This window comes from Paraburkholderia sp. GAS41 (genome assembly GCF_050436545.1).
Lineage (GTDB): Bacteria > Pseudomonadota > Gammaproteobacteria > Burkholderiales > Burkholderiaceae > Paraburkholderia.
In genome coordinates this window covers 344,585-401,304 of the sequence record NZ_JBNDMK010000002.1, presented here as the reverse complement: position 1 = coordinate 401,304, position 56,720 = coordinate 344,585, and the positions used below count along the sequence as shown (strand labels likewise).

At 61.9% G+C, this 56,720-nt stretch carries 55 protein-coding genes (2 of these 55 running past the window's edge); 23 read left to right on the top strand and 32 right to left on the bottom strand.

What is annotated here, in order from left to right; genetic code table 11:
• Positions 1–610, top strand: the 3' portion of a protein-coding gene (locus P3T43_RS04965; protein ID WP_429279924.1) for an OmpW/AlkL family protein. Its footprint begins 215 nt before the window's first position; 610 of the gene's 825 nt are visible here — the last part of the coding sequence; the start codon falls outside the window, past its left edge; the stop codon is at positions 608–610.
• Positions 611–731: 121 nt separating this feature from the next.
• Positions 732–1,556, top strand: coding sequence for an isocitrate lyase/PEP mutase family protein (locus P3T43_RS04960; protein ID WP_429279923.1), 825 nt, complete (start codon positions 732–734; stop codon positions 1,554–1,556).
• A 123-nt stretch (positions 1,557–1,679) separates the two neighbouring features.
• On the opposite strand, the gene rbsK is transcribed toward P3T43_RS04960, so the two are convergent.
• The 4 genes from rbsK to P3T43_RS04940 form a co-directional block, all read right to left on the bottom strand.
• The gene (gene rbsK / locus P3T43_RS04955) at positions 1,680–2,612 is read right to left on the bottom strand and encodes a ribokinase (RefSeq protein ID WP_429279922.1); all 933 of its coding nucleotides are present in this window, start codon (positions 2,610–2,612) and stop codon (positions 1,680–1,682) included.
• 37 nt (positions 2,613–2,649) lie between these two features.
• Positions 2,650–3,651 (bottom strand): ABC transporter permease, encoded by a 1,002-nt coding sequence (locus P3T43_RS04950; protein WP_429279921.1) that lies wholly within the window; start codon positions 3,649–3,651, stop codon positions 2,650–2,652.
• Between the two features lie 3 nt (positions 3,652–3,654).
• A complete protein-coding gene (locus P3T43_RS04945; protein ID WP_429279920.1) occupies positions 3,655–5,274 on the bottom strand; it encodes a sugar ABC transporter ATP-binding protein in 1,620 nt (539 codons plus the stop codon).
• Positions 5,275–5,346: 72 nt separating this feature from the next.
• On the bottom strand, positions 5,347–6,312 hold the full coding sequence (locus tag P3T43_RS04940; protein ID WP_429279919.1) for a sugar ABC transporter substrate-binding protein: 966 nt from the start codon (positions 6,310–6,312) through the stop codon (positions 5,347–5,349).
• Between the two features lie 201 nt (positions 6,313–6,513).
• On the opposite strand from P3T43_RS04940, the gene P3T43_RS04935 reads away from it, so the two are divergent.
• Positions 6,514–7,383, top strand: a complete 870-nt coding sequence (locus P3T43_RS04935) for a LysR family transcriptional regulator (RefSeq protein ID WP_429279918.1) — start codon at positions 6,514–6,516, stop codon at positions 7,381–7,383.
• Positions 7,384–7,424: 41 nt separating this feature from the next.
• Here P3T43_RS04935 and P3T43_RS04930 read toward each other — a convergent pair whose 3' ends face one another.
• Positions 7,425–7,832 carry a hypothetical protein gene (locus P3T43_RS04930; protein WP_429279917.1) on the bottom strand — a complete coding sequence of 136 codons (408 nt, stop codon included), beginning with the start codon at positions 7,830–7,832 and terminating at the stop codon, positions 7,425–7,427.
• A 250-nt stretch (positions 7,833–8,082) separates the two neighbouring features.
• Between P3T43_RS04930 and ampC the strand changes: the two genes are divergently transcribed.
• Positions 8,083–9,252, top strand: coding sequence for a class C beta-lactamase (gene ampC, locus P3T43_RS04925; RefSeq protein ID WP_429279916.1), 1,170 nt, complete (start codon positions 8,083–8,085; stop codon positions 9,250–9,252).
• Between the two features lie 81 nt (positions 9,253–9,333).
• Here ampC and P3T43_RS04920 read toward each other — a convergent pair whose 3' ends face one another.
• Positions 9,334–11,322 (bottom strand): S9 family peptidase, encoded by a 1,989-nt coding sequence (locus P3T43_RS04920; RefSeq protein ID WP_429279915.1) that lies wholly within the window; start codon positions 11,320–11,322, stop codon positions 9,334–9,336.
• A 181-nt stretch (positions 11,323–11,503) separates the two neighbouring features.
• On the opposite strand from P3T43_RS04920, the gene P3T43_RS04915 reads away from it, so the two are divergent.
• The 4 genes from P3T43_RS04915 to P3T43_RS04900 all read left to right on the top strand — a co-directional run bounded on the left by P3T43_RS04915 (position 11,504) and on the right by P3T43_RS04900 (position 14,580).
• Entirely contained in the window at positions 11,504–12,037 is a 534-nt protein-coding gene (locus P3T43_RS04915) for an RrF2 family transcriptional regulator (protein WP_429279914.1), read from the top strand.
• Positions 12,038–12,061: 24 nt separating this feature from the next.
• Positions 12,062–12,733: an FMN-dependent NADH-azoreductase gene (locus tag P3T43_RS04910; RefSeq protein WP_429279913.1), complete on the top strand. Its 672-nt coding sequence runs from the start codon at positions 12,062–12,064 to the stop codon at positions 12,731–12,733.
• Between the two features lie 85 nt (positions 12,734–12,818).
• Positions 12,819–13,256, top strand: coding sequence for a cupin domain-containing protein (locus P3T43_RS04905; protein WP_429279912.1), 438 nt, complete (start codon positions 12,819–12,821; stop codon positions 13,254–13,256).
• Positions 13,257–13,461: 205 nt separating this feature from the next.
• Positions 13,462–14,580 carry an FUSC family protein gene (locus P3T43_RS04900; RefSeq protein ID WP_429279911.1) on the top strand — a complete coding sequence of 373 codons (1,119 nt, stop codon included), beginning with the start codon at positions 13,462–13,464 and terminating at the stop codon, positions 14,578–14,580.
• Between the two features lie 167 nt (positions 14,581–14,747).
• On the opposite strand, the gene P3T43_RS04895 is transcribed toward P3T43_RS04900, so the two are convergent.
• Both P3T43_RS04895 and ilvD read right to left on the bottom strand, forming a co-directional pair.
• Positions 14,748–15,008: a DUF1488 domain-containing protein gene (locus P3T43_RS04895; RefSeq protein WP_429279910.1), complete on the bottom strand. Its 261-nt coding sequence runs from the start codon at positions 15,006–15,008 to the stop codon at positions 14,748–14,750.
• Positions 15,009–15,291: 283 nt separating this feature from the next.
• On the bottom strand, positions 15,292–17,154 hold the full coding sequence (ilvD, locus tag P3T43_RS04890; RefSeq protein ID WP_429279909.1) for a dihydroxy-acid dehydratase: 1,863 nt from the start codon (positions 17,152–17,154) through the stop codon (positions 15,292–15,294).
• A 421-nt stretch (positions 17,155–17,575) separates the two neighbouring features.
• Here ilvD and P3T43_RS04885 point away from each other — a divergent pair, with 421 nt between their 5' ends.
• A complete protein-coding gene (locus P3T43_RS04885) occupies positions 17,576–17,842 on the top strand; it encodes a hypothetical protein (protein WP_429279908.1) in 267 nt (88 codons plus the stop codon).
• A 74-nt stretch (positions 17,843–17,916) separates the two neighbouring features.
• On the opposite strand, the gene P3T43_RS04880 is transcribed toward P3T43_RS04885, so the two are convergent.
• Both P3T43_RS04880 and P3T43_RS04875 read right to left on the bottom strand, forming a co-directional pair.
• Positions 17,917–19,926, bottom strand: coding sequence for an acyl CoA:acetate/3-ketoacid CoA transferase (locus P3T43_RS04880; protein WP_429279907.1), 2,010 nt, complete (start codon positions 19,924–19,926; stop codon positions 17,917–17,919).
• 258 nt (positions 19,927–20,184) lie between these two features.
• Complete coding sequence (locus tag P3T43_RS04875; protein ID WP_429279906.1) at positions 20,185–20,772, bottom strand: hypothetical protein; 588 nt, start codon at positions 20,770–20,772, stop codon at positions 20,185–20,187.
• Between the two features lie 301 nt (positions 20,773–21,073).
• On the opposite strand from P3T43_RS04875, the gene P3T43_RS04870 reads away from it, so the two are divergent.
• The gene (locus P3T43_RS04870; protein WP_429279905.1) at positions 21,074–23,554 is read left to right on the top strand and encodes a penicillin acylase family protein; all 2,481 of its coding nucleotides are present in this window, start codon (positions 21,074–21,076) and stop codon (positions 23,552–23,554) included.
• 109 nt (positions 23,555–23,663) lie between these two features.
• Here P3T43_RS04870 and P3T43_RS04865 read toward each other — a convergent pair whose 3' ends face one another.
• The 4 genes from P3T43_RS04865 to P3T43_RS04850 form a co-directional block, all read right to left on the bottom strand.
• Positions 23,664–24,650: an endo alpha-1,4 polygalactosaminidase gene (locus P3T43_RS04865; RefSeq protein ID WP_429280162.1), complete on the bottom strand. Its 987-nt coding sequence runs from the start codon at positions 24,648–24,650 to the stop codon at positions 23,664–23,666.
• Between the two features lie 144 nt (positions 24,651–24,794).
• Positions 24,795–25,367 (bottom strand): OsmC family protein, encoded by a 573-nt coding sequence (locus tag P3T43_RS04860; RefSeq protein WP_429279904.1) that lies wholly within the window; start codon positions 25,365–25,367, stop codon positions 24,795–24,797.
• A gap of 46 nt (positions 25,368–25,413) precedes the next feature.
• Positions 25,414–26,346 (bottom strand): hypothetical protein, encoded by a 933-nt coding sequence (locus tag P3T43_RS04855; protein WP_429279903.1) that lies wholly within the window; start codon positions 26,344–26,346, stop codon positions 25,414–25,416.
• A 211-nt stretch (positions 26,347–26,557) separates the two neighbouring features.
• Positions 26,558–27,601, bottom strand: a complete 1,044-nt coding sequence (locus P3T43_RS04850) for an AraC family transcriptional regulator (RefSeq protein ID WP_429279902.1) — start codon at positions 27,599–27,601, stop codon at positions 26,558–26,560.
• A 463-nt stretch (positions 27,602–28,064) separates the two neighbouring features.
• On the opposite strand from P3T43_RS04850, the gene P3T43_RS04845 reads away from it, so the two are divergent.
• Entirely contained in the window at positions 28,065–28,229 is a 165-nt protein-coding gene (locus P3T43_RS04845) for a hypothetical protein (RefSeq protein ID WP_429279901.1), read from the top strand.
• 21 nt (positions 28,230–28,250) lie between these two features.
• Here P3T43_RS04845 and P3T43_RS04840 read toward each other — a convergent pair whose 3' ends face one another.
• The 6 genes from P3T43_RS04840 to P3T43_RS04815 all read right to left on the bottom strand — a co-directional run bounded on the left by P3T43_RS04840 (position 28,251) and on the right by P3T43_RS04815 (position 34,085).
• Positions 28,251–29,495 (bottom strand): acyl-CoA dehydrogenase family protein, encoded by a 1,245-nt coding sequence (locus P3T43_RS04840; protein ID WP_429279900.1) that lies wholly within the window; start codon positions 29,493–29,495, stop codon positions 28,251–28,253.
• A 66-nt stretch (positions 29,496–29,561) separates the two neighbouring features.
• Positions 29,562–30,326 (bottom strand): SDR family oxidoreductase, encoded by a 765-nt coding sequence (locus P3T43_RS04835; RefSeq protein WP_429279899.1) that lies wholly within the window; start codon positions 30,324–30,326, stop codon positions 29,562–29,564.
• A 44-nt stretch (positions 30,327–30,370) separates the two neighbouring features.
• Positions 30,371–31,387: a phosphotransferase gene (locus P3T43_RS04830; protein WP_429279898.1), complete on the bottom strand. Its 1,017-nt coding sequence runs from the start codon at positions 31,385–31,387 to the stop codon at positions 30,371–30,373.
• A gap of 22 nt (positions 31,388–31,409) precedes the next feature.
• A complete protein-coding gene (locus P3T43_RS04825; protein WP_429279897.1) occupies positions 31,410–32,084 on the bottom strand; it encodes a histidine phosphatase family protein in 675 nt (224 codons plus the stop codon).
• 139 nt (positions 32,085–32,223) lie between these two features.
• Complete coding sequence (locus P3T43_RS04820) at positions 32,224–33,120, bottom strand: LysR family transcriptional regulator (RefSeq protein WP_429279896.1); 897 nt, start codon at positions 33,118–33,120, stop codon at positions 32,224–32,226.
• Between the two features lie 92 nt (positions 33,121–33,212).
• Positions 33,213–34,085, bottom strand: a complete 873-nt coding sequence (locus P3T43_RS04815) for a LysR family transcriptional regulator (RefSeq protein ID WP_429279895.1) — start codon at positions 34,083–34,085, stop codon at positions 33,213–33,215.
• A 151-nt stretch (positions 34,086–34,236) separates the two neighbouring features.
• Between P3T43_RS04815 and P3T43_RS04810 the strand changes: the two genes are divergently transcribed.
• Positions 34,237–35,268 (top strand): NAD(P)H-quinone oxidoreductase, encoded by a 1,032-nt coding sequence (locus P3T43_RS04810; protein WP_429279894.1) that lies wholly within the window; start codon positions 34,237–34,239, stop codon positions 35,266–35,268.
• A 98-nt stretch (positions 35,269–35,366) separates the two neighbouring features.
• On the opposite strand, the gene P3T43_RS04805 is transcribed toward P3T43_RS04810, so the two are convergent.
• Entirely contained in the window at positions 35,367–36,068 is a 702-nt protein-coding gene (locus tag P3T43_RS04805; protein WP_429279893.1) for a YceH family protein, read from the bottom strand.
• 188 nt (positions 36,069–36,256) lie between these two features.
• On the opposite strand from P3T43_RS04805, the gene P3T43_RS04800 reads away from it, so the two are divergent.
• Together P3T43_RS04800 and P3T43_RS04795 are read left to right on the top strand one after the other, a co-directional pair.
• Positions 36,257–37,453, top strand: coding sequence for an aminotransferase class V-fold PLP-dependent enzyme (locus P3T43_RS04800; protein ID WP_429279892.1), 1,197 nt, complete (start codon positions 36,257–36,259; stop codon positions 37,451–37,453).
• 107 nt (positions 37,454–37,560) lie between these two features.
• Positions 37,561–38,055, top strand: a complete 495-nt coding sequence (locus tag P3T43_RS04795) for a cupin domain-containing protein (RefSeq protein WP_429279891.1) — start codon at positions 37,561–37,563, stop codon at positions 38,053–38,055.
• A gap of 68 nt (positions 38,056–38,123) precedes the next feature.
• Here P3T43_RS04795 and P3T43_RS04790 read toward each other — a convergent pair whose 3' ends face one another.
• The 3 genes from P3T43_RS04790 to P3T43_RS04780 are packed head-to-tail and all read right to left on the bottom strand — an operon-like array spanning position 38,124 to position 39,869.
• A complete protein-coding gene (locus P3T43_RS04790) occupies positions 38,124–38,708 on the bottom strand; it encodes a YceI family protein (RefSeq protein WP_429279890.1) in 585 nt (194 codons plus the stop codon).
• A 26-nt stretch (positions 38,709–38,734) separates the two neighbouring features.
• On the bottom strand, positions 38,735–39,295 hold the full coding sequence (locus P3T43_RS04785) for a YceI family protein (protein ID WP_429279889.1): 561 nt from the start codon (positions 39,293–39,295) through the stop codon (positions 38,735–38,737).
• Between the two features lie 19 nt (positions 39,296–39,314).
• A complete protein-coding gene (locus P3T43_RS04780) occupies positions 39,315–39,869 on the bottom strand; it encodes a cytochrome b (RefSeq protein ID WP_429279888.1) in 555 nt (184 codons plus the stop codon).
• Between the two features lie 245 nt (positions 39,870–40,114).
• Here P3T43_RS04780 and P3T43_RS04775 point away from each other — a divergent pair, with 245 nt between their 5' ends.
• The 4 genes from P3T43_RS04775 to P3T43_RS04760 all read left to right on the top strand — a co-directional run bounded on the left by P3T43_RS04775 (position 40,115) and on the right by P3T43_RS04760 (position 44,227).
• Positions 40,115–41,278, top strand: a complete 1,164-nt coding sequence (locus P3T43_RS04775; RefSeq protein ID WP_429279887.1) for a porin — start codon at positions 40,115–40,117, stop codon at positions 41,276–41,278.
• A gap of 299 nt (positions 41,279–41,577) precedes the next feature.
• Entirely contained in the window at positions 41,578–42,381 is an 804-nt protein-coding gene (locus P3T43_RS04770; RefSeq protein ID WP_429279886.1) for a MipA/OmpV family protein, read from the top strand.
• A 193-nt stretch (positions 42,382–42,574) separates the two neighbouring features.
• Complete coding sequence (locus tag P3T43_RS04765) at positions 42,575–43,345, top strand: DUF4118 domain-containing protein (RefSeq protein ID WP_429280161.1); 771 nt, start codon at positions 42,575–42,577, stop codon at positions 43,343–43,345.
• Between the two features lie 54 nt (positions 43,346–43,399).
• Positions 43,400–44,227: an alpha/beta hydrolase gene (locus P3T43_RS04760; protein ID WP_429280160.1), complete on the top strand. Its 828-nt coding sequence runs from the start codon at positions 43,400–43,402 to the stop codon at positions 44,225–44,227.
• A gap of 28 nt (positions 44,228–44,255) precedes the next feature.
• Here the strand turns inward: P3T43_RS04760 and P3T43_RS04755 are convergent, their stop codons facing one another.
• Positions 44,256–44,684, bottom strand: coding sequence for a rubredoxin (locus P3T43_RS04755; RefSeq protein ID WP_429279885.1), 429 nt, complete (start codon positions 44,682–44,684; stop codon positions 44,256–44,258).
• A 385-nt stretch (positions 44,685–45,069) separates the two neighbouring features.
• Here P3T43_RS04755 and P3T43_RS04750 point away from each other — a divergent pair, with 385 nt between their 5' ends.
• Positions 45,070–45,510 (top strand): ester cyclase, encoded by a 441-nt coding sequence (locus P3T43_RS04750; RefSeq protein ID WP_429279884.1) that lies wholly within the window; start codon positions 45,070–45,072, stop codon positions 45,508–45,510.
• Positions 45,511–45,541: 31 nt separating this feature from the next.
• On the opposite strand, the gene pip is transcribed toward P3T43_RS04750, so the two are convergent.
• The 5 genes from pip to P3T43_RS04725 form a co-directional block, all read right to left on the bottom strand.
• Entirely contained in the window at positions 45,542–46,474 is a 933-nt protein-coding gene (pip, locus tag P3T43_RS04745) for a prolyl aminopeptidase (protein WP_429279883.1), read from the bottom strand.
• A gap of 92 nt (positions 46,475–46,566) precedes the next feature.
• Complete coding sequence (cysS, locus tag P3T43_RS04740) at positions 46,567–47,952, bottom strand: cysteine--tRNA ligase (RefSeq protein WP_429279882.1); 1,386 nt, start codon at positions 47,950–47,952, stop codon at positions 46,567–46,569.
• 315 nt (positions 47,953–48,267) lie between these two features.
• Positions 48,268–49,443 carry a Rieske 2Fe-2S domain-containing protein gene (locus tag P3T43_RS04735; RefSeq protein WP_429279881.1) on the bottom strand — a complete coding sequence of 392 codons (1,176 nt, stop codon included), beginning with the start codon at positions 49,441–49,443 and terminating at the stop codon, positions 48,268–48,270.
• Positions 49,444–49,580: 137 nt separating this feature from the next.
• Positions 49,581–51,032 (bottom strand): glycosyltransferase family 2 protein, encoded by a 1,452-nt coding sequence (locus P3T43_RS04730; protein WP_429279880.1) that lies wholly within the window; start codon positions 51,030–51,032, stop codon positions 49,581–49,583.
• A 115-nt stretch (positions 51,033–51,147) separates the two neighbouring features.
• Positions 51,148–51,750: a cytochrome b gene (locus P3T43_RS04725; protein ID WP_429279879.1), complete on the bottom strand. Its 603-nt coding sequence runs from the start codon at positions 51,748–51,750 to the stop codon at positions 51,148–51,150.
• A 481-nt stretch (positions 51,751–52,231) separates the two neighbouring features.
• On the opposite strand from P3T43_RS04725, the gene P3T43_RS04720 reads away from it, so the two are divergent.
• The 4 genes from P3T43_RS04720 to P3T43_RS04705 all read left to right on the top strand — a co-directional run bounded on the left by P3T43_RS04720 (position 52,232) and on the right by P3T43_RS04705 (position 54,990).
• Positions 52,232–52,612: a DUF2946 domain-containing protein gene (locus tag P3T43_RS04720; RefSeq protein WP_429279878.1), complete on the top strand. Its 381-nt coding sequence runs from the start codon at positions 52,232–52,234 to the stop codon at positions 52,610–52,612.
• 109 nt (positions 52,613–52,721) lie between these two features.
• The gene (locus P3T43_RS04715; protein ID WP_429279877.1) at positions 52,722–53,645 is read left to right on the top strand and encodes a hypothetical protein; all 924 of its coding nucleotides are present in this window, start codon (positions 52,722–52,724) and stop codon (positions 53,643–53,645) included.
• 17 nt (positions 53,646–53,662) lie between these two features.
• Positions 53,663–54,028 carry a copper resistance CopC family protein gene (locus tag P3T43_RS04710; RefSeq protein WP_429279876.1) on the top strand — a complete coding sequence of 122 codons (366 nt, stop codon included), beginning with the start codon at positions 53,663–53,665 and terminating at the stop codon, positions 54,026–54,028.
• 2 nt (positions 54,029–54,030) lie between these two features.
• The gene (locus P3T43_RS04705; RefSeq protein WP_429279875.1) at positions 54,031–54,990 is read left to right on the top strand and encodes a CopD family protein; all 960 of its coding nucleotides are present in this window, start codon (positions 54,031–54,033) and stop codon (positions 54,988–54,990) included.
• A gap of 98 nt (positions 54,991–55,088) precedes the next feature.
• Here P3T43_RS04705 and P3T43_RS04700 read toward each other — a convergent pair whose 3' ends face one another.
• Both P3T43_RS04700 and P3T43_RS04695 read right to left on the bottom strand, forming a co-directional pair.
• A complete protein-coding gene (locus P3T43_RS04700; RefSeq protein ID WP_429279874.1) occupies positions 55,089–55,880 on the bottom strand; it encodes a class I SAM-dependent methyltransferase in 792 nt (263 codons plus the stop codon).
• A 118-nt stretch (positions 55,881–55,998) separates the two neighbouring features.
• On the bottom strand, positions 55,999–56,720 hold the 3' portion of the coding sequence (locus P3T43_RS04695) for an SAM-dependent methyltransferase (protein WP_429279873.1). Its footprint extends 403 nt past the window's final position; only the last 722 of its 1,125 coding nucleotides appear in the window; its start codon lies off the right edge, out of view; the stop codon is at positions 55,999–56,001.

The window sequence follows — 56,720 nt, the reverse complement described above, 5'->3', positions numbered from 1 at the left end:
CGATGCCGACACCGTCGGGCTGGTGTTCAGCCATTTCCTGACGGACCACATCGCGGTGACGACCGTGGCCGGCGTTCCGCCGACGTTCAATATCACCGGAAGCGGCACCATCCGGCCACCCGGACCGGCCGGCGCGCTCGGCACGCAGAATATCGGCGATCCGTCGAGCAATCCGATTGTGAAAAGCGTGCGCCAGTGGAGTCCTGCACTTATTCTGCAGTACTACTTCAACCAAGCGGATGCGAAATTCCGCCCGTTCCTCGGGGTCGGCGTGTCGTACAACTGGTTCAGCGACATCCAGCTCAACCCGAATTTCGTCGCGGCAACCCAGGCCGATCTGGGCTCGGTCCTTGCAGCCGGCGCCGGCAAGTCCGGACCGACGCAGGTGTCGGCGAAGGCCTCGTCGTCGTGGCAGCCGGTGTTCAATGCGGGCCTCACCTATAACATCGACAAGCACTGGGGCCTGGAGGCCTCGCTCACGTATATCCCGCTCAAGACGACTTCTTCGGTCATCATCAAGGCGGCGGACGGGACCAACCTCGCGGTGAGCCACTCGGAACTGAAGGCCGATCCGATCATCTCGTTCCTCGCGGTGACGTACCGGTTCTGAGCCAACGGCGATCTTCCTTGCGGCCTCAGCGAGCGAGCGCCCGTGCGGCATAATGAGTGCGTCGAAACCGGCGTTGCGTAACAGCACCGTACTTTCACGTCCACAGACAAGGAGATTCATCATGTCTCGCACCGTTGCCGAGAAGCGCCAGGCGTTTCGCGCGCTGCACGAAGAAGGATGTTTCGTACTGCCGAATCCGTGGGACGTCGGCAGCGCGCATTATCTTGCGTCTGTCGGCTTCAAGGCCCTTGCCACCACGAGTTCGGGGTTCGCGTGGTCAACGGGCCGGCCCGACAACGGCGTGCCGCGCGAGGTGATTCTCGCGCATCTTCGCGACATGGTCCGGGCAACGGATTTGCCGGTCAACGCCGACTTTGAAAACGGCTTCGGCGAGGGTCCTGCCGAAGTGGCACAGAGCGTTCGCATGGCGGTCGATACCGGCGTCGCCGGACTGTCGATCGAAGACTCGACCGGCGATGCCCAGTCACCGCTGTTGCCGGTCGACATTGCCGTCGAACGGCTAGCCGCAGCAAGACGCGCGATTGACGAAGCGGGCGGCGACACGCTGCTCGTCGGACGCGCTGAGAATTTCGTGGTCGGCGTGCCCGATCTCGAAGACGCGATCGCCCGCTTACGCGCCTATGCGCAAGCGGGCGCCGACTGTCTGTATGCCCCCGGCATCAGTACGCGCGAGCAGATCGAAGCGGTGGTTGCCGCGGTCCGTCCGAAGCCGGTCAATCTGCTGATTGGCGGACCTTCTGCGTTCACGCTCGACGAACTCGCGAAGCTCGGCGTGCGACGCGTCAGCGTGGGCGGCGCGCTCGCCCGCGCTGCGTGGGGTGGACTTGTGACGAGCGTTCAGGCGCTGGCAGACGGGCGCTTCAATGCTTTGCCGAAAGAGCCGACAGGTGGATGGTTGAACGGCATGTTTCGGGACGCGGGCTAGTTGTTCTTCAATGAATGATGGCGAGATGGGCGGCAAAGCCTCTCTCGCGCAAGCGTCACATTCCGCGCAGCCAACCGCATCGACCCAAACAGAACCGCGCGGCGCGCGAGCCGCGCGTTTGAATCAAGCCGCGCTGTCGACTTCCGCGCGCGTCGGTATCGAAGGCTGCGCGCCTGCGCGCGTCACTGAAATACCCGCCGCTCGTTGTGCGAGGCTGATCGCGCCTTCCAGCGGCTGCCGCGCGGCGAGTTGCGCCGCGAACACGCCAATGAAGGTGTCGCCTGCAGCCGTCGTGTCGATGGCCCGCACCTGCGGCGCCGGAAAATGCGTCCCGTCGCCGCCTTCCAGCAAAAGATAAGCGCCCTGTGCACCGAGCGTGACGATCACATTGCGGGCGCCACCCCGTTGCAATTCCGTCGCCGCCCTTCTTGCGCCACTTTCCGATTCGACCGGCAAACCGGCGAGTATCGCTGCCTCGACCTCGTTCGGCACGAGGTAATCGACCAGAGGCAACCATTCCGCCGGCAGCGGACCGGTCGCCGGCGCCGGGTTCAGCACGGTGATCTTGCCGAGCCGCCGGGCGAGCGCCAGCGTCGCATGGACCGATTCCCACGGTATTTCCAGTTGGCAAACCACCACATCGCACGCCTTGATCGCGGCTTCGTGGCGCGCGACGCTCTCCGGCGTCACCTCACCGTTACTGCCCGCCACCACGACGATCGTGTTCTGCCCGTCGTCCGACACCGTCACCATGGCAACGCCGGTGGGCTGCACGGGATCGACCTCGACCCCCGCACAGTCGATGTTCTCCGCTTGCAGATCCGCGACCCGTTGAGCGCCGTTGGCGTCCTTGCCCACGCAACCGACCATCGCCACGCGCGCGCCGATGCGCGCCGCCGCCACCGCCTGGTTGCCGCCTTTACCGCCGGCAACCTGCGAGAACTCGTGTCCGCTGATGGTCTCGCCGGGCCGCGGCAAATGCGGCGAACGCGCCACCAGGTCTGTATTGATACTGCCGACCACGAGAACGCGGCCCTGTTTCGCTTCTTTTGACACGCTCTGTCTCCTGCTGACCCTGCAACGGATGGTCAGATTATGCGGCGCGGCGCCGGCTTCTGTAGGTATCCAGCACGACGGCCACCACGATCACGGCACCCGTAATGATCCGCTTGGTGGGCTCGGTTGCTCCAATCTGGGCGAGGCCTGCGGCCAGCACCGAGATAATCAGCACACCAAAGAAGGTACTGGTTACGGAACCGCGTCCGCCCATCAGACTCGTGCCGCCGATGACGACAGCCGCGATCACCTGCAATTCAATCCCCGAGCCGGCATTCGGGTCCGCCGCTTCGAGCCGCGAGATCTGGAACAGCGCAGCGAGTCCGGAGAGCAGACCCATCATGGCGAACACAGCAATCTTGTAGGGCCGCGGGTTGACGCCCGCGAGCCGCACCGCTTCTTCATTCGTGCCAATGCCGACCAGATAGCGGCCAAACACCGTGCGCGTCAACACGAACTGCGCGACGACCATCACCACGATCGCCATCAGGAACGCCGGCGAAATGCCGAACGCAATCGGGTTGGACAGGAAATCGAACGCATCGCCGATGTAGGCGGTACGCGAGTTCGTCAATTGATAGGCGACACCGCGCGCCGCTTCGAGCACGCCGAGCGACACGATGAACGACGGAATCCGCCACGCCACGGTAATGGCGCCCGTCACGCAGCCCGTCAGGGTTGCGCCGGCCATGCCGAGCATCGCGGCGGGCAGCGCCGGCCAGTGCCATTGCAACGCGGCAACGCTGGTGAGGGCCGCGCCCAACGCCAGCACGGAGCCGACCGACAGGTCGATCCCCGCGATGATGAGCACGAACGTCATGCCGACCGACATCACGACGAGATCGGGAATCTGGTTCGCGATCGTGCTGAAGGTGTCGTAGGTCAGGAAGTGCGAACTCAGCAGCGAGAACAGGACAATCATGCCGAGGAGCGCGCCAAGCAGTCCCAGGTAGTTCGAGAAACCGAGGCGCGTGCCGACCGGCTTTGCATCTTTAGGGGGTTCGTTCTGCAACGATGGCAGGCTGGTGGGTGCAGTCATGCTTCAATACTCCACTAATTTTTCGTCGGGCTTGTTATCGGGCACGTGCGTATCGGGTTCGATCGGTTCGTGCAGCAGTTCGTCGCGTTGGGCGTAACCTGCGAACGCGGCTGCCAGCAACGCGTCCTGGGTCCACGCACCGCGTTCGAACAGCCCCGTCATGCGTCCCGCCGACATCACGCCGATCCGGTCGCAAATGGACATCAATTCCCGCAGATCGCTCGACACGACCACCAACGCGCGGCCTTCCCGTGCCAGTGCGCCCATCAGGGCATAAATATCGAACTTGGCGCCGACGTCGATGCCGCGCGTCGGCTCGTCAAATAACAGCACCGTGCAGTCGCGCGCGAGCCAGCGGCCGATCACCACCTTCTGCTGGTTGCCGCCCGACAGCTCCGACACGGTCTGCGCCGGACCCGCGCAGCGAATCCGCATGGCGTCGATCTGCTGGCCCGCCAGCGCCGCCTCACGGGCCGCATCCACCACGCCACGCTTCGACACCGCGCGCAGATGACCGAGTGAGATATTCGCTGCGATCGGCTGGGTAAGCAGGAGACCCTCGCCCTTGCGATCTTCCGTGATGAGCGCGACGCCGTTCTGCACCGCATCCGAGGGCGAGGCGATCTTCACAGGCACGAGCGCGCCGCCGCCATGTGCGATGGCGACCACACCGGCGTCGGCGCGATCCGCACCGTAGATGAGCCGCATCAACTCGGTTCGGCCTGCGCCGATCAAGCCGCTGATGCCGAAAATCTCGCCAGCCTTGACCTCGAAGGAGACATCGCGCACGGCGGGCGCGCGGGTCATCCCCGTGACTTTCAGCGCGACCTCGCCGATGCGCCGCTCGCCCAGGTCGATTCGCTCGCCGATATCGCGGCCCACCATCAACGTCACGAGACGATCGGCCGAGAGGTTCGCCATGTCGTCGACATGCACGAGCCGGCCATCGCGCAGCACGGCCGCGCGCTGCGCGATCCGCTTCAATTCTTCCAGACGATGCGAGATGTACACCAGCGCGACGCCCCGCGCCTTGAGCCGCTCGACCTGCTCGAACAGCAGGTCGACTTCGCGGGCGGTGAGCATCGCGGTGGGTTCGTCGAGGATCAGCACACGGCAATCGCCGATCAGATTGCGCGCGATCTCGACCATCTGCTGATGGCCGATGCCGAGGGTTCCCACCAGCGTGTCGGGATCGATCGCGTCGAGCCCGACCTGCGCCATCGCATGCCGTGCGTCCTCACGCAGTCTGGCGCGGTCGATCCAGCCGAACTTGCCGCGCTGCGGCAAACGGTTCAGGAACAGGTTCTCCGCCACCGAAAGCGTCGGAAGCAGATTCAGCTCCTGCATGACCATGCGCACGCCGAGCGCTTCGGCGTCCTTGCGGCTGGCGGGTGCGTAAGCTGCGCCGCCCAGCGTCATCGAACCGGTCGTGGGCGTGACCAGTCCGCCGACGATCTTCGACAAGGTGCTCTTGCCCGCGCCGTTCTCGCCGGTCAGCGCCAGCACGCCTGCGCGCAGTTCCAGCGAGATCTCGGCAAGCACCGGTTCAGCATAGGTCTTGCCGATGCCCTGAACCTGCAACACAGGCTGGGCATCGACAAGGGATAGATTGGGAGTGGACATCGGATTGAACCAGCCGGACAAGGGTCGGAGAGCGTGGCTCCTGGACGGAGCGAGCCACGCGTGGTGCCGGTCTTACTTGGTGACCAGATCGACAGGCGTTTCGACGACGCCCGACAATTCCGACTGCTTCTTGTGTTCGGAGAGTGCCTTCAACGCCGTGTCGATACCGAACACGGCTTGCTTGGCAGCGTACTGATCGGCTGTCGCGAGGACGCGGCCGTCGGCGAGCATCGGCTTGATGGCGCTGATGTCGTCGTAGCCCACCACCTGGATCTTGCCGGCCTTGCCAGCCGCACGCACCGCCGATACCGCGCCGATTGCCATGTTGTCATTGCCGCACAGCAGCGCCTTGACATCAGGGTTGGCATTGAGGATCTGACTCGCGACGGCGTTGCCCTTGTCGATTTCCCACTCGCCCGATTGCAGCGAAACCACCTTCATGCCGCCGGCGGCCATGGACTGCTTGAAGCCGGCCGTGCGTTGCTGCGCGTTGGTGGTGGTCGAGACGCCTTCGATGATGGCGACGTCATCGCCCGCTTTCAGATGCTTGGCCAGGTAGTCACCCACCTTCTGCGCACCCTTGGCGTTATCCGGGCCGACGAACGGGATGTTCAGGTTTTTCGACTTGAGCACGTCCGGGTCCAGCTTGTTGTCGATATTGACCACGATAATGCCGGCGTCGACCGCCTTCTTGAGCACCGGCACCAGCGCCTTCGAATCAGCCGGAGCGATGACCAGGGCGTCGACCTTCGAGACGATCATCTGCTCGACGATACGAATCTGGTTAGCCGTGTCCGTCTCGTCCTTGATGCCGTTCGTGATCAGGTCGAACTTGTCGGGGTTCTGCTTCTGATAGTCCTTGGCGCCGGTTTCCATGGTGAGGAAAAACTCGTTTGCCAGCGACTTCATCACGAGCGCGACCTTCGGCTTGTGCGCGGTCTGGGCGAAGGCCGCAGGCATGGGCAGGAGCGACGCTGCGAAGAGGGCTGCGCTGGCGACGATAGCGCGACGTCGCGCCGGTTGGAAAGGGCGATTCATTGTTTGTCTCCGTATTGCTCGTTCGGTCTACGTACGATAGCCGTTGAGTCGTGTGATGGGTCGGGTGCCACGCTTGCCTCCGGCCATGGATAAAACCGCCGGGCGGCTCCGCCAGATGCTGGGACAAGTATGACTAGGTTGAATCCTATCCTCGCGATCCCGGTTATGCTATGCCAAATTTCAAAAGCAGGCGTTACAAAAATGGAACACGTGGACTGGGATGATCTGAGGATTCTGGTGGCCATCGCGCGCGAGGGCACCATGCGCTCCGCCGCGGCGGCGTGCGAACTGAGCGCGCCGACCCTGTCGCGGCGCCTGACGGAGCTGGAGCGGCGGTTGGGCGAACCGCTGATCGACCGGGTGCCGTCGGGCTGTACCGTGACCGCGTTCGGCGCCCGGGTGCTGGCCTGGGCCGAGCAGATGGAGGACCTCGCGCATCGGATCGAGCGCGCCGCGGATGTGACCGGCGCAGGGCCGCACGGCACGGTGCGGATCAACGCGGTCGAATGGCCGTCGTACATTCTGCTCAAACTGCTCGGCTCGTTCCAGGAGCGACTGCCCGGCCTCGCCATCGAGGTGCTCACTTCGCGCCGGCCTTATAGCCTCGCGCGACGCGAAGCGGACATTGCGCTGTGGTCGGAATGCCCGGACGAGGGCGACCTGTATGTCCGGCGCATCGGCAAGATCCGCTTCGGCCTGTTTGGCTCGCGCGACTACTACTTGCGCCACAAGGCGGCAATCACGCGCAAGGAATGGGACAAGCTGTCGTTCGTCGGCTACGACGACCGCCAACCGGGTCACCCCGCCACGCAATGGCTGAAGACGCTGCCCGGCGCACCCGCGCCTTCGCTGCGCAGCAGTTACGGCATGGGCGTGTTCGACGGGGTGCTGGGCGGCTCAGGGCTCGGCGTGCTCGCCCAGCTCGCGGGCGATACGACGAGCGATCTGGTCTGCATTGAACGCCACATCAAGGCACTCGATCAGGACGTCTGGATGGTCCTGCATCCCGCCCTGCGCGATAGCGAGCGGATACGGACGGTGGCGAATCTGATTGCCGAGATCTTCCGCTAGGCTGGCTGGGTGCTCGGCCTGCTATTGCTCGCCATTGCTGGCTATTGCTGGCGTTGAACCGTTCGGCCATCGGCGAGATCAAGCGTCTCGCCCAATTCGAGCGTTTGAATCCGCCCGACCTGTTGTGCGGAAAACTTGTGCTCGGGATCAAGAAACACATGTATCGGATAGACGAACGTTCCCTGCTTCCAATACCGGCGGTCAAAAGTCACCGCAAACTTTTTCTCCACCTGCCTGACCGGACCAGGCAGGCCGAGTGACACGAGCGTCGCGCGAAACCTGACGACCTCGCCGCGCACCACTTCGCGCTGCGACGTCACCAGCAGCGTGACCTCGCTTTCCGGGTCGTCCAGTCCCGGGCAATTCTGCGCAGCGGCGAGCGCCGCCTCTGCTGACTGAACCAGTCCCTGCAGCCACTGTTTCGTATCGGACAGTCCGTTATTTTCCATCGTATCCCACACACTTCATTTCTATCAGCGGCCCAATTTGCCAGCCGCGCCTGGACGTGTCAATGACCGGCTTCACGACTTCAGCCGCCCCCGGCTGGCGAGGCGCAAAGCCATGAACAGCAGACACCCCATTCGAAAGATTTTCTTTTGCCTCACGCTAGATAAGCTCGATAGTCGACGCGTCGGAGATGGCACATACTCCGTTCTCATTTCGTTCCCGGTGAACGGTAGACATTGAAGGATCCAGCAGATGACCCTACGAGCGATAAGCCTGAGCGCAGCGACCGTCCTCGCATGCGCGATCACACCCATCAGCCACGCAGCGGACCCGCAGCAAGACGCAATCAGAAGCGCCGTGGACGGTGTGATCCAGCCGGTGATGACGAAAAACGACATCGCGGGCATAGCAGTTGGGGTGATCGTCGGGGACAAGCACTACGTACTCGACTACGGCGTGGCGTCGAAGGAAACGAAACAGCCCGTCACACGCAATACGTTGTTCGAGCTCGGCTCCATAAGCAAAACGTTCACGGCGACGCTGGCGTCCTATGCGCAACTGAGCGGCTATCTGTCCTTGTCCGACCCAACCAGCAAGTTCCTGCCGTCCCTGCAGCAAAGCCCGTTCGGCAAGGTCAGCCTGCTCAACCTGGGCACCCACACGCCGGGCGGACTGCCGTTGCAGGTGCCGGACAATATCCATAACGACGCTCAGTTGCTGCAGTATTTCCGCGCGTGGCAGCCCAACTATGCGCCGGGCACGCATCGGACCTACGCGAATCCCGGTATTGGCACGCTGGGTCTGATTACGGCAAAGAGCATGGGACAGGATTTCAACGCGCTGATGGACCAGCAACTGTTACCCGCGCTCGGTTTGAAGAACACGTACATCGACATTCCCGCTGCGCGCATGCCTGACTACGCCGAGGGTTACGCGAAAAACGGCGCGCCGGTGCGGATGAAACCCGGTGTGCTGTCCTCGGAAGCCTATGGCATCAAGACGACCGCGGACGACATGGTCCGCTTCCTCGAAATCAACATGAATCGGGTTCACGTGGAGCCGAAGCTGCAGCGCGCCATCACGGAAACGCATACGGGTTACTTCCAGGCCGGGCCGATGACGCAGGATCTGATCTGGGAACAATACCCCTATCCGGTCACATTGAAGTCGTTGCTGGACGGGAACGCCCCGGCGATGATCCTCAACGCAACGCTGGTCACGCCAATCAGTCCGCCCGAGGCGCCGCGCGACGACGTCTGGATCAACAAGACCGGCTCGACCAATGGTTTCGGCGCTTACCTGGCCTTCGTTCCGCAGAAGCGGCTCGGGATTGTCATCCTCGCGAACAAGAACTTCCCGATTGACGAGCGCGTCACCGCGGCGTACCGGATTCTCAATTCGCTGGCTGACCACGCACAATAAATACGCGCAGACATTGGACGAGGAGGCGTCCCGCTGGGACGCTCCCGCCGCCCTGTACTTCTTCTGCCTGTGAGCCGAACCTCAGATATTTTCGATCCTCACCGGTTCGATGCTATCCGCCGGCTCGAAGCCGAAGATCTTGCCGTAAAAATACAACTCGGCCTCCAGCGAATGGGTGATGGTCTCGGCGCGCTTGAAGCCGTGTCCTTCCCCTTCATATAACACGTGGGCAACCGGCAAGCCCTTCGCACGGACCACCTGATAGATCGATTCGGCCTGGTTGGGCAGCACGACCTTATCCTCTGCGCCCTGAAACAGGATCATGGCGCTCGACATCTGCTCCACGAAATGGATGGGCGAACGCGCCTGATAAAGCGCCTGTGCCTCGGGATACGGGCCCACCAGCCGAAGCAGATAGCGCGATTCGAACTTGTGCGTATCCGTCATCAGCGCTTCTAGGTCGCCCACGCCGTAGTAGCTGGCGCCCGCCTTGAAGAAATCGTGGAACGCCAGGCCGCATAGCACCAGGTAACCGCCCGCGCTGCCGCCGCGCACCGCGAGCGCGTCCTTGTTCACGCGGCCTCGTTCGATCAGGTAGCGTGCCGCATTGATCGCATCGTTGACATCGGTGATGCCCCATTGGCCGTCGAGACGCTGCCGGTACGCCCGGCCATGTCCGGTGCTGCCCCCGTAGTCCACGTCGACGACGGCAAAGCCGCGACTCGTCCAGTACTGGATCGGCCAGCGGAATCCGGAATGCGTCGACGAAGTCGGACCGCCATGAGCAATCACGATCAACGGCGGCAACGTCCCCGCCGGGCCTTCGAAGTCGGGATTGACGGGCGGGTAGAAGAACGCGTGCGCATGCAGACCGGCTTCAGTCGGAAAGCGGATCGGTTCGGCAATCGACACGTAGCGCGCATCCACCACAGCACGGTCTGAATGGCGCAGCACGCGGCACGTGCCGGCGCGCAGATCGAGTTCGACGACCGCTTCGCCCGCCGTTGGCGAACTGCCGACGAACACCGCCTGCTCGCCCTTGACCTTGAGATCGCGCATCGTCGTGTACGGCGTTGCAATATCCGCGAACGTGCCACTGGACGGATCGCACACGGCCAGATGCGTGATGCCATCCTGGTCGTAGAGACACACGACGCGGCCATCTGCCGTAAAACCATAGGTCGTCATGCCGAAGACCCACTGGGGCTTGCCGAATTCGGCTTCCATTGGATGCAACGCTTCGAGCGCGGTGTCGGTGTCGGCAGCAGCGGATGAGCCGCCGCGCACGCGATACAGATTCCACCAGCCGCTGCGGTCCGATACCACATACAGATCGCCGGCCGGCGACCACGCCGGCTGAAACAGCGACTCGGCTTCGCCACCGGCAACCCGTTGCGGCGTGCCGATCGCACCATCAGCCGCGATGTTTGCGACCCACAGCGTCGTGCCGTCCCACGGCATGTTCGGATGGTCCCAGGTCAGCCATGCGAGACGCATTCCATCAGGGCTCAGGCAAGGCGACGCAAAGAAATCGTGACCGCTCGCGACCACCTCGGTCACGCCGCTTGCCAGATCGATGCTCACCAGCCTATTCACCGGTTCATGGCTGCCTTGACGATGGTCTTCGCACACACCAATCAGACGCCCGTGGGCAGGATCGGCGATCAGGTCCGCGTAACGAAGGCCCTCGGTCTGCGTCACGGCTTTTGGGTCGCCGGAGGGTTCGAGCCGATAGACCAGCTGATCCTTGAAGTTGACGAAGAACACACCCACTGAGGTCACCGCCAGCGAACCGCCGCCGTACTCGTGCACGCGCGACGCCGCGTCGAACGGCGTGGCGCTCAGTTCCTCGATTGCGCCATCCGCGCCAAACCGGACCACCGCATGGCGGCCCTTTTCCTGCGGACGTCCCTCGGTCCAGTAAATGCCGTCGCTACCGAAGCGAGGCTGTCCGAGCCGGAGCGATTCACCCACCACCAGTTGGGCGGTGATCGGCGATTTCCAGCTGCCAAATGCGGCGTAGGTGGACGGACCTGCGTTCGACGAGGAAGCTGCATGGATGTGATTCATGGGCGAGCGTGAAGTAGGAGGTGGGGATTCAGCGTATCACGGCGCGCATCTTCGGTTATGGCGGCGCCGTCAGCGGCATTCATTCTCCGCGAGACACAATCTCTTACCGACCGACGGGTTGCATCCACGCGGGAAAAGGACTACATTGCTAACTACGATACATTAAGTCGGAGTTAAGACGATGTCCCATATCAGCACTGCCGTCGAGTATGGCCTGCATTGCCTGCTCTACCTCAGCGACCCGGCCGCCGGCGTTCACGAGGCCAGCTCGAAAGATCTTGCCGAACTTCAGGGCGTGCCGGTCGAGTATCTGGCCAAGCTGTTCACGAAGCTTTCGAAGGCAGGCATTGTCGTCGCGACCGAGGGCGTACGTGGCGGTTTCAAGCTCGCGCGACCGGCGGCACAAATTAGCGTGCTGGACGTCGTCAATGCAATCGACGGCAAAAAGGCCCTGTTCGATTGCCGCGAGGTCCGCGGCAATTGCGCCGTGTTCGGCGACAAGCCGCCAGCGTGGGCAACCCGTGGCGTCTGCTCGATTCATGCAGTGATGCTGGACGCCGAAAGGCGCATGACCGAGGCACTCGCGAAGCATTCGCTCGCCGATCTCGCGAAGCGCACCGTCGAAAAGGCGCCGTCGGAGTTTGGGCCGCAAGTCGTGAAGTGGCTGGCGCACCGTTCGTCGAAGCGCCGCGGTGAAAGCGGCAATCATGGTTAAGACACCCTATCAAGGAGAGCAATGATGAAAGTGATGCATGTCGACGCGAGCGCCAAACGCGCGCGCTCGAACTCCCGCGCATTGAGCCGTTACTTTTTGGAGCGCCTTCGCAGCGAAGGCGTCGATCTGGAGGTCGATTACCTGGACGTGTCGGTCGATACGCCGCCCCACGTCACCGAAGCGTTTGCAATCGCCACTTACACGCCGGCGAGCGAACGCACGCCCGCGATGAAGGCGACGCTGACGTCATCCGACGCGCTGTGCAAACGCCTGCTCGAAGCCGACGCGCTGGTGTTTGCCATGCCGATGTACAACTGGTCGGTGCCGTCTGCGTTCAAGGCATTCATCGACAACATCACGCGCACCGGACTGACGTACGTGTTCACGGATGATGGCGGAATCGAAGGGCAGCTTGGAACGCAAAAGGTGATCTTCATTACGAGTCGCGGCGCGGACCTCCGTCCTGGCAGCCCCTTCGCGTCAATGGACGCATTGACTCCGGCGCTCAAAGCCGCGTTTGGGTTTCTGGGTGTGGCCGATCCCACCTTCGTCGACGCCCAGCCGCTGCAGTTCTCGAATCAGGAAGCACGTGAAGAAGCGCTCGAACGTGCACGCGACGAGCTGGCCGCGGTAGCGAGTCGCTGGGCGCAGGCAGAACCGTCCTCGCAGCAAAACGAAGCGGCTGCTGCACTCTGATATCGAGCGGAATCGCGGGTTTTATTCACGTACCAATCAATTCGTACTACGTATCAATACCATGCAACTTACTTCAGGAAAGACCATGAACATCCGTACGTTCATCACCGTGACAGCGTTTGCCCTCCTGTCCGTCTCTACCGCTTCGCAAACGGCCTTCGCTGCAGACGCCCACGCTGAGGCGCCTCACGAATCCATCACACCAGCATTCGCCGAAGCGATCGCCAATGCGCCGGGCAAGACGATGACCGCACTGGTGGTCGATTACGCCCCCGGCGGCAAGTCGATGCCGCACCGGCATGGACAGGCCTTCGTGGTCGGGTACGTGCTGTCGGGCGCGATTCGCAGCCAGGTGAACGGCGGCGAGGTGCACGTTTATCACGCGGGAGAACACTGGACCGAACAGCCCGGCGCGCATCACACCATGAGCGAAAACGCGAGCGGTAACGAACCCGCGAAGCTGCTCGCCATCTTCGTGGCGGACACGAACGATAAAAGCCTGGTGACGTTCGACAAGAAGTAAGCGTCAAATCCGTGACGTAATCCGGCATCCGCGCATGAAAAGCTGCTTTTTTTCGCGGGTCCAATGCGCGATTAGCCCCTGATCTTGGTATCTTAGGCGACACGGTATGGCAACCCGACGCATCGGCATTCCGCCGGCAACGGCCTGCCGCACCCATCCGCGTTGCCGTTTGCGTGTTCCCCGGAAGCGATCACGGACGAAACCCATGAATGACAGCCCGCAAAGCTCTTCTGATCAGGGTAGAAAAGCGCTCCATGCCGTGCTGCGGCCGGTTGCGGCTGCCGACCGCTGGCTAGACCGCGTCGATCCCGGTACGCACCGTCGAATCAAGGGTTTGCGGCTCGTGACGGCGTACGGCATCGCCGCCGCGCTCGGGACGTTGCAGGATATTGCCCAAAGCGTGCCTAGCAGTGTCTCGCTCGGTTACCTTGCGGGAAGTTTCGCGCTCTGGGCGAGCGTCTCCGAGGGCAAGGCGACACGCGCCGAATCAAGCCGCGATCTCACGCTGCTGTGTTTTTCCGCTGCGCTGGGTGCGGCTCTGTTCGTAATGTTGTCCGAGCCGCTGCAACGCTTCGGCCGCGCGGGACCCGAACTGATTCTCGTGTCTGGCGCCTTCCTGGTGGGCTATCTCAAACGATTCGGTGTCCTTGGCGCCGGGATCGGGTCGCAAATCTATATTGGCGAACTACTCGCATACGGCGCCCATCTGACCATCCACGATCTGTGGGCAATCGGGATTGCGGCGCTGATCGCCACGCTCGGATCAGTCGTGCCACGCATGCTAAGCGGCCCTGCGGAGCGACCCGCCGTAGCGGCGGTGCTCTCCGCCGGGCCGCCGGTCTCGCCCGGCAGGCCCTCGCCGGAGTTCTTCATGGGACTGCAGGCGGCCATCGGCGCGCTGATCATCGTTGTGCTGGACCACCTGATCGCCCTCGAAGAATCGACCTGGGCCATCACCGCGTGCACTTACGTGGTCGCCGGTTCCGCGACCGGCACGATACAGCGGGTGCGTCGCCGGATTGTCGGGACGCTGATCGGCGTGCCCATCGGACTCGCCTGCTTGCCGGTTGCCGAGCACGCGCCGCTCTTGATCTGGGCTGCGGCGGCACTCGCCATGATCGTCTATGCGATGGCGTTGCCCGAGCGCTACGACATTGCTTGCGGGGCGTTCGCTTTCACGCTGATCGTCACGCTTGCGGCAAGTGGCATGCACTCGATCCCCGTACTTGCCGCCCGCGCCTGGGAGACGCTGCTCGGCGGAACGCTCGGCCTGGCTGCCGCCATGTTCATCTTTCCCCTTCGGTCTGCGGAGCGCAGCAAATAGGCAGCGGGTCGCGTTGCGGGTACAGCCCTTGCGTGACAGCGCAGAACTACACGACCACGCCGGCTCAACAGCGTGCTGCAAAGAAAGCAAACGGACAGTAAAGGGGGCTTTGCAACCCGCTTCTATCGAAGCGGGCGCAATCGCGCCCGCCTGGCTGTGACAGCCCGTTAGTGAAAGTCAGCCGTTTCCAGTTCCACGGAGCGGGCTCCGCTCCGTTCGAGTACCCGTGTCGCTGTATCCTCTATCGCGACCCGGTTGGCTTCAAAGGTCCGTAGCAGGTCTGCAGGCAATCGACCTTGATTACCAAAGTGGTCATCCAGTGCATCGACCGATACGCTGCACCAGATGTCTTTTCCATCCACAAGCGCCTCGAAAACAACGCGCACTGCGGCCACTACTTCACGTCGCCCGGAAAACACCACACTCATACATGCCCCCTTTCTCTCGTCAGTGAACGAACGCTGCCTCAAGCGCCGACATGGATTGTTCGCTACCGAATCACACGTCGATGCATGTGCAGCCCTGTGTGGTGGGGCAGCAAGATGCATTCCGCAGCGCATCCGTTATGCATACGATGCGCGAACGTTGCCTGATTGAGTGGGAGTCTTCGTCGTGAGATGCTTGAGCCGCTCATCGTGCAGACCGACCGGCAGCCCGCGCCTGTCGATCTCGTTGACCCTGTTCACATCACTGCGACAGGGCCATTGCACATCACTTGCGCTTGAGTTGCGCGAGATCCCGCACCGCGCCACGGTCAGCCGACGTTGCCAGCGCAGCATAGGCCTGCAACGCTTGCGACACCACCCGTTCACGATTGACCGGCAGCCACGCCTGGTCGCCGCGTGCCTCCATCGCCTCGCGACGACGCGCCAGTTCCGCGTCCGGCACGGCCAGATGCATCTTGCGATTCGGAATGTCGATCTCGATCACATCGCCTTCTTCCACGAGACCAATCGTGCCGCCTTCGGCCGCTTCCGGCGATGCATGCCCGATCACCAGCCCCGACGAACCGCCGGAGAAACGCCCATCGGTAAACAGCGCGCAGCTCTTCCCAAGGCCCTTGGATTTCAGATACGACGTGGGATAAAGCATTTCCTGCATGCCGGGGCCGCCCTTGGGACCTTCGTAACGGATCACGACGACGTCGCCCGCTACCACCTTGTCGCCCAGAATCGCTTCGACGGCGTCATCCTGGCTTTCGAAGACGCGCGCACGGCCGGAGAAAATCCACTGCGATTCATCGACGCCCGCAGTCTTGACGATGCACCCCTTCTCAGCGAGATTGCCGTACAGCACGGCGAGGCCGCCGTCTTTCGAATATGCGTTCTGCTTGCTGCGAATACAACCGTTCTTGCGATCGGTATCCAGCGAGGCGAACGTCGCTTCCTGGCTGAATGCGACGGTAGTCGGAATGCCGCCCGGCGCCGCGCGGAAAAGTTTCTGCGCGTCTTCGCCCGCACCGCTGCCAATGTCCCACTTGGCGATAGCGTTGCCCAGCGTACCGCTAGACACGTTGCCGCACGACAGATCCAGCAGTTCCGCGCGGGCCAGTTCGCCGAGAATGCCGGGAATGCCGCCAGCACGGTGCACGTCTTCGATATGGTACTTATCGGTTGCGGGCGCAACCTTGCACAGACACGGCACTTTGCGCGAGATACGGTCGATGTCGGACATCGTGAAATCGACGCCGCCTTCCTGCGCGGCTGCCAGCAAGTGCAGCACGGTGTTGGTCGAACCGCCCATGGCCACGTCGAGCGCCATGGCGTTCTCGAAGGCCTGCTTGTTGGCGATATTGCGCGGCAGAACCGAGGCGTCGTCTTCCTGATAGTAGCGGCGGCACAAGTCCACCACCAGACGGCCGGCCTGCTCGAACAGACTCTTGCGCCATGCGTGCGTGGCGACGATCGTGCCGTTGCCGGGCAACGCGAGACCGATTGCCTCGGTCAGGCAATTCATCGAGTTCGCGGTGAACATGCCCGAGCAGGAACCGCACGTCGGGCACGCGTTGCGCTCGATTTCCGCCACTTCCGCGTCGCTCACCCTGGAGTCGCCCGCCTTGATCATCGCGTCGATCAGGTCGATCTTGACGATCGCCTGGCCATCGGTCGGCGACTTGACCTTGCCCGCTTCCATCGGACCGCCGGACACGAACACGACGGGGATGTTCAGGCGCATCGCGGCCATCAACATACCCGGGGTGATCTTGTCGCAGTTGGAGATGCAGACCATGGCGTCCGCGCAATGCGCGTTGACCATGTACTCCACCGAATCGGCGATCAATTCGCGCGAGGGCAGCGAATACAGCATGCCGCCGTGACCCATGGCAATGCCGTCGTCCACGGCGATGGTGTTGAATTCCTTCGCCACGCCGCCGGCTGCTTCGATTTCTTTCGCGACCAGCGCGCCCAGGTCGCGCAGATGCACGTGGCCCGGCACGAACTGGGTGAACGAGTTCACCACCGCAATAATGGGCTTGCCGAAATCGCCGTCCTTCATTCCGGTCGCGCGCCACAAAGCGCGGGCGCCAGCCATGTTGCGGCCATGCGTCGAAGTTCGTGATCGATAGTCAGGCATCTCTGTCCTCGAGTATTGTGGTTATCAAATCTAGAATTGCGGCCACGCCAGCCAATGAACCGTCGAGGAGGCCGAGGGCACGTCGAAGGCCGCAGGCAACAGCCCGCAATGGCATGCGCGGCGTGACTTTGGGGGAATGTACGAATATTGCGGGAGCGTCGGTAAGACGTCCAATATATTTTTTCGACGGAATTAGGTCGGAAAAGATATTACTCGGCGATCGAAAGCCGGGGCCGGACAAGCTGGCGAGACGCTTTGATCGGCTGCTGGCTCCGCGCTGAAGTCCACGCGTGATCCGGGCCGCCCCGCCGCTTCAACAGCCCGCGTCGCTCATTTAGATCTAATTCTCCGTGCTTACCATGGCTTTCATGGGCCACACACCGGCCCCGATCGAAACCCAATGAGTCACAGGAGCATTGTCATGAACACACTTCTTCGCAACACACTGCTTGCCGCCATGATCGTTTTGCCGACGGCGGCATTCGCCCAATCGGTTCCGCAGGTCGATGAAACCCAGGTTGAGACGATTGCGTATGAGGTGATTGTTCCGGATTCCGCTCCGGCGCCAGCGCCCACCCGCATCAGCCCGGTGAGCGGCACACTCGGTACGCACGCCAACGTGGTCTCCGACACAGCCTTCAATCCCGCCGCTGACGCGGGCCTGAACTCGATTTACGTCCGTCACTAACGTGAACCGTTGCCGCGGCAACGGCAATGGTAGAAGCGCGCGTGGGCATTTTCCTTCATGTCATGGGCTGCCAGCTACGTTCGCGGCCGTGACATGTCGTTCTCGTGCGCGTTGGCCTCGTCCGAACTTTCGTAGATATACGTCGAGACACTGCGCTGCTGCAACGCATTACCCAGTTTCAATCTGAGGAAGCTACTTGTCGTATAGCGCGTGACGCCAGCGTAAAAGCGGGAAACGAGCGATGTCACCATGTCCGAATAGGCGTCGATGACCTCGGGCCGAATCGAAAAATTATCGTAATTGACCACCGCGTGCGGCTTCACTTGCACATCGCGCAGCCGGTTTTCCACCTCTGCGCGGATCGCTTCGACATCTTCCGGACTGCTGACCTCATGGCCCTCGAAATTGATGAAAATAATGTTCTGGACGGCGTCGTAGCTGAATCGTTCGTTGAAACGCAAGCGCAGAATGGAACCTCGCAGGCCCATTGGCGCCGGCCGGAAGATGCGTTCGTCCATGAGACGCGGTGCCCTGTTGATGACCGGAGCAAAATCCATCTGGGCAACAATATCCTGCTCGATGTCCACGCCCGGCGCAACCTCGATCAGTTCAAGACCGGCCGCAGTCAGCGCGAACACGCACCGCTCGGTTATATAAAGCACAGGCTGGCCGCGTTTTAACGCGTACTCGCCGCTGAACGTCCGGTGTTCAACCGACTCGACGAGTTTCCGGCAGGTTCCTTCCTGACGTATTTTCAGCCGTCCTTCTTCGACTGCGAGATCGAGGTTGCCTGCATTAAAGGTCCCGACGAATACCACCTTCTTTGCGCTCTGGCTGATGTTGATAAAGCCGCCCGCACCCGCCAGTTTCGGTCCGAACTTGCTTACATTGAGATTGCCCTGTCGATCCGCCTGCGCGAGACCGAGAAACGCAATGTCGAGGCCCCCTCCATCGTAAAAGTCGAACTGATACGGCTGATCGACGATCGCCTGGGTATTGGTCGCCGCGCCGAAATTCAGGCCTCCTGCAGGAATGCCGCCAATGACGCCGGGCTCGGTCGTCAACGTAAACAGGTCGATGACCTGCTCCTCGTTGGCGACGCTAGCGATGCCCTCCGGCATGCCGATGCCCAGATTCACCACGCTGTTAGGCATGAGTTCGAACGCAGCGCGGCGCGCAATCACCTTTCTGGCGTCGAGCGGAATGGGAGGCAGTGAGGTCGCGACGACGCGAAGCTCGCTGGAAAACGCCGCGGAATACGGCTCGCCGAAGGTCTGCCAGTGATGTTCGGGCTTCGCCACCACCACGCAATCGACGAGGATCCCCGGAATCTTGACCTCTCGCGCATTGAGCGTGTTCGACTCGGCGAGCCGTTCCACCTGCACGATCACGATCCCGCCGGAGTTGCGGGCGGCCGTTGCGATCGACAGCGATTCGAGTGTGAGCGCCTCTTTCTCCATCGTGATGTTGCCCGACGCGTCCGCCGTCGTGCCTCGAATGATGGCCACATCGATCGGGAACGTCTTGTAGAACAGGAATTCCTCGTTATCCACCGACATCAGGCGGACCAGGTCGTCAGTAGTACGGGCATTGAGCTTGCCGCCGCCGTGTCGCGGGTCGACAAAGGTGCCGAGTCCGATCGTCGAAAGATGTCCGGGCTTGTGGGCGGCGATGTCGCGAAAGAGGTGCGAAATGACGCCTTGCGGAAGGTTGTACGCCTCGATCAGACCGTCGATGGCGAGCTTTTGCAGGCCGGGCACCAGCCCCCAGTGACCGCCGATGACACGGCGAATCAAGCCCACGTGGGCGAAGTGATTCAACCCTTTGGTCTTCCCGTCGCCCTGCCCGGCGGCATAGACCAGCGTCAGGTCGCGCAGCGGCGGCTCGCCTGCGCCGCTCGCCTGCAGGAAGCGCTGTTCCAGAGCGACGGCCACTTCTTCCGCAAAGCCGATTCCGACGAAACCGCCCGTCGCAATGGTGTCGCCGGAACGTATGAGTTGCACGGCCTCGCGCGCGCTCACAACCTTGCCGCGTTCGACGGTACGCGTCGAAGCCGGAAACGGATGGTGAAATCCTCCGTTCATGATGTCTCCTTGTTGGGCCGCGGGTGTCGAGATGCCCCGCTTGCGACGATTGTGCGCGTTGATGGACTAGCTCGCTACGACGTCGCGCCAGGTATACCCCGATGGCGACGTCCGTTCAAGCGAATGGAGGCTTTCAGCGTGGAGAAGGTTGAAGTGATAGAAGGCAGCCGCCCGTGCCACCTCATGGCGTATGAAGCCGCCGTCTGGACAACGACCGTTGAACGCCTGCGACGTACCCCGCCCGCGGCAGTGAACCTGCTAGCCCCGCGCCCGATTGATCGCGCTCGTGGCCAATTCCCGCGCAAGGTCCGCGTATAACTCGGCCCACTTGCCGAGCAGGGTGTGGTCGTCGGTCAGAAACAGCGGATGCTCGGCCCACGCGCTGACATTCGGGCCTTCCCAGGCCACCTCGAACAGGCGCAGATCCTCATCCTCGCTCACGCCGCTATCGATCAGCTCGCGAAACGAGGCGAGGTTGTAGACACATATCTCGTCGGGGGACATGCAATGGATCGCGGCCAGCGCGTCCGTCGCTTCCTTCTGCGCGGCAGCACGGCTGGCAGCCATCAGGAAAACGATGCATTCGTCATGTGCATTGCCGAACATCAGCCGATACAGCGAGGTTTTACAGCGCTGGCTTAATTGCGTGCCGATGGTTGCGTCGTCTTCCGAAGCAGTCTGTTCGATGCGCTGAACCGCACGCCTCACGCTGATGGGCGTTTTTGCCCGCTGCTTGCGTCTGCGGTAGCTCTCGCTACACCGGTACACGTACAAGCCGCAGACCACCAGGCAAACGAGCGCCAGAATCCCGACGCCCGCGAGTACCGTCAAATCGGTGCGCACCATGTCAGGCTCCCTTCAGTCCCGCGAGGGGCTTCGTCAGCCGCGTCCCCGCATCTCCTGACGACCGGAGTTGGCGTTTTAGCGCTTACTCCGATCCCATATAAAGCGGTCGATGATTACAACGCTTTTATTCTAGTAAGCAATCTATCCCGCTTTACGACTCTTCTCTACCCCGGGCTAGCCCTTACACGATCTCCTCGCCGGGGGAGATGCCCGCGCCTCGACAGGCCCGTGCTATGGTCATACGCCACCTCGCCGACATGGCATGCTCCGCCCGGCTGCAACCCGACCTTCGTCATCCGCGATGATTCGCCCGCACCCCGCCGCTCCACGACCACGCGCCAACTGGCTGATCCGTTCGTGCTCCGCACTCGCGGTTCTCCTCCTCGCGATCGCGTTTGCGGGCTGGATCACGTTGCGCGCCAGCCTCCCGCAACTCGATGACACGCACATCGTACCCACGCTCTCCGCTCCGGTCACGGTCGAGCGCGATGCGCTCGGTGTCCCCACGCTGCACGGCAGCACGCGAGCCGACCTCGCCTACGCCACCGGCTTCGTGCATGCACAGGACCGCTTCTTCCAGATGGATCTCTTGCGCCGTGTCGCGGCAGGCGAGATGTCCGCGTTACTCGGTCCCGCCGCGCTGGAGCTTGATCGCCGTCACCGTCTGCACCGGTTTCGCGAACGTGCCCAGCTCGCGCTCGACGCCCTGCCCGCGGATCAGCGGTTGCTGGTTGAGCGCTATACCGCCGGCGTGAACGACGGACTTGCCTCGCTGGCGTCGCGCCCATTCGAGTACTGGGTGTTACGCACACGCCCGGTAGCGTGGCACCCGGAAGACACGCTGCTCGTCATCTACGCCATGTACCTCGACCTCCAGTCACACGAGGTCACCCGGATCCTCTCGCGCGCGGCGCTGCGCGAACGTGTTCCCGCCGATCTGTTGGCCTTCCTGCTACCTACCGCCAGTCACTGGGACGCACCGTTCGATCTCGCCACGCCTCCCGCCGTGGATCTGGCGACGCCGCCCAGCACGCGTCCCGACTGGTTGTCCGCCTCGAAATCCGCGAGCGTGGCCGAGCCCGGAACCGAACTCGCCGATAGTAGCGTGAGTCCCGCCGACCCGATGATCGGCAGCAACGGCTGGGCCGTCGACGCCGCGCACAGCGCGCAAGGTGACGCACTCCTCGCAAGCGACATGCACCTTGGCCTGTCGCTGCCGAACGTCTGGTATCGGCTTTCGCTGACGTGGCCAGGCACGGACGGACAGCCGCGGCACATCACGGGCGTGAGCCTGCCCGGTGGACCCATCGTCATCGCGGGTAGCAATGGCCAGGTCGCGTGGGGCTTCACCAACAGCTACGGTCGTTTCGTCGACCTGATCGAGCTGCAACGCAATCCCGCCGATCCGCGGCTCTACCGCGTTCCCGGCGGCGGCTGGCAACGGGCGACGGTCCATCACGAACGCATTGACGTCAAAGGTAGCGCGCCGGTCGATCTGCCCGTCGCAGAGACGCAATGGGGCCCGGAGATGGTAGTCGGATCGCACGCGTATGCGCTGCGATGGGTCGCGCACGACCCGCAGGCGGTCAACGTCAACCTGATGCGGCTCGAAGACAGCACGAGCGTCGAAGACGCTCTCCATGTGGCACAGACCAGCGGCATTCCGACGCTGAACATCGCGGTGGCGGATTCGCGCGGCAAGATTGGCTGGACGCTGGCTGGACCCCTGCCGCACTGGAGGACCGCTGCCGCGTCGTCAGGCAGCCCATTCGCCGACTTGCCGTTTGATTCGGCGACCTATCAAGGCTGGCAAGGCTATCTTCCGCCGGACGCATATCCGTCACGCATCAATCCGCCGCTCGGGCGCTTGTGGACAGCGAATAACCTGACCTTGCCAGCCTCCGAAGCGGCGCTGCTGGGCGATGCCGGCGCCGACCTCGGCGCACGAGCGTCCCAGGTCCGCGATGATCTGCTTGCGCTGCCGCGTGCCAATGAGCACGACATGCTCGCCATTCAGCTCGACGACCGCGCGCGGTGGATCGAGAGCTGGCGTCGTCTTGCCCTGTCGGCGCTCGACGCACACGCTTTGCGCGACCATCCGCAGCGCGCCGAATTTCAGCGTCTCGTGCAGGCATGGAATGGCCGTACCGACGCAGACGCGGTGGGTTACCGCCTCGTCCGGGCGTTCTATCTCTCGCTCTACGACGCCTGGTTCAGCAAGCTCGACACCGATCTCGCCACGAGCGTCGGCAAAGGTTCAGTTACCCCGCCGCTCGGCTTTCGCAGCGCGAGTTCGCGTTACGAAGCGGTGATGGAAGCGCTTGCGGCTCACCAAGCTTGGGTGCCTGACGGCACCGCCGATTGGCGCGCCTTCATGCTCGAGCGGATCGACCATGCCATCAAGCAGTTACCGCTGGGCGTGAAACTCGAAGACGCGCGCTGGGGCAATCGCAATCGCGCCGCGATCGAGCATCCGCTCGCGCGAATCGTGCCGTCGTGGCTGCCATGGCTGCGCGCGTGGCTCGGCGCGCCGCACGATCCGCTGCCGGGCGACTTCAACATGCCGCGGGTGCAAGAGCCTTCATTCGGCGCGTCCGAGCGGATCGTCGTGTCGCCAGGGCATGAACAGGACGGCTTCTTTGAAATGCCGGGCGGTCAGTCCGGTCATCCGTTGTCGCCGTACTTTCTGGCGGGACACGAAGCGTGGGTGCACGGCGCAGCCACGCCGTTCTTGCCGGGGGCGTCGGTGCATCGGCTTGAATTGATACCGCAGGTTCATTGACTGCGCTGACGCGCTATCTGGGCGCGCAGCATTTGCGCCGTCCGGATCGGGCATCAGCCGAGGCATCGTAACCTTCGCGCAGCCGCTCAGGGCACCAAAATATGCTCGCCTAGTTCGCCGCCGCTTCCGGCAAAAACGGCCACCAGCACACGTGGTTGAGCGATGAAGTCGCAATCGACGGACTCAGTCCCGCAGCAACGCTAGCCCTCCAGCCATGCTGCGCGTTCGATGTCGCCGAGCAACTGCTGACGTATTCAAGCGTTCCCGTGAAGAACGAGTGGCGCGGCAGGCGCGCCTCGATACCCTTCCACGTCTGCAGCGTTTGCAGGAGCGACGTATCCAGAGAGGGCAGGAAGACCTGTTCGGCAAAGTCGCCATCTACTAGCATCGGGAACGACACGCCCTTGCTTGAACCGCTGATAGCGGAAGTCGGCGCGGCGTTCAGGACGATCGCGGCATTCGGAAACGCAGTGCGCAACTGCGCGACCAGATCAAGGCCGCCTTGTTTGCAAGTCGCGTCGCATGGACCTTCTGCTGCATGCGAGTCGTGGCCGACGATCTCGACGTTATCCAGCATGAACCCGTCGACGCCGGTCGCCGCCAGGCGCGGCGCGACATAGTCGACGATCAGCTTCTGATAGGCCGCATTGCCCACATTCATCCAGTATTCGTCGGGGTAACCGCTGTACTCGCCCTGTTGCGCCGCCCGATTCGCGCTACAGGAGACGAAGCCGGCGGGTACCGTCGTCCAATAGTCTCGTGAGGTTTCGCAAGCGCCCAGATTCAGATAGCTGAGCACTTTCGCGCCATGCGCCTTTAATGCGGTGATCTGTGCGGCGGTGAAGTTGGGTGGGTCCGCGTCGGGATCGGCGTCGATGACGATCACGTTGAAGCGGGTCGCGAGCTGCTCGATATTGGTTTGCGCCGCCGCGCCGTAGTAGACAACCCAGACCGGCGAGGCAGGCAGATCGCGGGCCGCTGCGATCGTCACGCTGGTCGAGCCTGAAAGCGCGACTGTGCCGGCGTTGCTGCTGGAACTGGCGGCCGTGCGGGCCGGTACCTGGGTTTCGACCTCACGGCCCCACGCGCTTGACATTGCCACAACAACGACCGCATCCCCGAGGACACTGCGAGAAAATAATGAGCGCATGGTTGATCGCGTGAATTTTCTCGCAGCGTAGCATGCACAGCGGTCTTCAGTACGACGAACATTAGACCCTCAAGCGCACCGCGAAGGCGTTCACCCAACCACGAGGGTCGACTTAAGAGCGACAGCGTTGGCCAGGTTGTACACGTTGGGAGAAGTGGCCATTACTGCCTCATGGATTTCGGCAAATTGCTGCGCGGTCGCACTCCCTTTGATACGAACGGTGTAATGCAGGCTTTCGTAGCCGTTCGCCACTTGCGGGTCGAGCCCAAGAAAACCCCTGAGGTCGATTTCACCTTCGGTGTCGATCTCCAGCGATTCGAGCGTAATCCCGCGGATAGCGCATTGCGCCACGTAACCCACCGTCATGCACGCATTCAGCGCCGCGATCAGATGCTCCTGTGGATTGGCAAACCGGTTCGACCCACCGAGTTCGCAGGGCTCATCGATATCGATCGTGAACCGGCGCGACACCTCCTGTCCGCCGATCGAGAAGCCCTCCACCTCGGCGCGACTGCGCGTCTGGCCCTGCCAACTCGTGGCGACGCGCCAGCGGGTGGTGGCCTTCGAGACGTCGCCTTTGACGCCCTCAACCAGGGCAAACAGATCGTCGACGTTAAGGCCGTTCACGATGTTGGCTTCGTTCGTTTGTACATTGGCATTCATATTCCCTCTCCTTCAACCTGAATGGAAGTTTCAGTTTCGGTCAGTCTCATTGCAATGTGGCGAGCGCTGCGTGGATGCGCACGGCCTGGTCTTCGGAGATGAGGCTATGAAGCACCTCCCCGAAATGGGGATGACCTACACCCGAGTGGATGTATTGCCACCGGTAAGCCTCGAGGAAATTGGCTGTGATCGACTGGCTTTCCGCCTCGTCGATGACGCGGCTGCAGTTCTCTTCGAAATAACGCGCGTCGGCCGCGGCCTGCGCCTGCAAAATGCCGTCGATCGCCGCAACCAGTTCAACGAATTCATCGACAGCCTTGTCGCGATCGCTGTCCGTCAGCGTGGCGTCGTGACGAACCCATTCGAGCTCATCGAGAATGGCGTGCTGGCTTTCCTCCTTCCAGTGATAGAGGAACACGTCCTTGAAGAGCGCCGAGAGCTGATCGTCTGGAGCAATACTTTGACGGTAGTGAAGCTGGCTGAAGAGTTCGATATCCAGCGTCAGCGCCAATACGGCCCACGTGCTCTTGCCGAGCACCGCAGCGGCCACAGCATCCGGGTCGACGTCGAACCGGTAGCCCGGCGGAAGGGTCCCGCCAATCATCTCCTCGATACGACGAAATAACGCCTGATGTTTGAGTTCTTCTTCGCTGAAGCGGACCAGCGCCTCAAGGGCGACCTGGTCGCCGAGCCAGTAGTCGCGGCTGACTTCCAGCACCTTGGCGTTGATGAAGCGCTCTACCAGTCCGAACACATTGGCATAGGTGCGCCCCTGAATCTGGCTGACGAAACGCTTTTCGCTTTCCGAGAGCGTGAAGAAATTCGGCGCCAGTGAAAGACCGTCGGGAAGATATTTCTCTGACGTGCTAAAGGTGCGACCTCCAATCACGTCACGTTCGATGTCCCAACTCACCATCTTCGAGGCGCGAATGCAACGGGCGTAACGATCGCGGTCGGCGGGTCGCGATACTGCGTTCATGGCATTTCTCCCAATATGGACCTACGTGCAGTCGAGCGGTGCGTGCTCACCTACCGGCCAGCACCACGGGGTCGATGTGGCATCCGGTACGTTCGAATGTACGATTGGGAGACGCGAACTTCTATGATCGGGCCACCGGCAGATATGGCCGAAACGCCGGGTCAGTTTCGGCGCGTGCGACTGGACGCTGCATTGTTTGTAGCAGGCAGTGTCATTGATCCGGGGGGGACTCGATGTCACTCGCTGCCGGTGCCGCTTGCGCAGACTCAGCAGCGCCGTTCAGCTTTCCCTGATTCTTGCGCCATCCGGCCGGCGGCATGCCGAATTCCCGCCTGAAGGCCCGACTGAATGCGGCCTCTGACTCATACCCAATCTGCTCCGCTACAGCGGCGAGGGATTTTCTGCTGGCCAGCAATTCCTGCGCGGCAATCTGCATGCGCCAGTGCGCCAGATATTGCATAGGCGGCTGTCCAAGCAGATCGGTGAAGCGTTGCGCCAACGCAGAGCGCGATAACCCCACCTTGCGCGCCAGTTCGTCGACGGTCCAGGGGTGGACCGCCTGAGCATGCAGCAATGAAAGCGCGCGCCCCACGTAGCGATCGCGCACACCCGCGAGCCATCCAGTCTGGTGGGGAGGGAGCGCTTCGATACAACTACGCACCGCCTCGACAAACAGGAGTTCGGACAGCCTGGCGAGGACGATCGTGCCGCCCGCCCGTGAATTGGCGGCTTCGGCGGCTGCAAACTTGAGCGAGGACTCGAGCCACGCGGCTCGCGGATCATGCCGCATATCAATCTTGAAGAGTCGCGGCAGCGATGAGAGCAAGGGGTTAGTCAGCGTGTCGTCGCAGGCCAGAAACCCGCATACGATGCGAGTCGCCGGTCCACCGCCGCCGAAGCTTACCGTCATCACCTCACCCGGTGCTGCTGCCATCGGGCCGGCCAATAACATTTCCATTGGCGTAGGCGCGATATCCACGGCACTGCCAAGCAAATGCGTTTCGCCTTGCGGCACCACCAGCAATTCGCCGGCGTTCAGATAAATAGCGGAGTCGGTGTCGTTTGCCAGTTGCGCCCAGCAATTGCCTTCTATGATCAGATGATAGGAAACGATACGCTCGGAGCGCGGCAGATAAGCCGAGCAGAGCGCAGCATCCGTGCGGCCTATCGCGCACCAGGGTGCCGAGAAGGTCCCGTTCAGATACACCGCGCCGCTTAGACGCACAGCGCGCAGAACGTCGGAAACTGCATCCATGAAAAGCTCGCGTTATCTGCGATTTTCCCGGCCAAGGGGAGCCGGGAGACCGGTCATTCTTCAGCCTGACCGAGAGGTACATGTTATACCGCTGCAACGGTAGATGACAAATACCTTACTTGTCATTTCATGCGTCCGATGTCTCTGAGTTGCGGCCGCATCGCTTGATCGCGCCGTTTTGCAGGAGGACTGATCAATCGCTCTGGACGCCCTGCAACGTCGAGGAGAACCACCGCCAGGATCCGGACGATCGGGCAAAAAACATCGACGTTCGGGCAGGACGGCAACGGGTTGCGAAAGGCAAAGTGCGACACAGGACGAGACGTGACACAGCAAGGTCATCCGTCCGTCGCCGCCACCTCTTCCATGGGTTTCGGAAGCCAGGCGCGCCTCCATACCTGCGCAGATCGGTTAACGCACAGCGGCTTACCGGTTCGGGCAAACGATACAGCGTGAGATGCCGATGAAACGCCTGATAACCCGTGCGATGTTCCACCCGCTCATCGCACTGTCCATGCTCCATTTACTCGACCTGATGTATCACGTCGACTACAGTCCGGCCAGCGCCGCGCTCGTGATAGCGGCGAAATCCCTGTCCCGCGTCGTGCGTCTGCTCGACAAGGGGTAGCGCGATGCGCTGGGTCTGCTCTTAGCGCGACGTCGTCAGATAGGGATTCTTCCTGCCCGGTTCGTACTGCTGCGCCTTGATTTCCATGCGGGCGATGCTCTGCAGGTGAACCTCGTCCGGCCCATCGGCGAAGCGCAACGCGCGTCCCCATGTCCAGCTATCCGCCAAAGGCGTGTCGGGGCTCAACCCCATCGCGCCGAATACCTGAATGGCCCGTTCGCACACGGCGGTATGCACACTCGGTACGAGCGCCTTGATCATGGCGATCTCCTTGCGTGCCTCCTTCGCGCCCACCTCGTCGATCATCCACGCGGCCTTGAGAACAAAGAGCCGCGCCTGATCGATTTCGATGCGCGACTTTGCAATCGATTCGGCTACCGAACCGAGTTCATGCAGTTTCTTGCCGAATGCCGTGCGCGTCTGCGAGCGTTCCACCATCAACTCGAGCGCCAGTTCCGCCGCGCCGATCGAACGCATGCAGTGATGAATCCGCCCCGGTCCGAGGCGCGCCTGCGCGAGCGCAAAACCGCTGCCCTCCTCGCCGAGCAGATTCGTAACGGGAACGCGTACGCCTTTGAATTCGATCTCGCAGTGTCCTTCCGGCGCCACGTGATTGACCACCGGGACATTCCGGATCACCGTCACGCCAGGCGTATTGCGCGGCACGAGAACCATGCTTTGCTGGCGGTGGCTGGGTGCGTCCAGGTCTGTCTTGCCCATCACGATGAAGAGTTCGCAATTCGGGTGCGCTGCGTTCGTGATGAACCACTTCCGGCCGTCAATCACGTAGTCGTCGCCGTCACGGCGAATCGATGTCGTGATATTGGTCGCATCCGACGACGCCACCGCCGGTTCCGTCATGGCGAACGCCGAGCGAATCGTGCCGTCGAGGAGCGGCTTGAGCCACTGTTCGCGTTGCGCAGGCGTCGCGAACATGTGGAGCAGTTCCATATTGCCGGTGTCCGGCGCATTGCAGTTGAACACTTCCGACGCCCACGACACGCGCCCCATGATTTCCGCCAGCGGCGCGTACTCCAGATTGGTCAGACGGGTACCGGGCTCGTCATCCCGCAGATGCGGCAAGAAAAGATTCCAGAGTCCTTCTTCCCGCGCCTGTTCCTTCAACGTTTCCATAAACGAAACGGGATACTGCCCGGCATTCACCTCCTCATGCCACTGCCCGATGCGCGGAACGATGTGCGTATCCATGAAGGCACGCACCTGTGTGCGCAGCGCTTCAACTTTCTGGCTATATGAAAAGTCCATTTCTCTTCCTCATTCACTCAAGAATATCGTCAGTACATCGACTCATGCCGTGATCCGGCTGAGCCACTAGATCGTCAGCCCGCCATCAACCACGATGCATTCGCCATTGGTGTAGCTCGCGGCGTCCGAGACCAGATAAAGCACCGTGCCCGCCATTTCGCGCGGCTCTGCGTGGCGCCTCAGCGGAATCATCGACACCATGTTTTCGTAACTCGCCTGATCCTCGAACAACGCTCCGGCGAAGCGCGTTTTGGTCAAACCCGGGAGCAAGGCGTTCACCCGAATCCCCAGCGGTCCGCACTCCTTCGCGAACGCCCGCGTCATATGCGCAACGGCGGCTTTCGTGATCGAGTAGATGCCCTGCTTGTCGCCCGGTTGCAGCGCGTTGACGGAAGCCGTGTTGACGATCGAACCGCCACCGGTTTCCCGCATCAACTTGCCAGCCTCCACAGACATAAAGAAATATCCACGCAAGTTGACGTCTACGGTCTTTTTGAAAGACGCCAGATCCGTGTCGAGAATGTGGCCGAAATACGGATTCGTCGCCGCGTTGTTGACGAGAATATCCAGACGGCCATGTTGCGCGCGAATGTGCTGGAAGATCGCCTGAATGTCCTCCATACGCCCCACGTGGCAAGGCACGGCTTCCGCGCTGCCGCCTGCGTTTCTGATTGCACTGGCCACCACCTCGCAATCTTCACGCTTGCGGCTCGACACGATCACGTGGGCACCCTGCTGCGCGAGCAATCTGGCGATCTCCTCGCCAATACCTCGGCTGGCACCGGTAACCAGTGCAATCTTCCCGTTCAGATCAAATAAATTAGTAGTCACAATCAGCCTCAACGTGTCTCAGATTCTCAGTTTTCGGTTTGGCGTCAGATCAGCTCGATGCCCATCTTCGCCAGCACTCCTGCCATTTCACCGACCTGCCGCGCCTTGTCATTCGATGCATTGCCGCCCAAAGCCCGCTTCTTGACGCCCTGCGCAATGGCGGCGAGCCGGAAGAAGCTGAACGCAAGGTAGAAGTTCCAGTTTTCAATCGACGCGATGCCGCGCAGACGGCAGTACTGATCGATGATCGCCGCCTCGTCCGGCACGCCCAGTTCGGTTCGATCCAACCCCTCGAGACCCGCGATGTGTCCGGACTGAGGCAGCCGCAAGCACATGCAAAAGTACGCGAGGTCGGCGAGTGGATTGCCGAGCGTGGACAGTTCCCAGTCGAGCACCGCGCGGACCTGCGGCGAGCCACGCACGAAAATGAGGTTGTCGATACGGAAATCGCCGTGTACCAGAGAAGGCTTGCCGGCTTCGACGGGACAGTTCGCCGGCAACCACTCGATCAGGGTCTCCACGGGCGCCAGCACCTCGGTTTGCGCCGCCCGATACTGCTTGGTCCAGATGTCGATCTGACGCGCGAAATAGTTTCCGGGCCGACCGTAGTCCGCTAGACCCACGGCTTCGACATCCACGTCATGGAGCGCCGCCATGGTCGCGAGCATAGCGTCGTAAATGGCCGCGCGCTCTGCGACGGGGAGTTCCGGCAAGGCGGGATTCCAGAAGATCTCACCGTCCTCGAAACTCATGACGTAAAACAGGCTGCCAATGACGTCGCGATCCTCGCAAAGGTGATACGCACGCGCCACCGGAACCGCCGTTTGCCCGAGTGCCGTAAGCACACGGTATTCGCGATCTACCGCGTGTGCGGATTTGAGCAGCATGCCGGGCGGTTGACGCCGCAGAACATAACTGCCGCTTTGCGCTTTCAGAAGAAACGTTGGATTGGATTGCCCACCAGCAAATTTCTCGACGGACAACGGCCCCTGAAAACCGGGCACGTGTGTCGTCAGGTAATGCGTGAGTGCTTCGGTATCGAATTGAAAGTTAGCATTCATGATGGTGCGGATCTGATTCGATTCAACCGTAGGTGATGAATTCGCGCCGCTCGACCACGTCGAGATGCGGCAGCGAATTGAAGCTGACGAGCGACATCGCCGTGTCGTTAAAGACGTATTGGCAAACGCTGCTGTTGCGGATCTGCATGTTCAGCGCAATGGCCGCCGCTGCGGGCGCCTGCAGAATCTGCTGGGAAAACACGGCGATGGGGCCGCCGGAACTCACAACCAGAACCCGCTTGCCGCCCGCTCGCTGAATGGCGAGACGCGCACGCTCAACACGTGCCTGGAACTGTTGCCAGGTTTCAGGAACAGGCCCCGGCAAGCGATCTTCGGACCAGAGGAGTAGCGCCTTCTTGAGGTGCCTGTAAAAGCTCGTCTTCGAACTCTCGGCAGAAAGACCCGGTCCGGAAGCTTCGTCCCCAAGCGCGGCAAACAGCGCGCGGAAATCGTATTCGTTCAAGCCTGCGTCTTGCACGACCTCGACGGACAGACCGCGCATGGCTGCAAGAACGGCGTCGGCGGTTTGCTCATGCCGTCGCATCGTGCCAATGACCACCCGATCGAACGCCAGGTTCATCTGCGCGAAGTATTCGCCGAGCCAATGCGATTGCCGGCCACCACAAGGCGACAACTCGTCATAGTTTTCAGCGCCAAACGACGCCTGCCCGTGCCGTACCAGATACAGTTCAGCCATGTCATCCTCGTCTCAACATAGCTTGAACGATACCGAGTCACGCCTCATTCAGGAAATTTATTGTCGTGATAGCGAATGATAACGTTTCGTGATGCCTGGCGAAGCCGCTTGAATGCCCGCGTTGCACGGCGGACGGCGATCAGTCGGCGTCACGCATGAGACGGGCGACCTGCTCGCGTAGCCAACGATGCGCCGGGTCGCCCGTGACACTCCGGTGCCAGTAGCCATGCGCCTCGAGACTGGGGAGATCGAACGGTAGCGCCAGGATGCGCGCGTCGTATCGCTGGAGAAGCTTGAGCGGTGCGGTCAGGACCAGATCGGTGCGCATCGCGATCAACGGGGCGACCAGATAGTGCTGAACCCGCGTCTGGATTGCACGCCGGAGACCGAGCTTGTTGAGTTCCGCATCCACCAGACCGGGCCCCTGGCGCCGGCTGGATACGTGGATATGACCGAAGCCGAGGTAGTCATCGATCGTCAGCTTCTTTCTGGAAAACGGATGGTCCTGACGCAGCATGCACGCATACTGATCGCGGCCCAACGGCTCCTGTTCCAGACTCGGGTCGTCCATCAATGGGGCATCGATCGCAAGATTGACTGCGCCACTCGCCAGGGCTTCGGGGACGTCTCTGCGCGTCGTGAAGTAGCTCTCAATGCGTATGCCCGGTGCGAGCCGTTGCAGCACTTCCTCCAGCGCGGGAAGCAGCAACGCCTCGGTCTGGTCGTTCATGCTCAGCCTGAAGGTCCGTTCCGACGACGCTGGATCGAATTGTTCTCCGGCATGGGTACTCGAGTCGAGCAGTTGTAGCGCATCACGAACGCGCCCAATGATGTTTTCGGACATTGGCGTCGGCACCATGCCGCTCGACGTGCTCACGAAGAGTTGATCGTCGAACGACTTGCGCATGCGCGCCAATGCGTTGCTGACGGCGGGCTGGGTAATAAAGAGCATCTCCGCTGCGCGTGTCAGGTTGCGCGTTCTATACACCGCCTCGAAAACGACAAACAAATTCAGGTCGATCTTGGATAGACGCATTTTCGGATTCCCTGATGCGACTGCAGCGACAGCCGCTCTTGCGCACATGATTACCATCAGAAAGCAGCCGCTTTCGCGAAAGCGCGGCGCCTTCAGGCGTGATCTTCGAATGCGGAGACGATACCGTCAATCATTGCTGCGACGCGCGCCGTGTGACGAAGGTCCTGATGCGTGACGAGCCAGATTTCGTAGACCGTCCCACGTGCGGGCTCCGGCCACAGTTGCACGAGGCCGTCGCGTTCAGCCAGATGGATTGGAAGCTCACCGATGCCGAGGCCGGCCTTTACCGCAGTCCGCAGCATCAGACTGGAATTGAAGGTCGACACAATGCGCCCCGCGTGTATCGGTTCGCCGGCAAGCGTGGGTGACCGATTGCCAGTCCAGTTGCCCTGATAGACCACAAGATCGTGGCCTGCGAACGCGGAGCCCGCCTCGGGCTTGCCATGCTGCTCGAGATAAGCCTTCGATGCAAAGAGCGCCATGGGCCAGCGAGCCAGACGGCGCGCGACCAGATCGGGATTCTCCGGCCTGACTGAGCGAACCGCGATATCCGCTTCGCGCCTCGCCAGATTGAGCATGCGTGTCGACGTGTCCAGCAGGACGCGCACTTCGGGATGCGCGGCGTGCAGGCGTTCAATGGCGGGCAGCAGGAATTCGAGCGCGATCGAGTCGGTGCTGGTCATTCTGACGTCGCCCGCCAGCCGGGTATCCGTGCCCTGAGTTCGTCTGACGAGTTCGTGCGCGGACTGCTCCATTTTTTCCGCCGATCTCAGCGCAGCCTCGCCCGCCGCGGTCAGCGCGTAACCCTCGGAGGTGCGCAGGAAAAGCGTGGCCCGCAGGGCGTGCTCCAGCGCCGCAATCCGTCTGCCGACCGTCGCCTGATCGAGATTGAGCGTCCTGGCCGCTCCACGGAGCGTTTTTTCGCGCTCCACGGCAAGAAACACCCGTGCGTCGTCCCAGTTCATCGCGTCGCCCTCCTGATGCAAATTTGCATCCTACGACACGAATGATGCTGCACATATTCATCAATGTCGAGACCTATACTGGCTGCAAGCGTTCGGCGTTCAATGATCCGCCCGGATCAAACGAATCTTTTTTACAGAAGGAGTGCTATCCATGTCGGCTTCAACTTATCGCGTACCGTCGTCCATGACGGCCATTGAGATCAAACAACCCGGCGGCCCCGAGGTTCTCGTGCCGACTACGCGTGCGGTCCCGACGCCCGCCGCCGATCAGGTGCTGATCCGCGTCCATGCGGCCGCCGTGAACGGTCCCGACGTGTTCCAGCGCAAAGGGCTCTATGATCCGCCCGCCGGCGCTTCGGACATTCCGGGGCTGGAAGTGGCCGGCCAAGTGGTGGCGCTCGGTTCCGAGGTGTCCCAATTCAGCATCGGCGATCTGGTGTGTGCATTGATTCCCGGCGGCGGCTACGCGGAATATGCCGTCGCGCATGCCTGCAACACGATGCATATTCCCAAGGGACTGACGCTGGTGGAAGCGGGCGCCATGCCTGAAACGTTCATGACGGTATGGCTCAATCTGTTTCAGCGCGGCAAGCTGGTGGCCGGCGAATCGGTGTTGATCCATGGTGGCGCGTCGGGTATCGGCACCACGGCGACCATGCTGGCAAAAGCATTTGGCGCGGCGAGAGTCATCACGACGGTGGGCTCGCAGGCGCATCGGGAGGCCAGCCTCGCGCGTGGCGCCGATCACGCGATCAACTACCACGAGGAAGATTTTGTCGCTGAATCGAAGCGGTTTACCGAAGGAAAAGGCGTCGACGTGATCCTCGACATCATTGCCGGCGACTATGTAGCAAGAAACTACGAAGCCGCAGCGATGGACGGACGGATCCTCCAGGTCGGCGTGATCAAGGGAGCGGCGAAGGATCTCAACGTATTGCCGATGTTGACGAAACGTCTGACGCATATGGGCTCGACCTTGCGATCGCGCACATCCGCTGACAAGGCGACCATCATCGATGAACTGGAGCGGAAAGTCTGGCCGCACATCGAAAGCGGCACGATCAAGCCGGTCGTCTACAAGACCTTCGCGCTTACCGACGCTCGCAGCGCTCACGAGCTGATCGATTCCGGCACGCACTTTGGGAAAATCGTGCTGACGACAGATGCCGATCTCATTGATTGAACCCCCGGCTTGCCGCCGCGGCGGCAAGCCTTCATGTAGGGCTTAGACCATAGCAGAATTGCTCAGCCATCCTCACGACAAATCACCAATACGCCTCACTACTCGCGTGCGAACCCGTCGAGGTTAATGCCCAGCTCAGCAGCCATGTGTTCGACGAGTGCCTGAAGACGCACCAGTTCCTCCCCTTGGCGCTTCACCTCCGCGGTAAGCGCCTCGACCTCAGCGGCCGGCACCGAATCTTCCACCGTACCGCGCGACGGCTCCTCGCTCACACTGACTTCGCCGCATAGCAGATGCATCCAGCGATTTTCGCGCTCGCCCGGCGTACGCGGCAGCTTCACCACGCGCGAGGGTTCGTGCTCAGCCAGTTCGTCGAGAAACACTTCGACCGACGAGATATCGGCGAAGTCATGCAGGCGCGATGCGTTCAGTCGCAATTCTGCGGCGGTCTGCGGGCCGCGCAAAATCAACACGGTGAGCAACGCGGCCGACTGACTGGGAATGCCCAACACCCGATTCATGTTGTGCTCGAAGCGCGGCACACGGCTGCTGCTGCCCTCCAGCACCAGACTCAGGCGCTTCATGCTGTCGATGGCGGTGAGCACTTCGGCCTCGCTCACGTTCATCACCGGCGCGCGGGCGGTCTTCTGGTTGCAACCGGAGGTCAGCGAATTGAGCGAAAGCGGATAGGTGTCGGGCACCGTGTGCTGCTTTTCGACCAGCACACCGAGCACGCGTGCTTCGATGGGCGTCAGGGGACGCATGGCGGGACGTGGAACAGCATCGGGGGTAGAGTTCATGGTGACTTCGCTACGGGCCGCGCCTGAAAGGCCGCCGTGATCGTGCGCCTGACGGGAATGTCGCGCGGAGACACACATGATAATCAGATTATCCGCCACCTCAAAACCCGCGCGACCTGGCAACACCGGGTAGCATGACGCACGCTCGCCTGACGAGCTGTGCCCTCTCCCCTGGAGCCTCTACATCCATGCCAGTCCCCCTTACCGTTGCCGCCGTGGAAGCGTTGCGCGCCCAGACGCCGGGCGTGAAACACACTACGCACTTCAACCATGCCGGTTCGTCGCTGCCATCGGAAGCCACCTTGGAAGCCATGCGCGCCCATCTCTGGCGCGAAGCGACCAGCGGTCCCATGGAAGCAGGCGTAGCCGCGCGTGAGCAAATAGAACAGGCGCGCACGCTCGCCTCTCGACTGCTCAACGCAAGGCCAGCAGAGATTGCCTTGACGACGGGTAACTCGCCCGCCTGGGGCGGTGCCTTCGCCGCACTGGGCACGTGGCGGCCGGGCGACCGGATCCTCGTGGCACGCCACGAATGGGGCGGTAATCTCGCGACCATGCGGCTAACGGCGCAACGGGCGGGCGCATCGATCGAAGCGATTCCCTCCGATGACAGCGGCGCTGTCGATCCGCAAGCGCTGGAGGCCATGCTCGACGAACGGGTGCGCCTGATTGCGCTGACGTGGATGCCGGCCAACGGCGGCCTCATCAATCCGGCTGCGGCCATCGGACATGTTGCACGCCGTCACGGCATTGCGTACTTCATCGACGCCGCGCAAAGCGCCGGACAGTTGCCCATCGACGTGACGCAGGTGGGTTGCGACGTGCTGACCAGCGTGGGACGCAAGGCATTGCGCGGTCCGCGCGGCACGGGCCTGCTGTATGTGCGGCAGGATTTTCTGCCACGCCTCACGCCTGCATTCGTCGACACGTATTCGGCGCCGCTCGATACGAACGGCGAACCCGTCCTGCGTGACGACGCCGCGCGTCTCGAACCGTCGGAACTGGCACCCGCCCTGCGCTGCGGACTGGCCAATGCGCTGCAGGAGGCGCTCGACATCGGGCTCGACAACATCCGCGCGCGCATCGACGACATCGCGCAGACGCTGCGTACCGAACTCGCACAGATCGACGGCGTGACCGTACTCGATCAGGGCCGCGAGCGTTCGGGACTGGTGTCGTTCAACGTGGCAGGTCAGGAGGCGGCCGCGGTGCAACGTACACTCGCGGCGCAAGGCGTGTCGATAGGCAGCAACGGCGTTGCCTACACGCCGTTCGACATGAACGCCCGCGGTCTCGACACGATTGCTCGCGCATCGGTTAGCTATCTGACCACCACGGCGGAAATCGACACGCTGCTCGACCGTGTGCGTGGGCTGATTCGCTAAGCCCGCCTGGCTGCAGTAAGATCGCCGCACGCGACACATCAGCAAAGCGAACGCGGACGCTTCGTGCGCAACGGAATCGTAAGGAATACCAATACAAGGAGACTGTGATGGAACGACCCGAGTTCATCCGCCACTGGACCGAACTGGAGAGTCCGGACGACGCCCACTACAAGGACAGTACCGAACTACATGGCATCGGCGCGCCGCTCGCCAGCAAACTGGGGATCACGCGCATCGGCATTCACCACAGCCGCCTGCTGCCGGGTCGCCGCACCTCGTATCCGCACGCGGAGAGCACCGAGGAAGAATTCGTGTTCGTGATTGAAGGCACGCCGGATGTCTGGATCGACGGACATCTGCATCCGCTCAAGCCGGGCGATTCGGTCGCGTTTCCAGCGGGCACAGGGATTTGCCACACCTTCATCAACAATACCGATCATGAAGTGCGTCTGCTGATCGTCGGGGAAACCAGCAAAGAAGAAAACCGCATTCGCTATCCGATGAACGAGGCTCACGAAGCCACGCGCCCGGATCGTTGGCTCGACTGGCCCGCGCGTCCCATGGGTCCGCACGATAGCAAGCCGTCTGGCGGCAAGACCTAAGCGGACGGACCCATACGCGTCGTACAAACGGCAAACCCGCCGTCGCGTGACAGCGGGTCATGCCTCTCTTACTGCTTCACGCCTTCGGCCTGAATGTGCAGGACGGTTGCCATCTTGAAGCCATACGTCTTGCCGAAGTCGACGCCGAAATCCGAGCGGTCGAACGTCGCCGTCGATTCCGTGCCGCACACTTCGCGCTTGAGCATCGGGTTCTGGAAGCACTTGAACGATTCGATCTTCAGGTTCAGCGGCTTCGTCACACCATGCATGGTCAACTCACCGATCACTTCGACCGGCACGTCGCCCTTGAACTTCATTGACGTGCCCTTGTAGACGGCGGTCGGGAACTGACCGGCGTCGAAGAATTTCGGGCTCTTCAACTCCGTGTCCAGCGTATCGTTGCCGATATCCACCGACGACATGTCGATGGTGGCGTCCAGCGATCCCGTCTTCGCTTCACGGTCGATCGTCACCGTACCGGTGGCTTTCGTAAATTTGCCGCGCCAGGTCGAAACGCCACCGAAGTGATCGGCTTCGAAGCTCGGCGAGGTGTGGGTCGGATCCAGCGTATAGGTCGTTTCTGCGGCCATCGTGCTAAACGATACACCTGCTGCCATTGCCGCGAATGCGGCGGTCAAAAGTTGCTTTTTCAAAGTGATTCTCCTGTTGGTTATGCGGCTTATTTCTTGGCTGCCACGATATGAAACTTGATCACGACCTCGTCGGCAACTACTGAGGTGTCCTTCCATTCTCCCGTGCCGATATCGAACTGACTGCGTTTGATCGGCAACGCGCCGTCGAAGCTTTGCGTCGTACCTTGCTGCGTGACGGTGACCGGCACCGTCACGTTCTGGGACTTGCCCTTGATTGTCAGCGTGCCGCTGACCTTGAACTGATTGCCGCCCGCTTGCGCAATCGCGCTGGAGACGAACGTTGCATTCGGATACTGCGCGGCGCCGAACCAATCCTTGCCGCGCACCTGCTCGTTGTAGCTTTCATCGCCGAGGTCGTAGCTCGCGGTGTCGATGGAAAGCCTGGCGCTGCCTGCAGCCGGATTGGCCGGATCAAAGTTGAGTTGTGCGGTGAATTTCTTGAACGTCCCGTCGACCGGTACGTTCATCTGCTTCGAAGTGGCGGTCACCGTGCTTTTCGATGTATCGACCTGCGCGTGCGCCACGCCGAGACACAGCGAGGTCGCTGTCATTGCGGTCAGCATCCAGCGAAGGAAAGGAGTTTTCATATCTGCCTCGAGGCTGAGACTACTTGATGAAGGGGATCATGCGCGTCAGCAAACCGTCGCGATCGATGAAGTGATGCTTGAGCGCCGCCAGCACATGAACGACCACCAGCGCGAGCAACGTGTAGTTCAACCAGATGTGGACGATCCGTAGCATGACCTTGAGCGCGGCGTCCGGTCCAATCAACGTCGGCAAGGGCACGATGCCGAGATACACCACCTGAATGCCGGCAGCCGAGCTGTACAGATAGCCCGACACCGGAATCACCAGCATCAGCACGTACAGGAACACATGTGCGACTTCCGCTGCCAGCTTCTGCAACGGCGCCATGCCCTGCGGCATGTGTGGGGCGCGGTGCGTCAGACGCCACGCGAGCCGGATCACAGCAAGCATGAACACCGTCACGCCGATCCACTTGTGCCACGAAAAGTACTTGAGCTTGGTGGGCGTGAAGCCGGGGATATCGGTCATGATCCAGCCGAGATAAAACCCGGCCACGATCATCAGCGCAATCAACCAGTGAAGGCCCATTGCGGTTGCGCTATAGCGCTGTTTAAGCGGAGGAACTGTCGTCATCGTCAATTTTGCCGGCATCTTGAGTGCCGTTCGCCGACCACAGGGACAAACAGCTGAGAAGCGATTCTATGAGGTGACCTACACGCTGAATAGCGCGTTGAAAGAGAACAGATTGTTGTTCCAGCGACGCTAATGGCTCGCCAGTTCGTTGTTTTTGGCGTGATCAGCGCCACCACTTTATATAACGTTTTTATTCCGGAACCCGTAGCATCCGCACTCCCCGCTACAAGATGGAGCTTAAAAGCATGAAGAAGTCCTTGCTGGCAGTCGCAATGTCAGGCGTATTCGCGGTGTCTGCGCATGCGCAAAGCAGCGTCACCCTGTATGGCGTGATCGATACGGGTCTCGTGTTTGCGAATAACCAGGGTGGTCACAATAGTGTGCAAGTCGGAAGTTCCGCCACAGAAAACACCGTGTACGGCCTGAAGGGTTCGGAAGATCTGGGCGGTGGCCTGCACGCCATCTTCAAGATCGAAAACGGCTTCAACCTGAACAACGGCACCCTGTATAACTCGGGCGACGCGTTTGGCGAGCAAGCCTATGCCGGCCTGCAATCAGACCAGTTCGGCACCGTCACGCTCGGTCGCCAGTTCGACACGGTCAACGACGTACTCGGCCCGATCTCCGCTGCCGGCACCACCTACGGCGGCAGCCTCTCCGCGCACCCGTTCAACAACGACAACCTCGCTGCGGACTCGATGAGCATCAATAACGCAGTGAAGTACACCAGCAACACCTATGGCGGCTTTACGGTTGAAGGCATGTACGCGTTCAGCAACAAGGCGGCTGGTTTCTCGAACAACCGCGCCTATGGCTTTGGTGCCACGTACACACGCGGTCCGTTGAACCTGGCTGCGGGCTACCTGCAACTCAACAACGCCGGCGGCGGCGTGAGCGCCACCAATCCGAACGGCGCCGTAGCGCTCGACGACGGCAGCGCCGACTTCGTCGCGCAACGCCAGCGCATCTGGGGCACCGGCGGCAATTACACGTTCGGCGCGGCCACGGTGGGCGTGTTGTGGACCCATTCGCAGATCGACAATATGTCCAGCGTGTTTGCCGGCGGCGATGGTTACGCCAGCCTGGGCGGCGGTTTGCGGCTCGACAACTATGAAGTGAATGCGCGGTACTCGCTGACGTCGAGCCTGAGTCTCGCAGGCGCGTACACGTTCACGGATGGTTCGTACGGCAATGGCGGCGCGAGCGTCTCGCCGGAATGGAATGAGTTCTCCTTGCAGACCGATTACACGTTGAGCAAGCGGACCGATGTCTACCTCGAAGGCGTGTATCAACACGTGCATGGCGCAGGAACCGGTTCGGTATTGGGCGATGCAACCATCAACACGCTGTCGCCTTCGTCGACAGGCACCCAGCTGGCCGTAACAGTCGGCCTGCGTCACCAGTTCTAAGCCACGGTTCAACGCGCGTTTGCGCTTGAATCACTCGGGCCGCGCGTGCTCCGCGGGGCCCGACTCGCGCCTCTCATCGAGGCGTGCATCAATTCTCCGCCCCCACCTCTCTGCCCCCACCTCGAAACGCTCGCGCCCGGCGTTTGGCTTTTGACGAGGCGTGCAGGTTTGCTCCGCATCCCTCATAATCACGCGCGCCCTGAATCTTTCGGGCTACATAACGAGGCTTAACAGAAGACTGAAGCGTGAACACCGCGCCGTCTCGCCTCACATACCCTCCTCCTCTCCAAGCTTGCAATATGGTTTCGTCGCTCCAACTCGGCGCCAGTGTGATGGCGCTTGCCGGCGTGCTGGCGCCCGTCGCGTCGTTTGCACAACAGGCTCCTGACAACACCACCAACGCCGCACCGGCGCCCGACTGGACCGTGACCATTGGAGCGGAAGCGCAATGGGAGCCGGCCTATCCGGGCGCGAACTTCATGCGCCTGAGACCCTTTCCCGCGTTCGACATCGAATACAAAAATCGCTTCTTCGCCAAAGAAGACATGCTTTTCGGGGTGTATTTCGTCAATAACGCAAACTGGAGCGCGGGCCTCGCGCTCCAATACGATTTCACCGAACGCGAGACCAGTGACGATACGCGGTTACGTGGTCTGCAAAATGTACCGGCCACACCACGCGCCAAAGCCTTTCTCACGTACACGCAATCGGCCTTCACGTTCTCCACGTCGGCCGCCCAGGATATCGCCGGAAACCGCGAAGGCCTGGTGGTGGATACGAATGCGACCGTCACGCTGCCGGTCGGCAAAAAGCTCTATCTGACCGCGGGACCCGGTGTCACGTGGACGAACGGGACCTATCAGCAAACGTTTTTCGGCGTGACGCCGAACCAGAGCGCGGCTTCCGGCTTACCTGTCTACGACGCGCATGCCGGCGCGGCTACCGGCTACGTCACCGTGGAGGCGGACTATATGATCACCAGGTCATGGCTCGCCACCGTCGAGGTGAAATTCGCGCGCCTGTATGGCAACTCAACGTCCAGTCCGATTACGCGGCGAGTTCAGCAAAACACGGGCACCCTCGCGTTGACGTACACGTTCTAACGGATCGCTCAGCACTCGGATTTTGAGCACACCCAAACCTGTCGTTTATGTAAGCATCTGAAATGCAACGAAATATGGAGCCCATAGCTTTTTTTGAACAGTGGTGCTAGAGAAATCGATACCGGCGGGCATCGAATGCGATACCATTGGCGCCCGTTATCTCGATAAAGCGTGCCAAGAAGCACGCCATGCTGTGAAAATTCAAAACGCCAAAAGATGGGCGCCACGGGGTTCCCAAGCCTGGCTTGCCGCTTGCCTGGCTTTGGCAGTGGCAAGCGGGGTACGTATGTTACTCAGTCCCTTCCTTGGCCCTGCTATGCCCGGTGCATTGTTCTGCGTGGCCGCGGCGCTCATCGAATATTTTTTCGGACTAGTGCCCTCGCTGACTGTGATGCTGTTCGGGCTCCTGATCGCCGACTATCTGTTCGTCCCTCCGTATGCGGATCTATCCGTATTCGATCGGCACGACGTGCTGCTGCTGGTTTCGTACCCGTCCCTGACGATCTTCGTGATCTCGCTGATCGAGCGACTGCGCCGTGCGCAATTCCGCGCCGAGATGTTCGCGTCGGTGGCCAAGTCGCGCTACGAAATGTTGTTGCGGGCAGACAATAACCGCGCGCTGCGACTGCGTACGATTGACGAAACGCATCGTCTGCTGCGCCATCTGCCGCATTACCACGACACCATCATTCTGATTCAGGCGCTGGACCGAAAAGCGTCGTTGCGCCCGGACACGCAACATGCGGTTGGCAACACCACCGCACTGCCACACACCAGCGCTCCGGGCAGCCGTTTTTCCTCGGTCCACCCGGTAGATGCCGCGCGCCTGCAAAACACGCTCTCGCCGGGCAGTCATCGTTTGCGGATCAAGAACGGTGACCAGCACTACAAGCCTGTCGATTGCGTTGGCGAGCGCTTCACCACACACGCCGGCGATTTTCTCGTCCTGCGGATCGGGGATTAAGCATTGGATCGCGCCACACATATCCTCCAGGAAGGCGGTGAGCATGCCGTGCTCATGTTGCACGGCCTCTCGAGTTCGCCGCTGGAAATGCGCTTTCTCGCGCGTCATCTGAACAATGAAGGTTTCACCGCATTTGCGCCCACGCTGGACGGATACAGCGCGGGAACGAGTGAACGCGACATGCAGGCATGGATCGACGCCGCGGTACGCGAGTTCGACTCGCTCGCCGCGCGCTATGCCCGCGTGTCGGTATGCGGCCTGTCGGTGGGCGCGGCGCTCGCGCTAGCCGTAGTCAACCAGCGGCCTTCCGCCCACGCTGTGGTCCTGTTGTCGGTCACGCTCGCCTACGACGGTTGGGCGATACCGTGGTACCGCTTTTTGCTCGGCTGGGCTTACTTCACGCCGATGCGCAGCCGCTGGCGGTATCGCGAGGCGTCGCCGTTCGGACTCCGCAATGAAGCGCTGCGCGCCAAAATCGCCCGTGCGATGCAGCGCAACGGTATCAGCGAAGTCGGACCGTCGACCATTTCGCTGCCCGCACTCCGCGAGGCCAGCCGGCTCGCAGCGCGCGTGCGAACGCGACTCGCCGACATTGCAACGGACTGCCTGGTGATCCATGCCATCGACGATGAAACGGCGAACCCGCGTAACGCGCACTACGTCGCGTCGAAGATTGGCTCGCCGTTCCTGCGCACGATCTACCTCGACGACTCGTATCACATGATTACTTCGGACAACGAGCGTGAGATCGTGGCGAGCGAGACCGCCGCGTTCCTGCGCGAGAGCGAAGCAGCGCGCGGCATTGGCGGCGGCGCGCAAGCGCAGGTGGTGTCGAAGGCGTTAGCGCGGCGTTTGAGGCAGTTGGCTGCGCTGGGGGCTTGAGCGCGGAACGGGTCTAGAACCCCAGGGTCTAAAACTCGACCAACGCAAAATCTTCCTTACCCACATCACACAGCGGGCAACGCCAATCCGCCGGCACGTCCGCCCAGCGAGTGCCAGCGGCGATGCCCTCCGTGGGCACGCCCGCCGCTTCGTCGTAGATCCAGCCGCAGATCACACATACCCACTGCTTGAACTCGTCGACCGAGGACGCCTCGTTTGCAGCGGCGGACACAGACAGATCCGCGGACAGCGCTTCGCGTGCGCCTTGTGCATCAACGAGGCTCACGACCAGCGGCGCTGCGGTCCCCGCGCTGTTCGCGGCCAACTGCGTCTGCAGTGTTTGAAGAAGCGCCTGCGCTTCGGCCAGCGTCAGATCGATCCAGTACGGATCGCCCGCACCATCGTTGAGTCGTTCGGGAGCAAACTGAATTTCTAACGCCACGCCCTTTTTATACATGACAAACAGTATCCTGGCGGCCGACGAGCATCGCCAACCTGAGTTCGATTGTATGAAGCAGGCTCCGGCATAACATGCAGCTAGCGATGTCATCGCCACAGAGCCTATCCACGCGCTTGCCGCGAAGAAACCACAGCGCGCGGAGCAAGCCACAATTATCCGCTCGTCTGGGTGGCGCATTAGCTACGTCGCAGAGATGCACTGTTTCCTGTGAGTCGCTAAAGCTCATAAAGCCGGCTATCTCGCCGTGCGTGCGCGACGCAAATACCGCTCGTCGACGGCTAGCGACTACCCGCCAATTTTTCGCAAAGCCCTTGCCTGATGCCGAACATCAAGCGCATGCTTACGAAGCGTTTTGTCGAGCATTCTTCAGGAGTAAGCGATCATGAGCTTGAGCCCAGGCGAGCAGGCCGTGCACGCAGCCATTGAGGCGTTCTATGAGGCCTTCGAGAAAAAAAGCGTTGCCTTGTTGCGCGCGGTTGTCACCCCGGACTGGGAATATCTCCCGGAGCCGCGCGGGGCGGCGCCAGGGCCCGACCAGATGACCCCACTCTTCCAGGATCTCGCGACGGCGCTTCCTGATATGAAAATCACCCTTCTCGACGTGCTGGTGCATGAAGACCGCGTGGGCGTTCGGGCGGAAATCAATGGCACTCAATCCGGCGAGCTGCTGGGCATTGCTGCAAGTTCCAAACGCATCAAATTCGCGATTCACTCATTCCACCAGATGCGCGGAAGTTTCGTGGCAAAAACATGGCACCTTGAAGACTGGCTTTCCGTGTTCCGGCAATTGGGTGAATTGCCCAAAAGTCTTGGGCAGAACTGAATAACCTGATTGCAAGCGAATGCCCTTTTGCCTAATCCGCAAACCGGTCCGTTGCGGCAATCAAGGCCTGCAAAATGCCGGGTTCGTTATAGGCGTGTCCGGCGTCGGCAACAATCTGCAGGCTCGCCTTCGGCCACGCCTTGGATAGATCCCATGCCGTGCGCGCCGGCGTGGCCACGTCGTACCGGCCTTGCACGATGACGCCGGGAATCTCCGCAAGACGATTGGCATCCCGAAGCAATTGCCCTTCCTCGACGAAGCCGTCATTGACGAAGTAGTGGTTTTCGATCCGCGCGAAGGCGAGCGCGTACTCGTCGTCGCCGAAATGCTGCTCCAGTTCAGGGCTCGGTAGCAAGGTGATCGTGCGCCCCTCCCACAAGCTCCACGCGCGTGCGGCTTGCCGTTTCACCGCTTCATCATCGCCGGTCAGGCGACGGCGATAGGCCGCCATCAGGTCACCGCGCTCCTCGACGGGAATCGGCGCGAGGAAGCCCTCCCACAGATCCGGAAACAGCCACGACGCGCCCTCCTGGTAGTACCACAGCAATTCGGCACGGCGCATCGTGAAGATGCCCCGCACGATCAACGCAGTGACCCGTTTTGGATGCGTTTCCGAATAAGCGAGGCCGAGCGCGCTACCCCACGAACCGCCGAACACCAGCCATTGATCGACGCCCACCATCTCGCGTAACCGCTCGATGTCCGCGACGAGATCCCACGTTGTGTTGTTGTCCAGACTGGCGTGCGGTTTGGAGCGGTTACACCCGCGCTGATCGAACAGCAGCACGTTGTAGCGCGCCGGGTCGAACAGGCGCCGGTGCTCCGTGCTGCAACCGCCACCGGGCCCGCCGTGGAGAAAGACCGCAGGCTTGCCGTTGGGATTGCCGCACAACTCCCAGTAGACCTGGTGTCCGTCGCCGGTATCGAGAAATCCGTGCTGATAGGGTTCGATTGATGGGTACATGAGTGATTGGATTCCGAGGGGTGAGTGCCGGATGGTTCATCGTCAAGATACATGCCGCGCTGGGCGTGCGCAATGGTGGGCGGCATGCTGGGCTATGTCGCCCCATCGATCGGACGCAGCCGTTGCCCGTCCATACCATCGTCCACCTGCCAACCCGCCGCTTTCAACTTCTCGCGCAGGCGGTCGGCCTCACCCCACGCCCTATCCACGCGAGCCTTGTCACGCTGCTGAGCCAGCGCGGCGACATGCTCCGGAATCTCGAATGCCTGCGCCTGCCAATCGGCGAGCCGCAAGCCAAGCACGGGCTCGAAGGCATCGATCGTCGCCCGTCGCGTCGCCGCCGGCAGATCGCTTCGCACGACCTCCCAGACAATGGCCAGTGCACGCGGCACGTTCAGATCCTGATTGACCTCGGCACGAAAACGCGCGACAAACCCTGCGTCCGCCCCGCCGCCCGCAGGCCAGCTTGCATACGCTTTGCGCAGCCTGTCCAACGCGGCTTGCGCAGCATCGAGCGCCTCGCAATTGAAACGCAGTTTGCTGCGGTAATGTGCGCTCAGGCAAAGATAGCGATAGGCAAGCGGGTCGGTCCCACGTTCAGTCAGACTCCGCAGCCGCAGAAAGTCACCATTCGATTTCGCCATCTTGCCGGCGTCGTGCATCAGAAAGTGACCGTGCATCCAGAAGTTGGCAAGCCGTGTGCCGTGGCACGCCTGCGTCTGCGCAATTTCATTGCTGTGATGCACGGCGATGTGATCTTCGCCGCCGCAATGAATGTCGAACCACGGACTCAGATACCTGGCTGACATCGCCGAGCACTCGATATGCCAACCAGGAAAGCCACGTCCCCACGGACTGTCCCACTCCATTTGCCGCGTCGAACCGGCGGGACTGAATTTCCACACGGCAAAATCGGTCGCACGCCGCTTCTCGCCCAGCGCCACTCTTTTGCCGGGCTGCAAGCCCGCGTGATCGAGACGCGCCAGATAGCCGTAGTCGTCCTGTCGGCTGGTGTCGAAGTAGACGCCGTCGTTCGTCCGGTACGTATAGCCGTTGCGCTCCAGCTCGGCGATAAAGGCGATCTGCTCCGCGATATGGTCCGTCGCGCGGCACCACAGAGTCGGTTCGAGCAGATTGAGCGCTTGCCAGTCGCTCATGAAGGCGCGGGTATAGCGTTCGGCAATCTCCCACGCCGATGCGCCCGTGCGCCGGCTGCCCTTTTCCATCTTGTCTTCGCCCTCGTCGGCATCCGAGACGAGATGGCCGACGTCGGTGATATTGACGACGTGCCGCACCGCGTAGCCGTTCAGTTCGAGCACGCGCCGCAGCACGTCTTCGAACACATAGGTCCGCAGATTGCCGATATGCGCGTGGTCGTACACCGTCGGTCCGCAGCAGTACAGACCCACGTGACTGGCTTGCAAAGCAGCGAACGGGCGCACAGCGCGCGACCAGGTGTCGTACAGGGCGAGAGACATCGGAATTTCCGTGGAGTGAGCGTTGAATGCGTTGAGAAGCGCAAAAAACAAAAAGGCCACCTGTTTTTCAACGGGTGGCCTTCGGGGACTTGCTCGGACGTGACCTAACGCGAAGCGCTAGACGCAAGCTCCCTCTGGCAGGCTTTGACAGCATGCGTGGGTGAAGCGGACGAGAGAGCGGGCGGTGAAGTTCATGAGACGATGCTAACGTGCGTCGATGTTCTGGTCAATCGGGTTGGCTGGTAGGACGTGTAACGCCGGCCACTACGCGACCCGGGCAACGCGACCGCAGACGCAAACGCGAACCAAACCTCGTTACGTTGTCGCTTCAGCAGGCCCAATCCGCACGCCCTTGAAGTGACCCGCGGACGGCGCCGCACCGCGCTCGCGCAACAACGCGCGCAGTTCGTTGATGACCGGGAACACCTCGTGATTCCAGTCCGCCCCTTGCCGGTCGTGCGCTTCCTGCTCACGTTCGACGATCCAGCGGTCTTCCTTGAAAATGCGCTCGGTAAACCAGACCAGCAGCGGCCACGCCATATCCAGCAGAACGGGGATGCCCGGCTTCCGGATAGACAGCAGCCCGAAGGTACGATTGGTGCGCTGCTCGGCATCGACCGGCACATAAACGATCCACAGGTTCATCACCAGGGTCGAGTCCGAGGTGCGGATCTGCAGCGTCTGATACGGATATTGCGTGCGGATCGTCATCACGTCCTTATCCGCGCCTTGCGTACCTTTGCGGCTCTGGCCGAACACCAGCGCCTCGCCGATCGGCTGCTCGCCCGCCATGCGCGCAAACGTGTAGTCCACTTCGACCCAGTCGTCACCGCGCCGGCGTCCCAGCGAACGCGCCCGCATCTGGCCCATCTGCTTGCGGTGCAGGAACTGATGGTTCATGTCCATCAGGTTTTCGTGCATGAACGAATAATGGCACTTCACTTCGCGGCCGAAGCGGCGCGTCTTGTAGGCCTTATCGCCCAACGAGGCAAGCGGCGGCAACGGCTGCGCCTCGGCGAGCGCGGGATTGCCGGGGAACACGAAGATCAGCCCCTGCTCCTCGCGGCACGGATACGACCGCACGCCGTTGGGCAAACGCTCGCGGCCCAGATACGGAATATCGACGCAGCGGCCCGAGCAATCGTAGGTCCAGCCGTGGTAGCAGCAGCGGATCGTTTCACCCTCCACCACCCCGCCGTGCAGCGGCACCTGGCGGTGCGCGCAACGGTCTTCCAGCGCGAACGCCTTGCCTGACTCGGTACGCACCAGCACGATCGGCTCGCCGGCGAACGTTACGCCGTGCGCCTTGCCGCGCTTGACCTCGCGCGACCATGCCAGTGGATACCAATAGTCGGGATGAATGGGGACGCGGCGCAGATCGCGTACCGGCGCGCCGCTGAGCGCCTCCGTGGATATGTCATCGGCTGCTTCGGCCGGTGCCTCGGTAGGCGCATCGATGGTGGTGCTGTCCAGCGAAGGAACTACATGCATGGGCGACGCCTCCTGGTAGACTGAAACTTGAGTGGGCCCGTAACTTGCACGGGAAAACCTACATAGGAAGTCAGTCTACTAGAAGGTGCGCAATCCATGTTTTGACAGTAACAATACAAAGGGTTTACCGCCCCTCTTCAACCCTCGTCGTGCGCCACCAGCCCCGAGCGGCGCTGCGCGCCCCACACGCGGCCGCCACGCAAGAAGTGCAGCCAGCCCATCAGGGCGCCGGTATGACGCAGCAACTGGAACGTGAACGGCTCGGCGATCGCCGCCAACATGGCCATCCACAGGCTCGAACCGACCCGTTGACCCGTCCAGCGGCGGTACAGATGAATGCACCACAGGTAGTAGGCCAGATCGATGGCCGTCTTGGCGCCGATAACCCCGAAAATCGACAGCACCAGCGTCCCATGCCCGCCAAACAGAAAGGCGAGCAGCAGCGCAAACGCGGTCAGGCCGTAGATCGGCTGCATCGTGTCGACCGCCTTGACGGGCAACATCAGCATGCCGAGCGTGCCATAACGCGGATTGCCGGTCATGTCGCGATTCCAGTATTGCGTCTGCAAAAACCCCGCAAACCAGCGGCGCCGTTGCCGCAGGAAACTGCCGAGCGTGCCGGGCGCATCGGTTCGTCCCTGCGCATCGCCCACGACGCGCACATCCCAGCCGAGCCCATGATCGACCGAATAGCGGCGTAGCCGATGGATCAGCTCGTAATCTTCCACCAGACACTGCGGGTCGAAGCCGCCCACTTCGACGAGCGCCGCGCGCTTGAACGAGGCAAACGCGCCGGAGATGAGCAGCAGGCTGTCGGCTCGCATCCACGCAAAGCGGGCAACGAAGTTGCGCATGTATTCATACGTCTGGAACCACTGGAACAGACGTCCCGACACGCTCTTGCCGCAGACCGGTACCAGGATGCCCGCCGCCGCCACCAGTTTCGGCTCATCCGCGAAGGCTACGCGCATTGCGTAGGTGGCGCCGTCGTCGAGCAGCGTGTCCGCGTCGACCGTCATCACGGTCTCCGTGGTCATCTCCGTGATGGCCGCATTGAGTGCACGCGCCTTGCCGCCGTGCGGCACGCGCAGCCAGTACAGGTTCGGGTGAAGCGAACTGGGCGCACTCAGTTGGCCGTCCGGCGCCGCCTTCAGGCCGAAGCGTCCGGTCAGCAATGCGCTGGTTTCATCGGTCGAGCCGTCGTCCGCAATCACAATTTGCGCGGGACCGTGCGTTTGCCGTAGCAGCGCGGCGAGCGTGACCGGCAACACGGACGCTTCGTTGTGCGAGGCGACGATCACGCCCATGGACGGCAAGTCACGCCGGTCCGATGCCGGATCGAGCGGCTTCAGCGGCCGCATGAGCGGCAACGTCTTGAGCGTGACGAAAGCGAGCAGCAAAGTATCGTAGACCACGTACGCAATCCCGGTCGACCACGCCACCACGCCCTGCAGGAAAAACGCGCGCGCAAACAGCAGCAACCACAGCGCGACGACGCCCAGATGGATCAACGTGCTCAACAGCGTGGTGGGGCGCGGCACGATTCGGGGCGATGCGAGCGCCAAAGCTTGTTCCAGAGTTCTCTTCAAAATAGCTGCAAAATCCGTCAATACTGGGTTGATGGTGGAACCTGCCGGGCGGCGAATCCGCGGACGCAAGCAGCGAGTAAAACAGTCGGCGCAAAATCGCGGCCAAGCGCGGACCTTAGGGAATCATGCGCTTTAATACGGATTTGCGATCGATCCACTCGTGTTTCAGTGCGCCGCCCACGTGCATCGCCAGCAATGCATAGAGCGCGTAACCGAGCCACGTATGCAATGCGCCGAAGCGGTCGTGCAAGGACTCCTTCAAAACCGGATCGAGGTTCATCACGTAGCCAATACGCGGCCATGGGACGAGGCCGAACAGATGCATCGGATGCGTTGCGGCACCTTTCCAGGCCGAGTCGTGCAACCAGCCGGACAGCGGCAGGGCGATCATCAGCAGATACAGCAGGAAATGTGCAACGTGCGCCGCGATTCGCTCCCACGAGGGAAACGCCGCCGGCAGCGGCGGCGGCCGATGCGAGGCGCGCCAGAGGATGCGCAGCAGCACGAGACCGAGCACGGTAATGCCGATCGACTTGTGCGTGTCGATCACGGGACGCACCCAGTCGTCGGGCAGCGAATCGGCGCTCAATCCCAGCGCCACATTGCAGAGGATAAGGATCGCGATGATCCAGTGCAGCACCATGGCTGTGCGCGTGTAGCGCGTTGCCGGGTGCACGCTGGTCGTGTCGGTAAGGGGAGAGTTGGCCTGAGTGCTCATCGGTAATTCCGTCCGAAAGGGTGCGCTAATGCGAAAGCTGCCTGAAATCAAACCGGCGAAATGAAGTGGATAACCATCGGCGTTTGCATACACGACGATTGCGTGCAACACGACCGCGACTATTCATACAAACGCTGCGCCGCGCAGATTTATTCCCAGTCCAGCGCGCGAAATCATGTCCGCCTGTTACCGCGACAGATCGCCGCATTGCGCACTCCGCCCGGCAATGGGCCTTGCTTGCGTTGCGCACGTTACGAACGTTGCCGCCACGCTGCGCGAAACGCTGCCAAAACCATAATCTTCCTATGAAACGGCCGCACGCGTCGGCCAGTCGCTCAACGCGCCCGTTACGGGTTGTCACCGCCCGCTCGAAAACTCACACGCGCAAGATGCCGGACATGTGTTGGTTGCGTAGTTTCATCGCGGGCTGCGTGGCATAATCGGCGCCAGTCATTGGCTCCTTTCGTGCTCGACGCGCAGCATGCTTCGTCTCCGCCTCCAGAAAATCGGCAGTTTGTTGGGATTGCTTGCAATCCTGATGAGCACGCTCGCGCCGACCATCTCACAGGCGCTCGCAGCACACGACCGGTTAGGCAACGCGCTCGCCACCTACTGCTCCGCAGACCCGGCCGACAGTCCGCTCGCGCACGACAGCAAGTCATCCCACTCCTCCGCGTTCCACTGGCAAGCCTGCGCGTATTGCGGCACGCTCGCTCACGCGCCAGTGCTGCCGGGCACGGCTAGCGTATTTGCCGCCGAGCTATCGGTCACCCGCGCGCCGGTTGCGCTCACGCGCGTCACCGCCTACGTCCCTCTCTTTTATAGCGCGGCGCAGCCGCGCGCACCTCCCGTTCCCGTCTGAGTCGATCTTTGCACGAACCGTATCCGCGCTGCGCGAGCAGCCGCGGAATGTCGCCGCACACTCGCTGGTGCGCGGTGAATGACCAGGACGATCGGAGAAGAATCAGATCATGCGTACGTTTTTTAAACGACACGCGGCGCCCACACGCGCCGCCTTCATGGCGGCCGCCGGCGCGGCGTGTCTCGCCGGTTCGCCGGCTGCCTCGGCCCATGCGGTGGTGGGCGACCGCGTCTTCCCTGCCACGATGACGGTCGACGACCCCGGCGTCTCCGATGAATTCGACACCCAGTTCGGCCACATCAAGACCCCGGACGACAATGGCATCAACATGAACGTGAATACCGTCTCGTACGAGTGGGACAAGACGATCACGCAGAATTTCCAGTTCAGCGTTGCCAGCCAGTACGTCAGCCAGAACGATCCGAACGGCGGCTCAGCCAAGGGTTGGGACAATGTGACGGTGGGCGTGAAATACCTGCTCTACGCGAACGCGCAGCATGAGTTCATGGCGTCGGTCGGGCTCGAGACGGAAATTGGCGGCACGGGCGCCAGGTCGATTGCAAACTCGTATTCGACCTTTTCGCCCACGGTCTATTTCGGTAAAGGCTTCGGCGACCTGCCCGCGTCGCTCGACTACCTGAAGCCGTTCGCAGTCACCGCCGAGATCGGGCCGAACCTGACCACCGCGTCATCAGCGCTGGGACCCAACTCGTTCGGCTGGGGCACGACGCTGCAATACAGCATCCCGTACCTGCAAGATCACGTGAAGGACTTGGGACTTCCGCAACCGCTCGGCGGCGCGTATCTGGTAGTCGAAGCGCCGATGGCCACGTGCACGGCGGGCGCCTGTGCGGGGCAAACCACCGGGACCCTCAATCCCGGCGTGCTGTGGCTCAACCGCTGGGGGCAGTTCGGCGTCGAAGCACAGATTCCCGTGAATCATCTGTCCGGCAACCATGTCGGGGTCCTGTTCGACGCCCACCTGTTCCTCGACGACATCCTGCCGCGCTCCATCGGCAAACCTCTTTTCTGATCCAGGATACCGCTCTCATGAAACTCCACACCACCGCACGCGCAAGCGTTGCCGCACTGCTGATTGCAGGGTGCCAGCTGGCGCACGCACACGCCTTCCCGACGCATCAGGCGCCATCCGCCGGCGCCACCGCGACCACTTCGCAAAAGGACGTCGCGATCGATTTCGATGATGCACTGGAGCCGGCCTTCAGCTCGATCGCCGTCACCGATGCGCAGGGCAAATCCGTGACCAGCGGCAAAGCCGTGGTCGATCCGTCGAATACCAAGCACATGTCGGTGGCGCTCAACCCGCTGACACCCGGCGACTACTCGGTCGCATGGGTCGCCGTGGCGGACGACGGACACCGTACGCAAGGCCACTACACCTTCAAGGTGAAGTAACGGTGGATCCGCTCGTCGTCGTACAGATCGTCGTCGCTGCCACGCAAGACGTGCTGTTCGCGGTGGCGGCCGGCGCGCTCGTCTGCAGTGCGATGCTCGGCCGGTCATCGCAGCGTTGCCCGGCTGCTGCCGCTGCGCTCGGCCGCTCGCGACTCGGCGCGCTTGGCATGCTGGTGGCTGCCTGCGGCCTGTACCTGTGGCTGCAAGCGGCTGTCATGAGCGGGGCGCCGTTCGGCGAGGCGGGTCCTGCCGTCAGTGCGGTGTTGACGCAATCGCACTTCGGGATTGCGTGGACCGTCGGTTTCGCTGGCGCGCTGCTGGCTTGCTTCGCTGGCGCACAGTCGGGCCGCACGGCGTGGTGGCTGGCGTCGGTGGGCATGGTCGTCTATGTGGCGGGCAAGGCTGCCGCCAGTCACGCTGCCGATACGGGCGATTTCACGCTACGTGAAGCGGTGCACGTCCTGCATCTGGCGGCGACGGCATTGTGGGCCGGCAGCGTCATGGTCGCGGCACCGCTGCTGTGGCGATGGAATGCTGCGTTGTCCAAAGTGATAACGGGGGAGGCCCTCGGGCTGACCGCCGCCAATCCGGCAGACCGCGCGGCGTTTTGTACCCGGTTGTCGCATCTGGCGACCATCGCGCTCGCCGTGGTGATCGTGACCGGCATCTATAACGCCACGCAGGATACGGCCCACCTCACCACGCCTTTGCTCAATGTGCTGTACGGACATGTGCTGACGCTCAAGCTGGTATGCGTCGCGCTGGCGGTACTGCTAGGCGGCTACAACCGCATGATCTATCTGCCTCGCCTGCAACACACGGCTGCGGCGGACGGTCCGGCGTATCGCGCTGCACAGCGCAGCTTCGACCGGCTTCTGATACTCGAAGCCTTTACGATGGTCGCCGTCCTCGCCGTGGCCGGCATACTGGGCCACACTTCGCCTTCGGGCGGTCAGATGTGAGCGTGATGGCGGCATGAGAACGCCGGCATCCGCTCGACGCCTCTTGACAACGCACGCCCGCCTGGTCGTCCTGGCGCATGGCGACCCGCCCTCCGCGTTCAACGTCGCGCGATCAGCGCGATCGATTCCACGTGCTCGTCGAGCCAGCCGTCCGCCGCGTGCGGCTCCAGCAACTGTCGCGCGCGTTCCAGCAGTTCATCGAGTTGGGAACCGAGGCGCTCGCGCGAGAGGCTCGACATCGACAACGCTCGCGCCATGAGCGAGTCCAGCGTCACGCGCCGCCTCTCGATGATCGACACACGCTCCAGCGCAGCAAACGCCGACTTCAGCAACACGCTCTCGTGGCTCTCCCAACTATCCGACTTGCGTTGCTCGCGCGCTGGATCCGTTTGCGCGTACTCATCGAGCAGCGCGCGGTAGGGCGCTTGCCACGGGGTCGCTGCGTCGTCGGGTTGCGAGGTGGCAAACAGCACCACCGCGCCCGAGGGGACGATCAATTGAGCCAGTCGTGCGAGCGTGTCGGGCCGGTCCATCCAGTGAAAGGCACGGCCTACCACGGCAAGCTGGAAAGCGCCCCAATCCGGCGACAGATCGTACGAGCTGCCTAGCCGGTATTCGATATTCGGCGCAATGCCCAGCCCAAGCTCAGCCGCGATGCGCAGCATGGCCGGCTCGGGATCGAGCGCGACGCCACTACTCACCCATGATGAAAACGCCAGCGAAAGTTGCCCCGGTCCGCAGCCGAGGTCGAGCAGCCGCTGCGTGCCGTCGAGCTTGCATACCTCGGCCACGCGCCGGATCAGGCGCGGCGAATAAGCCGGGCGGCCGCCCAGGTAGTGAGCGGCATTGTTCTTGAAGCGATCGGGCACAAAGGGGATGGGCGTGGTCATGGACGGATCCGTTGAAGTCGCGCCAATGCAACAGGACATGCGGCGGCGCGCGGGTCACAAAGTATGACGCGGTGCTGCATTGGCTGTCGAGACGCGGGCGCGGCCGGACCGCGCCCGTTCAATGCCGCTTTTCGAAGCGGTAATGCCCGACGCCCCACTCGTTGCCGTTCGCATAGCCGAAAAGTTCGGCAACGGCCATATAGAACATGCGCCAGCGCTGCAGCCAGATCCCCGCATCGTGTGAGCCGTAGGTGTCGACGAGCATCGGCATCACGCGATCTTTGACGGCGTCGAGCGCGGCCAGCCACTGGTTCGCTGTGCGCTCGTAATGGGTGCCGCTGACCCACCACTGTCGCTCCATACGCAGATCGTCCTGGAAGTGGAGCAGCAGATCGTTCGAAGGCATCGTGCCGCCGGTGAAAAAGTACTTCGACATCCAGTCGCTGCCGTCCTTCACCTGGAAGTGATACGCCAGGGTGCGGTGCGCGAAGATATGCACGAACAGCTTCGCGTCGTCGCGCATCCAGCGCGCAATCCTGGCGAGCAGGAGTCCATAGTTTTTCATATGCTCGAACATCTCGATCGACACCACCCTGTCGAAGCCGCCCGCGAGTTGGTCGCCGGAGAATTCGAAATCGACGATATTGCCGGTGACAACCTCGAGGTTCGTCAGACCGCGCCCGGCCGCCTCGCCTTCGATAAATGCACGTTGGCCGTGCGAGTTCGATAGCGCGACGATCTGCGAATTCGGATAACGTGCTGCGAGCCACAGCGACAACGAACCCCAGCCGCAACCGAGATCGAGCACACGCTGACCGTCTGCCAGTTCGGCGCGAAGCG

Excerpts from the sequence above, each read along its gene's own strand:
- P3T43_RS04960 (WP_429279923.1), top strand. The coding sequence starts at position 732 with ATGTCTCGCACCGTTGCCGAGAAGCGCCAGGCGTTTCGCGCGCTGCAC.
- P3T43_RS04950 (WP_429279921.1), bottom strand. The coding sequence starts at position 3,651 with ATGACTGCACCCACCAGCCTGCCATCGTTGCAGAACGAACCCCCTAAA.
- P3T43_RS04945 (WP_429279920.1), bottom strand. The coding sequence starts at position 5,274 with ATGTCCACTCCCAATCTATCCCTTGTCGATGCCCAGCCTGTGTTGCAG.
- P3T43_RS04940 (WP_429279919.1), bottom strand. The coding sequence starts at position 6,312 with ATGAATCGCCCTTTCCAACCGGCGCGACGTCGCGCTATCGTCGCCAGC.
- P3T43_RS04935 (WP_429279918.1), top strand. The coding sequence starts at position 6,514 with ATGGAACACGTGGACTGGGATGATCTGAGGATTCTGGTGGCCATCGCG.
- P3T43_RS04930 (WP_429279917.1), bottom strand. The coding sequence starts at position 7,832 with ATGGAAAATAACGGACTGTCCGATACGAAACAGTGGCTGCAGGGACTG.
- ampC (WP_429279916.1), top strand. The coding sequence starts at position 8,083 with ATGACCCTACGAGCGATAAGCCTGAGCGCAGCGACCGTCCTCGCATGC.
- P3T43_RS04920 (WP_429279915.1), bottom strand. The coding sequence starts at position 11,322 with ATGAATCACATCCATGCAGCTTCCTCGTCGAACGCAGGTCCGTCCACC.
- P3T43_RS04915 (WP_429279914.1), top strand. The coding sequence starts at position 11,504 with ATGTCCCATATCAGCACTGCCGTCGAGTATGGCCTGCATTGCCTGCTC.
- P3T43_RS04910 (WP_429279913.1), top strand. The coding sequence starts at position 12,062 with ATGAAAGTGATGCATGTCGACGCGAGCGCCAAACGCGCGCGCTCGAAC.
- P3T43_RS04905 (WP_429279912.1), top strand. The coding sequence starts at position 12,819 with ATGAACATCCGTACGTTCATCACCGTGACAGCGTTTGCCCTCCTGTCC.
- P3T43_RS04900 (WP_429279911.1), top strand. The coding sequence starts at position 13,462 with ATGAATGACAGCCCGCAAAGCTCTTCTGATCAGGGTAGAAAAGCGCTC.
- P3T43_RS04895 (WP_429279910.1), bottom strand. The coding sequence starts at position 15,008 with ATGAGTGTGGTGTTTTCCGGGCGACGTGAAGTAGTGGCCGCAGTGCGC.
- ilvD (WP_429279909.1), bottom strand. The coding sequence starts at position 17,154 with ATGCCTGACTATCGATCACGAACTTCGACGCATGGCCGCAACATGGCT.
- P3T43_RS04885 (WP_429279908.1), top strand. The coding sequence starts at position 17,576 with ATGAACACACTTCTTCGCAACACACTGCTTGCCGCCATGATCGTTTTG.
- P3T43_RS04880 (WP_429279907.1), bottom strand. The coding sequence starts at position 19,926 with ATGAACGGAGGATTTCACCATCCGTTTCCGGCTTCGACGCGTACCGTC.
- P3T43_RS04875 (WP_429279906.1), bottom strand. The coding sequence starts at position 20,772 with ATGGTGCGCACCGATTTGACGGTACTCGCGGGCGTCGGGATTCTGGCG.
- P3T43_RS04870 (WP_429279905.1), top strand. The coding sequence starts at position 21,074 with ATGATTCGCCCGCACCCCGCCGCTCCACGACCACGCGCCAACTGGCTG.
- P3T43_RS04865 (WP_429280162.1), bottom strand. The coding sequence starts at position 24,650 with ATGTCAAGCGCGTGGGGCCGTGAGGTCGAAACCCAGGTACCGGCCCGC.
- P3T43_RS04860 (WP_429279904.1), bottom strand. The coding sequence starts at position 25,367 with ATGAATGCCAATGTACAAACGAACGAAGCCAACATCGTGAACGGCCTT.
- P3T43_RS04855 (WP_429279903.1), bottom strand. The coding sequence starts at position 26,346 with ATGAACGCAGTATCGCGACCCGCCGACCGCGATCGTTACGCCCGTTGC.
- P3T43_RS04850 (WP_429279902.1), bottom strand. The coding sequence starts at position 27,601 with ATGGATGCAGTTTCCGACGTTCTGCGCGCTGTGCGTCTAAGCGGCGCG.
- P3T43_RS04845 (WP_429279901.1), top strand. The coding sequence starts at position 28,065 with ATGAAACGCCTGATAACCCGTGCGATGTTCCACCCGCTCATCGCACTG.
- P3T43_RS04840 (WP_429279900.1), bottom strand. The coding sequence starts at position 29,495 with ATGGACTTTTCATATAGCCAGAAAGTTGAAGCGCTGCGCACACAGGTG.
- P3T43_RS04830 (WP_429279898.1), bottom strand. The coding sequence starts at position 31,387 with ATGAATGCTAACTTTCAATTCGATACCGAAGCACTCACGCATTACCTG.
- P3T43_RS04825 (WP_429279897.1), bottom strand. The coding sequence starts at position 32,084 with ATGGCTGAACTGTATCTGGTACGGCACGGGCAGGCGTCGTTTGGCGCT.
- P3T43_RS04820 (WP_429279896.1), bottom strand. The coding sequence starts at position 33,120 with ATGCGTCTATCCAAGATCGACCTGAATTTGTTTGTCGTTTTCGAGGCG.
- P3T43_RS04815 (WP_429279895.1), bottom strand. The coding sequence starts at position 34,085 with ATGAACTGGGACGACGCACGGGTGTTTCTTGCCGTGGAGCGCGAAAAA.
- P3T43_RS04810 (WP_429279894.1), top strand. The coding sequence starts at position 34,237 with ATGTCGGCTTCAACTTATCGCGTACCGTCGTCCATGACGGCCATTGAG.
- P3T43_RS04805 (WP_429279893.1), bottom strand. The coding sequence starts at position 36,068 with ATGAACTCTACCCCCGATGCTGTTCCACGTCCCGCCATGCGTCCCCTG.
- P3T43_RS04800 (WP_429279892.1), top strand. The coding sequence starts at position 36,257 with ATGCCAGTCCCCCTTACCGTTGCCGCCGTGGAAGCGTTGCGCGCCCAG.
- P3T43_RS04795 (WP_429279891.1), top strand. The coding sequence starts at position 37,561 with ATGGAACGACCCGAGTTCATCCGCCACTGGACCGAACTGGAGAGTCCG.
- P3T43_RS04785 (WP_429279889.1), bottom strand. The coding sequence starts at position 39,295 with ATGAAAACTCCTTTCCTTCGCTGGATGCTGACCGCAATGACAGCGACC.
- P3T43_RS04780 (WP_429279888.1), bottom strand. The coding sequence starts at position 39,869 with ATGACGACAGTTCCTCCGCTTAAACAGCGCTATAGCGCAACCGCAATG.
- P3T43_RS04775 (WP_429279887.1), top strand. The coding sequence starts at position 40,115 with ATGAAGAAGTCCTTGCTGGCAGTCGCAATGTCAGGCGTATTCGCGGTG.
- P3T43_RS04770 (WP_429279886.1), top strand. The coding sequence starts at position 41,578 with ATGGTTTCGTCGCTCCAACTCGGCGCCAGTGTGATGGCGCTTGCCGGC.
- P3T43_RS04760 (WP_429280160.1), top strand. The coding sequence starts at position 43,400 with ATGTTGCACGGCCTCTCGAGTTCGCCGCTGGAAATGCGCTTTCTCGCG.
- P3T43_RS04755 (WP_429279885.1), bottom strand. The coding sequence starts at position 44,684 with ATGTATAAAAAGGGCGTGGCGTTAGAAATTCAGTTTGCTCCCGAACGA.
- P3T43_RS04750 (WP_429279884.1), top strand. The coding sequence starts at position 45,070 with ATGAGCTTGAGCCCAGGCGAGCAGGCCGTGCACGCAGCCATTGAGGCG.
- pip (WP_429279883.1), bottom strand. The coding sequence starts at position 46,474 with ATGTACCCATCAATCGAACCCTATCAGCACGGATTTCTCGATACCGGC.
- cysS (WP_429279882.1), bottom strand. The coding sequence starts at position 47,952 with ATGTCTCTCGCCCTGTACGACACCTGGTCGCGCGCTGTGCGCCCGTTC.
- P3T43_RS04735 (WP_429279881.1), bottom strand. The coding sequence starts at position 49,443 with ATGCATGTAGTTCCTTCGCTGGACAGCACCACCATCGATGCGCCTACC.
- P3T43_RS04725 (WP_429279879.1), bottom strand. The coding sequence starts at position 51,750 with ATGAGCACTCAGGCCAACTCTCCCCTTACCGACACGACCAGCGTGCAC.
- P3T43_RS04720 (WP_429279878.1), top strand. The coding sequence starts at position 52,232 with ATGCTTCGTCTCCGCCTCCAGAAAATCGGCAGTTTGTTGGGATTGCTT.
- P3T43_RS04715 (WP_429279877.1), top strand. The coding sequence starts at position 52,722 with ATGCGTACGTTTTTTAAACGACACGCGGCGCCCACACGCGCCGCCTTC.
- P3T43_RS04710 (WP_429279876.1), top strand. The coding sequence starts at position 53,663 with ATGAAACTCCACACCACCGCACGCGCAAGCGTTGCCGCACTGCTGATT.
- P3T43_RS04700 (WP_429279874.1), bottom strand. The coding sequence starts at position 55,880 with ATGACCACGCCCATCCCCTTTGTGCCCGATCGCTTCAAGAACAATGCC.